The sequence below is a fragment of the Kytococcus schroeteri genome (assembly GCF_002847825.1).
Taxonomy (GTDB): domain Bacteria; phylum Actinomycetota; class Actinomycetes; order Actinomycetales; family Dermatophilaceae; genus Kytococcus; species Kytococcus schroeteri.
This window is the reverse complement of sequence record NZ_PKIZ01000006.1, coordinates 57,672-115,342: the sequence shown is the minus strand read 5'-3', so window position 1 is coordinate 115,342 and position 57,671 is coordinate 57,672. Positions and strand designations below refer to the sequence as shown.

Here is a 57,671-nt window from a genome sequence, read left to right as displayed (position 1 = left end):
TGCTTGCGCTCCTTGAGCTCCACCTCGGTGGCCGCGCCGGCCTTGATGACGGCCACGCCACCGGCCAGCTTGGCGAGGCGCTCCTGCAGCTTCTCGCGGTCGTAGTCCGAGTCGGAGTTCTCGATCTCGGCGCGGATCTGCTTCACGCGACCCTGCACCTGGGCGTCGTCGCCAGCGCCGTCCACGATGGTGGTCTCGTCCTTGGTGACGACGACCTTGCGGGCGGTGCCCAGCATGTCGAGCTCGGCGTTCTCCAGGGTCAGGCCGACCTCCTCGGAGATGACCTGACCGCCGGTGAGGATGGCCATGTCGCCCAGCATCGCCTTGCGGCGGTCACCGAAGCCCGGGGACTTCACGGCGACGGACTTGAAGTTGCCGCGCACCTTGTTGACGATCAGCGTGGCCAGGGCCTCGGCCTCGACGTCCTCGGCGATGATCACCAGCGGCTTGCCGGACTGCATGACCTTCTCCAGCAGCGGCAGCAGGTCCTTGATGGCGCCGATCTTGGAGTTCACCAGCAGGATGTAGGGGTCCTCGAAGACCGCCTCCATGCGCTCGGTGTCGGTGACGAAGTAGGGCGAGATGTAGCCCTTGTCGAAGCGCATGCCCTCGGTCAGCTCGAGGTCGATGCCGAAGGTGTTGCTCTCCTCGACCGTGATGACGCCCTCCTTGCCGACCTTGTCCATCGCCTCTGCGATGACCTGACCGATCTCGGGGTCGGCGGCGGAGATGGACGCGGTGGACGCGATCTGGTCCTTGGTGTCGATCTCCTTGGCCATGGCGAGCAACTCGTCGGAGACGGCCTGGGTGGCCTTCTCGATGCCGCGCTTCAGGCCCATCGGGTTGGCGCCGGCGGCCACGTTGCGCAGGCCCTCGCGGACCATGGCCTGGGCCAGCACGGTGGCGGTGGTGGTGCCGTCACCCGCGACGTCGTCGGTCTTCTTGGCGACCTCCTTGACCAGCTCGGCGCCGATGTGCTCGTACGGCTCGTCGAGCTCGATCTCCTTGGCGATGGACACACCGTCGTTGGTGATGGTGGGGGCGCCCCACTTCTTCTCCAGCACGACGTTGCGGCCCTTGGGGCCGAGCGTCACCTTCACGGCGTCGGCAAGGGTGTTCATGCCGCGCTCGAGGCCGCGACGGGCCTCCTCGTTGAACGCAATGGTCTTGGCCATCGGTGGTTTCCTCCCACACGCGTAGCGGATGACCACCGGTCGCCCGCGACGGACGGGGTCGCCCCGCGCGGTGCGGACCGCCCGGCATCGACCCCTCGACCTGTGGTCGGTGTCTTTCACCCGGGTCGGCTCCGTGGCGACCGGCCGGGCCGGACGGGGGCACTCTCCTCGTCCTGCTGGCCCTGCGACCTGTCACTCGGAGCCGCCGAGTGCCAAGTGCGATTCTGGCACTCGCCCCCGGAGAGTGCAAAGCGCGGGGCGCGGGCCTCCTGCCGCCCCGCCCGGCACGCCCGCGCGACTCGGCCGCACGGCCGATCAGTGGGAGGATCGCCCCATGCCGACTCCTGACGCCGTGCGCCTCCTCCTGCTCGACGCCGATGCCGTGATCCAGCGCATGCCCGACGGCTGGAAGGACGAGGCCATCACCCTCCTGGCCACCGGGTGGGGCGCCCCGGCCGGTGGCGTGGCCGACGACCCCGCGCTGTGGGGCCGCGCCCAGGCCGTGCTCGACGAGGTCTTCGTGGCCGAGGTGTTCCTGCTCACCGGGCAGGAGACCGACCTGACCTTCCCGGAGACCATCGCCGGCATCCTGGAGGGCCACGGCAACTCCACCGACGCCGAGCAGGTGGCCCGCCTGTGGCACCGCACCGAGCCGCTGGCCGAGGAGCGGGCGATGGTGGCCACCGCCCGCCAGGGCGGGGTGCGCGTGGCCATGGCCACCAACCAGCAGCCGCATCGCGCGGCCTGGCTCACCGACAGCGGCGCCTTCGCCGACCTGGCCGACGAGGTCTACACCTCCTCGCGCCTGGGCGTGGCCAAGCCGGAGCCGGACTTCTTCCGGGCGATCCTGCGCGCCGAGGCCGAAGCCGGGCACCCGGTGGAGCCGGGCGAGGTGGTCTTCGTGGACGACCGCGCGGACAACGTCGAGGGGGCGGCCGCCATCGGCATCCGGGCGCGGCAGTACCACTTCACCCAGGGCGTCGAGGCCTTCCGCGAGGTGCTGGAGTCCACCGGGGTGCTCGATGGGGCCGCCCACGCCGACGCGACGCACGACGGACCCGCCCCCACCGCCTGACGTGCTCTTCGGCGACGAGCTGCTCCCCCGCCCCGCGCAGGAGGTGTCCCCGGGCTGCCACTGGGTGCCGGGGTGGCTCACCGCCGAGCAGCAGTGCTGGCTCGTGCGTCACCACGCCGACTGGGCAGCCGGCCCGGTGCCCGCGCACGCCCCGGAGGTCCACGGTGGACGCATGCGCGTGACGATGGTGCCCTTCGGCTGGGTGTGGACGGCCCGGGGGTACGCGGCGCTCGACCCCGCATCGGGCGCCGTGCCGCTGCCCGTGCCGGCCTGGATGACGCGCCTGTACCACCGCGCCCTCGTGGCCACCGGGTGGCGGCGGGCGGACGAGGACCCCGGTCCCGCCCCGGACGCGGCGCTGCTCAACCACTACGCACCCGGCACGTCGATGGGGATGCACCGCGACGCCGACGAACGCACCGAGGACCCCGTGGTGAGCCTCTCGGTGGGGGACGCGTGCACCTTCCGCTTCGGCAACACCACCACCCGCACCCGGCCGTGGACCGACCTGCGTCTGGAGGGAGGCGACCTCGTGGTCTTCGGCGGGGCGGCCCGCCGCGCCTTCCACGGGGTGCCGGCCGTCCACGGGGGCACCGCACCGGGACCCGTGGCCGCCGAGCAGGAGCGGGTGGGACTGCCGGGGCGCCTGAACCTCACCCTGCGTGTGACGGGGATGCAGCGGTGAGCGCCCGTGGGCTCGCCGTCCCGGCCGGCTCCGAGGTGGTGGTGGGCGCCGACGGGCTGGCCCGCACGCCGTGGGCCGAGGGCAGCGACCTGCTGCGCCACTACTACGACACCGAGTGGGGCCTGCCGGTGCGCGACGAGACCGGGCTGTTCGAGCGGCTCAGCCTGGAGGCCTTCCAGTCCGGCCTGTCGTAGGCCACCATCCTGCGCAAGCGCCCCGCCTTCCGGGAGGCCTTCGCCGGGTTCGACGCCGAGGCGGTGGCGGCCTTCGGCCCGGCCGAGGTCGAGCGCCTCATGGCCGACGACCGCATCGTGCGCAACCGGCGCAAGATCGAGGCGACCATCGGCAACGCCCGGGCCACCCTCGCGCTGCGACAGGACGGCGGGCTGGTGGACCTCCTCTGGTCCCATCAGCCCGCCGAGACCCCGCATCCGCTGCGGGTGGCCGAGGTGCCCACGCAGTCGGTGGAGTCGGTGGCGCTGTCGAAGGCGCTCAAGCAGCGCGGCTTCGCCTTCGTGGGGCCCACGACGATGTACGCGCTGATGGAGGCCGTCGGGATGGTGGACACCCACCTGCTGGGGTCCCACAGGCGCGGGTGCAGCGGCCTCTGGCCGGACTGAGGTCAGTCCTCGCCGCGCTGGACCTGCTCGGCCCGCTGGCGCAGGGCGTGGGTGACGCGGGCTCCGCCGCCGCGCTGCGCCACGTCCCGCATCGCGCGGGCGAGCCGGGCCAGCTCGGCCCGGCGCTCGGCCTCCGCCGCCTCGTCGCGGGCCCGCTGCCGCTTGAGCTCACCGCGCGCCAGGACCAGGCCGAGCACGACGCCCCAGATGAGCTTGTCGTGGTCCAGCACCCACAGGATCACCGGCTTCAGCGGCGCCAGCCAGGCGAACAGCCACGACAGGTCCGGCCAGGGGATGTCCGGCAGGTCGGGCCGCGGGATGCGGGGTAGGTCCGGCCACGGGATCCGGGGCCAGTGGATGTCGGGCCAGGGGATGCGGGGCCAGGGGATGTCCGGCAGGTCCGGCAGGAACTGCTCCAGCCACGCGATGATGCGGTCGACGAGCGGGCCGAACAGCAGCACGAGCAGCGGCCAGACCAGCCAGCCGAGCTTCATCACCAGGAAGCGGGCGGCCGCCACCCGGGGGCGCCGGGAGCGGAGCGCCTGGAAGCGCTCGGCACGGCTGCCGGCCGGCGGTGTGAGCCCCACGGTGCGGGCGATGGCGGACGGCCCCGGGACCGCTCCGGCGCCAGGCACGAGGTCCATGTCGTAGGGCCGCCCGCGGGCGTGGCGCACCTCGAGGGTGGCGCCGCTGGTGAACGGGGTGCCCCGGCGCTCCTCGAGCGTCCACCCGGCGTTGGCCAGGGCGCCGCTGGTGGCGCGGATCCGCAGCACGCCGTCGTCCTCGGCCCGGCCCACGCACGTGCCGTCGACGACGAGCCAGGCCTTCTTCTCCGGCCAGCTCTTGTGGAAGCGCCCCTCCACGTGGTGCCCGTGCACCACGGTGGACCAGCGCTCAGCCTCCTCGTAGGCGGTGGCCTCGTCCTCGGCCGTGGCCCCCGCCGCGTCGTCGCCGACCGCCGCGGACTGGTCCTGCGTCATGCCTTCGGGCTCCTGGCCCGTCGCGCCCTCGGCGCGCTCCGCCCCCACCGAGGCGGTCAGTGGCCGCGGGCGCGGGTGCGCGCCTGCAGGCGGGTGCTGTGCCGGGCGTCGCGCTGGCGGCGCAGGCGCTTGACCAGCAGCGGGTCCGCAGCCAGGGCGGCCTCGGTGTCCAGCAGCTGGTTGAGGCGCTGGTAGTACTGCGTGGTGGTGAGGCCGAACAGCTCGCGGATCTCCTGCTCCTTGGCGCCGGCGTAGCGCCAGGCCTGTCGCTCGAAGGCGAGGATCTCGCGGTCCCGGGCCGACAGCTCCCCCGCGGCCCCGGTCGTCTGCTCAACTGCTCCCATGGGGGCCAGTCTACCGGCGAACCACATGCGTGTGATTCGCCCGCGGGGCGTCCGCCCGCGCCAGGGTGGGCCCTCACACGAGGCCGTTCACCACCCATCGCCGGACCGAGACCGGCACCGGTGCGGTTCTCGACTGCCCACCTCTCCCAGACCCGCACCGGTGCGGATCTCGACAGTCGACTTGCGCACCGGTGCGGAGTTCGGACCGGTGGCAGGACGAGATCAGCACCGGTGCGGAACCGGCCCCGGCGGCACGACGTACCGTGGCCCGCGTGAACGACGCCCCCACCTTCGCCGGCAGGGTCCACGAGTCCTGGGTGCCGGCGCTCGAACCCGCCGCCGAGACCCTCGCCGGGCTGGGCGTCTTCCTCCGCGAGGAGATCGCCGCCGGCCGGGGCTACCTCCCGGCCGGCGAGAACGTGCTGCGCGCCTTCTCCCTGCCGCTGGACCGGGTGCGCGTGCTGGTGGTGGGCCAGGACCCGTACCCCACCCCCGGGCACGCCGTGGGGCTGAGCTTCTCCGTGGCCCCCGAGGTGCAGCCCGTGCCCCGCAGCCTGGCCAACATCTTCACCGAGCTCGTGGACGACACCGGCTGCGAGCGCCCCACCCGCGGCGACCTCTCCCCGTGGTTCCACCAGGGCGTGCTACTGCTCAACCGCTGCCTCACCGTGCAGCCAGGCGAGGCGGGGTCGCACCGCGGCCGCGGCTGGGAGCAGGTCACCGAGCTGGCCATCCGCGCCCTGGCCGAGCGCGCCCGCGACGGCCAGCCCATGGCGGCCATCCTCTGGGGCCGCGACGCCCGCAACCTGGCGCCCCACCTTGCCCCGATGCCGTGCGTCGAGTCCCCACACCCCTCCCCGTTGAGCGCGAGCCGGGGCTTCTTCGGCTCCCGCCCGTTCACCCGCACCAACGCGCTGCTCGCCGAGCAGGGCGCCGACCCCGTGGACTGGAGCCTGCCGTGAGCACCCACCCCCTGCACACCGTCCCCGGCCCGCTGCAGCACCTGGCCAGCACGCCGCGTCCGTGGGCCACGTACGTCGCCCTGGGCGACTCGTTCACCGAGGGCATGTGCGACGACGAGGCCCCCGCGGTCGGCGAGTTCGGTGGCTGGGCGGACCGCCTCGCCACGCTGCTGGCCACCACCGCCCCGGCGCCGCCCGCCGGCAGCAGCACCCCGCGCTTCCGCTACGCGAACCTCGCCGTGCGCGGCCGCAAGCTGGCCGACGTGGCGGGCCCGCAGACCGAGGCCGCCCTGCGCCTGGTGGAGCAGGCCCGCGCCGAGCGCCCGGACGCACCCGTGCTCGTGAGCATCGTGGGCGGCGGCAACGACATCCTGCGCCCCCGTGCCGACACCGACGCCCTGGCCCGCGAGCTGGAGCGGGCCGTCATCCGCCTGCGGGCCGCGGCGGCCGACGTGCTGCTGGCCACCCCCACCGACCCGGCCGGGGCGCCGCTCATCTCGGCCACGCGCGGCCGGGTGGGCCAGTACATCGCCCACCTGGTGAGCATCGCCGGCCGCCACGGCTGCCACCTGCTCAACCAGTGGGACTGCGACTTCCTCAAGGACTGGCGCATGTGGGGCGAGGACCGCATCCACATGACCCCCGAGGGCCACCGCCGCGTCGCGCTCGCCGCGCACGCCGCGCTGGGCTTCGAGGAGGCCGACGGGGGCGCCTTCCGCGAGCCGCTCGACCCCGCCGACGCCCCGGTGCGCACCTGGGCCGAGCACCGCGACTGGACCCGCACCCACCTCGGCCCGTGGGTGAGGCGGCGCGTCACCGGCCGCTCCTCGGGTGACGGACGCACCGGCAAGCTCCCGGAGCTCACCGCCTGGCCGATGGGGTGAGCACCCGCCCTGGCACGCCTCCGGGCGACTCACAGGCCGGGCGCGGCACGACCGCCGTGTGACCCTCGTTACCCTGTGTGCATGCCCGTGACCCGCTTGATGCCGACGCCCGAGTCGGAAGACCTCATCGCCCTCGTCCGCGACATCGCCGCCAAGGAGATCGCCCCGAAGGCCGACGAGTACGAGAAGAATGCCGAGTTCCCCGCCGAGGTGTTCAAGACCCTCGGCGAGGCCGGACTGCTGGGCCTGCCCTACCCCGAGGAGTACGGGGGCGCCGGGCAGCCGTACGAGGTGTATCTGCAGTGCATCGAGGAGCTCTCCAGCGCCTGGATGGCCATCGGTGTGGGCGTCTCCATCCACGCCCTCACCTGCTTCCCGGTCTTCAACTACGGCACCGAGGAGCAGAAGCAGCGCCTGCTGCCGGACATGGTGGGCGGGCAGTGGTTCGGCTCCTACTGCCTGTCCGAGCCGGCCGCCGGCTCCGACGTCGCCTCGATGAAGACCAAGGCCGTGGGCAGCGGCGAGGTCGACGAGACCGGCCGGTCGGAGTCCTACGCCATCTCCGGCGGCAAGATGTGGATCTCCCACGCCGGCCACGCGGACTTCTACACCACCTTCGCCCGCACCGGGGAGAACGACGGCAAGGGCATCAGCTGCTTCCACGTCCCGGCCGGCACCGAGGGCCTCACCTTCGCCGAGCCCGAGCGCAAGATGGGCCTGCACTCCGACACCGTCCGCGAGGTGCTCTACGACAAGGTCACCGTGCCGGGTGAGAACCTCATCGGCACCCCCGGCAAGGGTCTGAACATCGCCCTGGCCGCGCTGGACTCCGGCCGCCTGGGCATCGCCGCGGCCTCCACCGGCCTGGCCCAGGCCGCCACCGACCTGGCACTGAAGTACGCCGCAGAGCGCGAGCAGTTCGGCAAGCCGATCATCAGCAACCAGGGACTGCAGTTCATGCTGGCCGACACGCAGGCACAGACCACCGCGGCGCGCAGCACCTACCTGCACGCCGCCCGCCTCAAGGACGCCGGCAAGCCGTTCGGCCGCGAGGCCGCCATCGCCAAGATGTTCGCCAGCGACACCGCGATGAAGGTGACCACCGACGCCATCCAGGTGCTGGGCGGCTACGGCTACACCACCGACTTCCCGGCCGAGCGCTACTTCCGCGACGCCAAGATCACCCAGATCTTCGAGGGCACCAACCAGATCCAGCGCATGGTCATCGCCCGCGACATGCTCAAGTCGCTGGGCTGACCCACCTCCACACCCCGCTGCGCCGCCCGCCACCGGGCGGCGCGGCCACGCCAGAAGGGACACCTGATGCAGATCACCGAGGACTTCGTCGCCCTCATCACCGGCGGCGCCCAGGGCCTGGGCAACAGCACCGCCCGCCGCCTGCTCGAGGCCGGCGCCCGCGTGGTGCTCGTCGACCTGCCGGGCGAGGCCGGCGAGAAGGCCGCCGCCGCGTTCACCGAGGAGTTCGGTGACGGCCGGGCGTTCTTCGCCGGCGCCGACGTGCGCGACGAGGAGCAGGTGGCAGCCGCCGTGGCCGCCGCCCAGCAGCTGGGCACCCTGCGCCTGGCGGTGAACTGCGCCGGCGTGGCCACCCCGGGCAAGATCCTGGGCCGCAAGGGCGTGCTGCCGCTGGAGACCTACCGGACGGTCATCGACATCAACCTGGTGGGCACCTTCAACGTGCTGCGCCTGGCTGCCGAGGCCATGGCCGCCAACGAGCCGGTGGCCGACGAGCGCGGCCAGGGCGACCGCGGCCTGATCGTGAACACCGCGTCGGTGGCCGCGTACGACGGCCAGATCGGCCAGGCCGCCTACGCCTCCTCCAAGGGCGCCATCGCCGCCCTCACCCTGCCGGCCGCCCGCGACCTGGCCCCCAGCCAGATCCGCGTCATGACCATCGCCCCGGGCGTCATGGAGACCCCGATGATGGCCGGCATGCCCGGTGACGTGAAGGAGACCCTGGAGGCCCTCGTCCCCCACCCGGCCCGCCTCGGCAAGCCGGAGGAGTACGCCGCCCTGGTGACCCACCTGGTGGAGAACCCGCTGCTCAACGGCGAGGTCATCCGCCTCGACGGCGCACTGCGCATGCCGCCCAAGTGAGCCGTTCCACCGCGAGCAGCACCCCGCAGGAGACGCCGCGCCTGGCCTGGATGGTCTGGGCCGCCGGCGTCTTCGCCTTTGCGGTGGCCGTCTTCCACCGCAGCTCCCTGGGCGTGGCCGCCGTGCCCGCCGCGGAGCGCTTCGGCGTGGGCGCCTCGGTGGTGGCCACCTTCGTGGTGGTGCAGTTGCTGGTCTACTCCGGCGCGCAGATCCCCGTGGGTCTGGCCCTGGACCGATGGGGCTCCCGGCGCCTCATCACCGCCGGTGCGGTGTGCATGGCGCTGGGCCAGACCGGCATGGCCCTGCTGCCGGACCTAGGCTGGGCCATCGCCGCCCGCGTGCTGGTGGGCGTCGGCGACGCGATGACCTTCGCCTCGGTGATCCGCCTCGTGCCGGCGTGGTTCCCCAGCCACCGCGTGCCGGTGATGACGCAGGTGACCGGTCTGACGGGCCAGTTCGGCCAGGTGGTCTCGGCGCTGCCCCTGGTGTGGCTGCTGCGCACCACCGGCTGGACGAGCGCCTACCTGCTGGCCGCCCTCACCGCGGCCTTCTCCGCGGTGACCACCTTCATGCTGGTGCGCGACCACCCGCGCCGCCCCGACGGCTCGCAGGAGGCCGACCCGGCAGCACCCCGTCGGCCGCGCACGGGCATGGGCGCCGTGCTGCGCCACCCCGGTACCTGGCTGGGCGCGTTCACCCACGCCTCCACCGTGTTCGCTCCCATGACCTTCGCCATGATGTGGGGCTTCCCCTACCTCACGCAGGCCGAGGGGCGCAGCGACGCTACCGCCTCGGGGCTGCTCACCCTGCTGGTGCTGCTGGGCGTCGTGGCCGGACCGACGGTCGGCTTCCTGACCCAGCGCCACCCGTTGCGCCGCTCCACCCTGGCGCTGCTCGTGGTGGCCGCCACCGCGCTGCCCTGGACCGCGGTGATGCTGTGGCCCGGCCCGGCGCCGGTGTGGCTGCTGGTGGCCTGGGTGGTGGGGCTCTCACTCGGTGGCCCGGGGTCGGCGGTGGCCTTCGACTTCGCCCGCACCTTCTCCCCCTCGGAGCGGCTGGGTACGGCCACCGGCGTCATCATCATGACCGGCTTTGGGGTCACGCTGCTGACCATCCTCGGCATCGGCCTGTCCCTGGACCTGCAGGGCGGCGGGTACTCGCTGGAGGCCTTCCGCCGGGCTTGGGCGGTGGTGCTCGTGCCCTACCTGCTCGGTCCGCTGGGCATCGTGCTCACCCGCCGCCGCGCCCGCCACGTGCACGGGCTGACGGTGCCCACCTGGCGCGAGGTGTGGCGCCGCGAGGTGGGCAACCGCAACTGGCCCCGGCTCACCGGCCGCCGCTGACGGCCCGCCCGAGCCGCCGTCGGACCCCGTCGGCACCCCTTCTCCCAAGAACGCCCCCGGCCCACCGGGGGCGTTCTTGGGTGCGCCCCAAGAGCCCCTCACAGCAGACCACGGTTGACCCAAGGAATGGTCAAAGGGGTTGGTACGCAAAGTGAGTTGACCCACGATCGATCTCACCGGCGGACCAACCGCCACGACGGCGGGACTCCGCCATCGACGTCAAGGAGGAAACTCATGACCACCGTTCGTACCGTCTTCGGCCTCACTGCTGCTGCCACCCTCGCGCTGGGCACCACCGCCACGGCCGCGCCGACCGCCTTCGACGTGAACGCCGGCTCCGAGCAGGGCGCGACCGTGATGAGCGCCTCGCAGGCCGCCGACTACATCGTCATGCTGGAGCTCCCGCAGCAGGCCATGGGCGCCCAGGGCATGAAGTCCGCCGACGCCAAGGCTGCCGTCGCCTCCACCACCGAGGCCACCGCCGCCAAGTACGCCGCGAAGGGCGCCGACGTCAAGAACGAACTCAAGTCCCTGGGTGGCTTCACCGCCAACCTGACCCCGGAGCAGGTCGCCGAGCTCGAGGCCGACCCGGCCGTGGCCTCGGTGACCAAGAGCCGCACCGTCCACGCCACCGAGGCGCAGACGGACGCCACCTGGGGCCTGGACCGCGTGGACCAGGAGGCCCCCGAGCTGGACCAGACCTACAACTACGAGGGCACCGGCGAGGGCGTGAACTCCTACGTCATCGACACCGGCGTGCGCGCCACCCACTCCGACTTCGAGGGCCGCGTCGGCGAGGGCTTCTCCGCCATCGACGACGGCATGGGCACCGACGACTGCAACGGTCACGGCACCCACGTCGCCGGCACCATGGGCGGCAAGGAGTTCGGCGTCGCCAAGGGCACCAACCTCATCCCGGTGCGCGTGCTGAGCTGCGAGGGCTCCGGCTCCACCGACGGCATCATCACCGCCATGGACTGGGTCATCGAGAACAAGGGCGACACCCCGTCGGTCGCCAACATGTCCCTGGGTGGTGGCGCCGACCAGGTGCTCGACGAGGCCATCGGCCGCATGACCGAGGCCGGCATCGTGACCGCCGTGGCCGCCGGCAACGACACCGACGACGCCTGCAACTACTCGCCGGCCCGTGCGGAGTCCGCCATCACCGTGGGTTCGACCGCCGAGGGTGACGCGCTGTCCGACTTCTCGAACTTCGGTGACTGCGTCGACATCCTGGCCCCTGGCACCGACATCACCTCGGCCTGGATGGACGACGACGAGGCCACCAACACCATTTCCGGTACCTCGATGGCCTCCCCGCACGTCGCCGGTGGCGCCGCCCTGGCCCTGGAGAAGAACCCGCAGGCCACCGTGGAGGAGGTCACGGCCACCCTGACCGAGACCGCCACGAAGGACGCGATCGACGGTGTGAACGGCTCGCCGAACCTGCTGCTGAACGCGCTGAAGGTCTCCGCCGGCTGACCTGACGGCAGGACATCTCCCCACTGGACGTGCCGGGCTCCCCTCGGGGGCCCGGCACGTCCCGGCCCGGCCCCGTGCCGCCGGCCCGACGCACACACCTCAGGTACCACCCCCTCCGCACCCACCTGGAGACCCCCGTGAAGACCACCCGCACCGCCCTCGCCCTGGCCGCCCCCACCGCCCTGACCCTGGGCACCGGCGCCGCCACCGCCTCCCCGCTGACCCTCGAGGCCACCCCCTCCGGCGCCTCGTCCACGCAGTTCGACGCCGCCACCGCCGGCGACTGGATCGTCATGCTGGAGCTGCCCGAGGAGGCCACCGGCGACCGCGCGCTGACCACCTCCTCCGCGCGCACGGCCGTGGCCACCGCCACCGCGTCGGCCGCCTCCCGCTTCTCCGCGCAGGGCGTGGACGTCCGTGCGCAGCTCGACACCCTGGGCGCCGTGACCGCCGCGGACCTCACCCCCGAGCAGGTGGCCGCGCTGGAGGCCGACCCGGCCGTGGCGTCGGTGGAGCGCGACGCGCGCGTCAGCATCGACGAGGAGCAGGCCGACGCCCCGTGGGGCCTGGACCGCGTGGACCAGGAGGCGGCCGAGCTGGACAAGACCTACACCTACGAGGGCACCGGCGAGGGCGTGACCGCCTTCATCATCGACACCGGCATCCGCGCCACCCACAAGGACCTGGCCGGCCGCGTGGGCGAGGGCCACACCGTCGTGCAGGACGGCGAGGGCACCAACGACTGCCAGGGCCACGGCACCCACGTGGCCGCCACCGTGGGTGGCACCACCTACGGCGTGGCCAAGGACGTGAAGCTGGAGCCGGTCCGCGTGCTGGAGTGCGACGGCTCGGGCTCCGTGCTGGGCATCCTGGCCGCGATGGAGTGGGTCATGGACGAGGCCGCCGCCACCGAGGGCCCGGACGTGGCCAACATGAGCCTGGGCGGCACCAAGCTCGGGGCCATGGACGAGGCCGTGGACCGCATGAGCGACGCCGGCGTGGTGACCGCCGTGGCCGCCGGCAACGACACCGAGGACGCCTGCCAGCACTCCCCGGCCGCCTCCCAGAAGGCCATCACCGTGGGTGCCACGGACAACACCGACGTGCTGGCCGAGTTCTCCAACTTCGGTGAGTGCGTGGACATCCTGGCCCCGGGCGTGGACATCACCTCGGCGTGGAAGGACTCCGACGACGCCACCAAGACCATCTCCGGCACCTCGATGGCCTCCCCGCACGTGGCCGGTGCGGCCGCCCTGGCGCTGCAGAAGAACCCCGAGGCCACCGCTGACCAGGTGAAGGAGACCCTCACCACGACCGCCACGAAGGACGCGATCGACAAGGTGAACGGTTCGCCCAACCTGCTGCTCAACGCGCTCAAGGCCTTCCAGGCCTGAGGCAGCGCCCCACCCGTCGTGCCGGGTCCCGGACCCGGGGCCCGGCACGACGCATCCCCGCTCCCACGGCTCTCACCCCTCACACCCCGGAGACCCCCGTGAACCGCTCGCACCACCCCTCCCGCCCGTTCGTCGCCCTGGCCGTGCTGGGCCTGGTGCCCGCACCCGCCGCCTCCACCGCGGCACCCCTGCTCGATGCCGGCGCCCCGGCCCCCGCTGCTCCCACGGCCCCCGGCGCACTGGACGCCTCGGGCCGCACCACCTGGCTGGTGGTGCTCGACCTGCCCGCGCAGGCCTCCGCCGCCGGGTCCCTGGCCGCCCCCACCGCACGCGCCGCCGTGGCCCGCACCACCGACCAGCGCGCCGAGGAGGCCACCGCCCGCGGCCTGGAGGTGGGCCGCCGCCTGCACGGCATCGGCGGGTACACCGTGCGCGCCACCCCCGCGCAGGCCGAGGCGCTGCGTAGGGCCCCCGGCGTGGCCGCGGTCTCCCGCGACGGCGCGGTGGGCGGCGCCGAGACGCAGGCCGACGCCCCGTGGGGCCTGGACCGCGTGGACCAGGAGGCCCTGCCGCTGGACGGCTCGTACAGCTACGAGTCCACCGGCGAGGGCGTCACCGCCTACGTCATCGACACCGGCATCCGCTCCACCCACCAGGACCTCTCGGGTCGCGTCGGCCAGGGGGCGGGCTTCGTCGAGGACGGGTGGGGCACCGAGGACTGCGCCGGGCACGGCACGCACGTGGCCGGCACCGTCGGCGGAGAGACCTACGGCGTGGCCAAGGACGTGTCCCTGGTGCCGGTGCGCGTGCTGGGCTGCGACAACCGCGGGTCGTGGGACGGCATCATCGCCGGGATCGACTGGGTGGCGCAGAACCACTCCGGCCCGTCGGTGGCCAACCTGAGCATCCAGGGCCCGGCCAACGAGGCCGTGGACGAGGCGGTGAACCGCCTCACCGCCAGCGGGGTGCTCTCGGTGGTGGCCGCCGGCAACTTCTCGGCCGACGCCTGCTCCACCTCCCCGGGCCGTGCCGAGGGCGCGCTGAGCGTGGGCTCCACCGACTCCGCCGACCGGCTCTCGGACTTCTCCAACTACGGCCAGTGCGTCAACCTGCTCGCCCCGGGCAGCGACGTGGTCTCGGCCGGCATCGCCGGGGACACGGCCTGGACCACCATGAGCGGCACCTCGATGGCCGCCCCACACGTGGCCGGCGCTGCCGCGCTGCACCTGCAGCAGCACCCCGAGGCCACGGTCGCCGATCTCACCTCGGCCCTGCAGCGGACCGCCACCCCCGATGCGGTGGGCGGCACCAACGGGTCGCCCAACCTGCTGCTCGACGCCGCCGAGATGGGTCAACCCTCGGCCTGAGCACCACCCCCCCCGACGGGGTGATCGGTCAAGGAGGACCGGTCACCCCGTCCCGCTTTGCCCAAGAACGGGTCAAGACTTGGTCAGGTACCTGTCCTCCTCCCACACCGCACCAGAAACTCCGTCTACCGGCCGGGCTCGCACACCCCCTCCCCCCTCGCCCGGCCACCCCTCGCACAAGGAGTTCCGATGCGCCTGTCGCGTACCACCCTCGCCCTCACCGCCGCCACCGCCCTCACCCTGGGTGCCGGTAGCGCCACCGCCGCGCCGTTCACCGCCCCCGACGCCCAGCCCGCCGCGCAGCAGGCCGAGCTGCTCGACGTCCCCGACTCCGGCTACATCGTGATGCTGGAGCTCCCCTCCACTGTGAGGTCCGGCCCCTCGGCCATGGCGTCCCCCACCGCCCGGGCCGCCGTGGCCCGTGCCACCCAGAAGCAGGCCGACCGCTGGGCCGCCAAGGGCGTCAGGGTGGGCGACCGCTTCACCGCGCTCGGTGGCTTCACCGCCGACCTCACCCCGGCCCAGGTCAGGGCCCTGCGCAACGACCCGTCCGTGGCCTCGGTGACCGAGAACCGCACCGTGTCGGTGGCCGGCAGCCAGACCAGCGCCCCGTGGGGTCTGGACCGCGTGGACCAGGCGGACATGCCGCTCAACGGCACGTACAGCTACTCCCAGACCGGTGCGGGCGTGACCGCCTACGTCATCGACACCGGCATCCGCGCCACCCACGGCGACCTCTCGGGCCGCGTCTCCGGCGGCGCCAGCGCCATCAACGACGGCATGGGCACCAACGACTGCCAGGGTCACGGCACCCACGTGGCCGGCACCGTCGGCGGCGAGACCTACGGCGTGGCCAAGGACGTCAAGCTCGTGCCGCTGCGCGTGCTCGGCTGCGACGGCAGCGGGCCCACCGCCGGCATCATCGCCGCGATGGACTGGGTGGCCCAGAAGCACACCGGTCCGTCCGTGGCCAACATGAGCCTGGGCGGGTACGCCGACGCCGCCACCGACGCCGCCGTGGCGCGCCTGACCGCCTCCGGCGTGGTCACCGTGGTGGCGGCGGGCAACGAGCAGCAGAACGCGTGCAACGTCTCCCCGGCCCGCGCCAGCTCGGCCATCACCGTGGGGTCCACGGACCGGACCGACTCGCTGTCCTGGTTCTCCAACTGGGGCTCGTGCGTGGACATCCTGGCGCCCGGCTCGGACATCACCTCGGCGTGGAAGGACTCCGACACGGCCACCAACACCATCTCCGGCACGTCGATGGCCTCCCCGCACGTGGCCGGCGCCGCCGCGCTCTACCTGCAGGAGAACCCCACCGCCTCGGTCTCCCAGGTGACCAACGCGCTGAAGTCCTCGGCCACGCCCAACACCATCACCAACGTGCAGGGCTCGCCCAACCTCATGCTCAACACCACCGCCCTGCTGGGCAACGACACCACCACCCCGGACCCCGACCCGGTGACCGGTGTCGTGGTCAACGGTGACTTCGAGGCCGGCGCCACGGGCTGGACCGGCGACACCTGGGCCATCGGCAACGACGGCTACACCGCCTCCTCGGGCAGCAACAAGCTGTGGCTGGGTGGCGAGGGGTACGCGGTGACCCACACGGTGGACCAGACCCTCACCATCCCCGCGGGCGCCACCGCGCTGGACTACAAGCTGCGCATCGACTCCCGCGAGTTCTCCGGCAGCCCGCGCTACGACTCGATGAAGGTGCAGCTGCTGAGCCCCTCCGGCACCGTGCTGAAGACCCTGGCCACCTACGGCAACGACAACGAGAACACCTCCTACGCCGCCCGGAGCAACAGCCTGTCCGGCTACGCCGGTCAGAAGGTGACGCTGCGCTTCACGGCCACCGAGGACAACAGCTCCCGGACGTCCTTCCTCGTGGACGACGTCGCGGTGCGCTGACCTCCCGCCACGTGTGAACGGTGCGGGGTGTCCTGAGGGGCACCCCGCACCTCGTGCACCACCCCTTGCCGTCCTCCCCTCCCCCTCGATGCCGAAGGACCCCGCCGTGCGCACACTGACCCGCTCCCTGCTCGCCCTGACCGTCGCCTCCCTGGCCGGCGCCACCACCGCTGCCACCGCCCTGCCGCTGCCCGCCGCGCCGGTGGGCGGATCCTCCGACCTCGCGCCCGCCGCTGCCGGGTCCGCCGACACCGACGGCGGCCGCCTCCACATCGTGATGGTGGACCTGCCCGACGCCGCACGCCGTGGGCCGGCCGCGATGGCCTCGCCCACCGCCCGGGCCGCCGTCGCCCGGGCCACCGACCGCCAGGCGGACCGTGCCCGCGGGCGCGGCCTGGAGGTCTCCCAGCGCTTCCGCGGCGTGGGTGGCTACACCGTGGAGCTCACCGACGCCGAGGCCGCGGAGCTGCGCCGCACCCCCGGCATCGCCAGCGTGGCGCCCGATGCCGTGGTGACCGGCAGTGGCACGCAGGCCAACGCCCCGTGGGGCCTGGACCGCGTGGACCAGGACCGGCTGCCGCTCTCGGGGACCTACTCGTTCCAGCAGACCGGGGCCGGGGTGACGGCCTACGTCATCGACACCGGGGTGCGGGCCAGCCACCAGGACTTCTCCGGCCGCGTGCGCCAGGGCGTGACCTTCGTCAACGACGGCTGGGGCACCAACGACTGCGCCGGGCACGGCACCCACGTGGCCGGCACCGTCGGCGGCGAGACCTACGGCGTGGCCAAGGACGTCAGCATCGTGCCGGTGCGGGTGCTGGGCTGCGACAACCAGGGCTCCTGGGCGGGGATCATCGGCGGCATCGACTGGGTGGCGCAGAACCACTCCGGCCCGTCGGTGGCCAACCTGAGCATCCAGGGCCCGGCCAACAGCTCGGTGGACGCCGCCGTCAACCGCCTCAACGCCAGCGGGGTGCTCTCCGTGGTGGCCGCCGGCAACTACTCCGCCGACGCCTGCTCCACCTCGCCGGGGCGTGCCTCCGGGGCGTTCACCGTCGGCTCCACCGACCGGTACGACCGGCTCTCCGGGTTCTCCAACTACGGCCAGTGCGTCAACCTGCTCGCCCCGGGCAGCAACGTGCTCTCGGCCGGCATCTCCGGCGACGCCAGCTGGGCCACCATGAGCGGCACCTCCATGGCCGCCCCGCACGTGGCCGGCGCGGCGGCGCTCTACCTGCAGAAGAACCCCACCGCCACCGTGCAGCAGGTGGCCTCCGCCCTGCGGCAGACCGCCACCCAGGGCATGGTCAGCGGCACCTACGGCTCGCCCAACCTGCTGCTGGACACCACCGCCCTCACCGCCGGGGGCACCACGACCGACCCGCAGCCCACCGGCGGCATCGTCAACGGCGACTTCGAGGCCGGGACCACCGGCTGGACCGGCGACACGTGGACCATCAACTCCGCGCAGTACACCGCGGCCAGCGGCAGCTCCAAGCTGTGGCTCGGCGGCTACGGGCAGGCCCGCACCGAGACCGTGCGCCAGAGGGTGACCGTGCCGCAGGGGGCCACCACGCTCGCCTTCCGCCTGCGCGTGGACAGCTCGGAGTACTACCGCTCCCAGCCGTACGACCGCATGCAGGTGCGCGTGCTGGGCACCGACGGCCGCCTGCTGGGCACCGTGGCCTCCTTCTCCAATGCCGACCACGGCAGCACCTACACCACCCGCACCGCCGACCTGGCCCGGTGGGCGGGGCAGACCGTGGTGCTGGAGCTCACCGCCACCGAGGACTCCGGCGGCCAGACGTCCTTCCTCGTGGACGACCTCAGCCTGCGCTGAGGCCGGAGTCGGCCAGGGTGCGGCCCACCAGCTCGTGGCCGGCGTGCACGAGCAGCTCGGCCACGCCGGCCACCCGCAGGCCCATGATCTGGGCGGCGCACACCGCGGTCTCCTCGTAGGCCGGGGCGAGGGTGACCGGCTCCACGCTGCCGCCGCGGTGCACGGTGGAGCGGAACTCGTCGCCCTGCCCGACGCCGACGGCACCGAGCAGGTGACCTTCTGGGTGAACCCCTGGCAGGAGTCCGAGGCCGACGCGGTGGAGGTGACCCGTCCGGTGCACGACCGCCGCCGCAACCGGGGGCGCTGAGTGGCCCGCGAGAGCTTCGGCATCGGGCCGGTGCGGGTGCGTGCCGGGCGTGCCCAGAAGGTGGAGCTGCCGGTGACGCGCACCGTCACCGGGGCCGAGGTGGTGGGCGTGGAGGTGATCCGACGGGTGCGGGCCGACCTGGACGACGACCTGACCCGCCGGTTGGCCACCGCGTTCGGTGCGCCGGCGATGCTGCACGCGCAGATCCGCGACAGGTCGCTGCGGCAGGCGGCCCGCGAGCGCGGCGCACCGGCATCCTCCAGGTGGAGTGCGCCCTGGGCCAGGAGGTCACCCGGGGTGACCGCCTGGGGGGCCTGGGGAACTCGTTCGGGCGCGCCCTGGCCGTGGTCAAGGCCGACCGCGACGGGATGGTGGTGGGGCGCACCGGGATGCCGCTGGTCAACGCCGGCAACGCGCTGGTGCACATCGGCGCGCGGCTGAGCGCCGTGGCGGCCGCCCCCACCGAAGGTGCAGGCACACCGCGCAGGGGTCCGCCCGTCGGCGGGTCACGGGACTCCCGGATCGCTTTAACATCGAGCCGCCGGGGGCATCCGGCACTCGTCGTCGACCCACCAGGGGGAACCATGAACCTGACCCGTCGCACCCTCGTGAGGACCGGAGCGTGGAGCGCTCCGGTCGTCCTGGCCGCCGGCGCCGCTCCGGCGGTCGCGGCCAGCGGGGCCACCTACGACCTGAATGCAGCCAGCTACAAGGGCCAGATGATCACCTGGTACACCCCCGAGCGGGACGCCTGGAACCGCGCCAACCTCGGGGTATGGACGCTGGAGAACACCGGGACCACTGCCTCCCCCGCCACCGGGGTGACCCTGACCGTCTCCTGGGACCGGCGCCTGTGGGGCGACCTGACGGACTACAACCCGGCGCTGCTCTCCGAGCCGACCACCACCACGGATGGTGACCTGGTGACCGCCGTGTTCGCCGTCATCGCTGCGGTGGAGCCCGGGCAGTACGAGGGTCCGAGCATGGACATCGCCTTCTCCGAGATGCCCGAGGACGGCGTGACCGAGGTGCGGCAGGACTACCTGCCGATGACGATCGACATCGCAACCCAGGTGCCGGACGCCGACCCGTCCAACGACACCCGGGTGCTGGAGGTGAAATACGGCGAGGTGACCCCGTGGAACGGTGCCATCTCCGGCACCTTCGACACCGTGCGCGTGGAGTGCAGCGATGGCGCCGCCGACATCGCCTACCCCTCGACGATCACCGTCACCAGTGACGGCCCGAACCCCGTTCCCGCCGACATCTCGGTGTACTACTTCGCCAACTCCACCTACGTGGATGATGGCAACGTCCACACCTGGGGGGAGTACTTCGAGACCTTCCGGTGCGAGTCCGCGACCCTCGACGGCCAGCCGGTCACGCTGGAGACCAGGCGCGACAGCGCGGGCCTCGACACCGACTGGTCCCTCAACCAGCCGATCCCGGCCGGTTCCGTGCTGCAGCTGCAGATCAGCGCCACCGGCAAGGCGACCAGCGCCGACCCCGTCCCCACGGCCTCCTACGGCGGCATCGGCTTCGACGAGTCCGAGACCAACGACGAGGACAACCAGCTGCGGGCACCGGAGCCGGTCCGCGTCTGACGCGCGTCCAGCCCGGCCCCTGGACGGGCACGACGCCGATGGGGGGTGGTCGCCACGTGGCGACCCCCCCCCATCGGGCAGTGCGGGTTCTGAGTCAGCGGCTCAGAAGTCCTCGTCGAACGAGACGCTGCCCTCCACGCCCACCTGGTACGCGGACACGCGGCGCTCGAAGAAGTTGCTCAGCTCCTGCACGTCCTGGAGCTCCATGAACGCCAACGGGTTCTTGGTGCCGTAGATCTCCGGCATGCCCAGCTGCACGGCGCGGCGGTCGGCCACGTTCTCCAGGTAGGCGCGCATGTCGGCCACCGACAGCCCGGCCACGCCGCCACCCAGCAGGTCCTCGGCGAACTGCGCCTCCGCGTCGACGGCCTCCATGAGCATCTGCCGCACCTGGCCGGCCATCTCCGCATCGAACAGGTCGGGCTCCTCGGTGCGCACGGTCTCCACCACCTCGAAGGCGAAGGCCATGTGCATCGACTCGTCGCGGAACACCCAGTTGGTGCCCGAGGCGAGACCGTTGAGCAGACCCCGGCTGCGCAGGAAGTACACGTAGGCGAACGCGCCGTAGAAGAACAGGCCCTCGATGCAGGTGCCGAAGCAGATGAGGTTCAGCAGGAACTGGCGGCGCTGCTCCTTGGTCTCCAGGCGGTCCAGGTCCTGGATGGAGTCGATCCACCGGAAGCAGAACTCGGCCTTCTTGCGGATGGAGGGGATGTTCTCCACGGCGGCGAAGGCCTCGAAGCGCTCGGCCTCGTCCGGGACGTAGGTGTCGAGCAGGGTCAGGTAGAACTGGATGTGGACGCCCTCCTCGAACAGCTGCCGGCTGAGGTACAGGCGCGCCTCCGGGGAGTTGACGTGCTGGTACAGGTTGAGCACCAGGTTGTTGGCCACGATCGTGTCGCCGGTGGCGAAGAAGGCCACCAGGCGGCTCACGAGGTGGCGCTCGGCGGGGGTCAGCTTGGTGTGCAGGTCCGACAGGTCGCTGTGGAGGTCGATCTCCTCGACCGTCCACGTGTTCTTGATGGCGTCGCGGAACATCTCGTAGAACTGCGGGTAGCGCATCGGCCGCAGGGTGAGCGACATGCCGGGGTCGAGCAGGCGGGAGCCCTGGGCCACGGCGTCGTGCAGGTCGGCCTCCACGTGGTCGGTGTGGGTGGCGGCGGCCTGGTTCTTGGTGACGGTCTGGTTGGTCGGGTCGGTCGGCTGGGTCACGGGAGTCTCCTCATCGATGTTGAGTCGTCGTTCCTCGGGGTGAATCAGCCCTCCGGACCCCGGAGAACGACGACTCAACGTGGGGGGGTGCGCGGGGGGTGGGGTGCGCGGGTGCCTTACTCGCAGGCCTCACAGGCCTCGGGGTTCTCCAGCGAGCAGGCGAGCGCCTCGGCATCGGTGAAGGTCCGCACCGGCTCCGATGCGGTGAGCCCGCCGACCACGCCCGGCGCACCAGGGGCCGTGGGCTGGCTGGCGCCCGGGGCACCCGTCGCGGCGCCCCAGCTCGCGCCGGCACGCACACCGGACACGGTGGCCTGCTGGATGCGGGTGGCCGGCCGGCTGCGCAGGTAGTACGTGGTCTTCAGCCCGGCCTTCCACGCGTACAGGTACATCGAGCTCAGCTTGCCGATGTGGGGGCTCTCCATGAACAGGTTCAGGCTCTGGCTCTGGTCCACGTACGCCTGGCGGGCCGCGGCCATCTCGATGAGCGCCTTCTGCGGCAGCTCCCACGCGGTGCGGAACAGCCGCCGGGCCTCCTCCGGCAGGTCGGCGATGCCGGCCACCGACCCGTTGTCGGCCTTGAGCTTCTCGCGCACCGTGTCGGTCCACAGACCCAGGGACTTCAGCTCGCCCACCAGCGCGGTGTTCACCTGCATGAACTCCCCCGAGAGCGTCTCGCGCTTGAACAGGTTGCTCACCTGCGGCTCGGTGCACTCGTAGCAGCCGGCGATGCTGGCGATCGTCGCCGTGGGCGCGATGGCGATCATCAGCGAGTTGCGCAGGCCGTGCTCGGCGATGCGGGCGCGCACCGCCGCCCACCGCTCGGTCTGCGTGGGGGTCACCCCGTACAGGTCGTGCTGCAGCTGGCCCTTCGCAGCCCGCGTCTCGTCGAAGCTCGGGTGTGCCCCGAGCTGCTCGGCGAGCTCGGCCGAGCGTTCCAGCGCGGAGAGCTGGATCTCCTCGGCGATCCGGGTGCTCAGCTCGCGCGCCTCCGGCGAGTCGAACGGCATCCGCAGGGCGAAGAACACGTCCTGCAAACCCATCGAGCCCAGGCCGATGGGGCGCCAGCGCGGGTTGGACGCCGCCGCCTGCTCGGAGGGGTAGTAGTTGATGTCGATGACGCGGTCCAGGTAGGTGACCGCCAGCCGCACCGTGGCGCGCAGCTTCTCCTCGTCCACGCCGACCGCGCGTGCGGCGGCGTCCTGCGGGCGGGCACCCGTGGTGCCGTCACTCCATCGGAGGTGCTGGGCGAGGTTCACCGACCCCAGGTTGCACACGGCGGTCTCGTCGTTGCTGGTGACCTCGATGATCTCGGTGCACAGGTTGCTCAGGTGCACCACCGGGGCCGGCTGGACGGTGCCGTCGGCGGCCACCCGCGGCGTCTGGTCGTCGCTGGTCTGGTTGCACGCCCGGTTGGAGGCGTCCTTGAAGGTCATCCACCCCTGGCCGGTCTGGGCCAGGGTCCGCATCATGCGTCCGTAGAGGTAGCGCGCCGAGACGGTGCGCACCACGTCACCGCGCTCCTCGGCGGCGCGGTAGGCGGCGTCGAAGGCCGGGCCCCACAGGTCGGGCAGCTCCGGCACGGCATCGGGGTCGATGAGGGACCACTCCCCATCAGCCTCCACACGGCGCATGAACTCGTCGGGGATCCAGTGGGCCAGGTTGAGGTTGTGCGTGCGGCGGGCGTCCTCGCCGGTGTTGTCGCGCAGCTCGAGGAACTCCTCGACGTCCGGGTGCCACGGCTCGAGGTAGATGCACGCCGCACCCTTGCGCCGGCCGCCCTGGTTGACCGCCGCCACCGAGGAGTCCAACGTGCGCAGCCACGGCACGATGCCGTTGGAGTGGCCGTTGGTGCCGCGGATCAGCGCCCCGCGGGAGCGGATGCGGGAGAAGGCCAGGCCGATGCCGCCGGCGAACTTCGAGAGCTTGGCCACCTGGTGGTAGCGCTCGTAGATGGAGTCGAGGTCGTCGCGCGGGGAGTCGATGAGGTAGCAGCTGGACATCTGCGTGTGCCGGGTGCCGGAGTTGAACAGGGTCGGCGAGCTGGGCAGGTAGGCCAGGGAGGAGAGCAGCTCGTAGAACTCCACCGCCTCCGGCGCGGTGCGCGAGAGCCCGGCGGCCACGCGCATCAGCCAGTACTGGGGCGACTCGATGACCGCCCGCGTGAGGGGGTGGCGCAGCAGGTAGCGGTCGTACACGGTGCGCAGGCCGAAGTAGTCGAAGCGCCAGTCGGCGTGGGCGGCTTGAGCGCGGTGCACGGCATCGTCCAGGAGGCTGGCGTGCTCGGCGACGAAGGCGGCGGTCACGTCGCCGATGAGGCCCTGCTCGTGGCCGGTACGCACGGCCTGGCTGAAGGTGGCGATGCCCTGGCCGCGCACCTCCTTGTCGATGGTGCCGGCCAGCAGCCGTCCGGCCAGGCGGGAGTACTGCGGCTCGGTGGCGGTCATCTCCGCAGCGGTGGCGATGGCGAGCTTGTCCAGTTCGGCGGTGGTGGCGCCGTCGTAGAGGCCGGCGATGGTGCGGGTGGCCACGCGCATGGGGTCTACCTCGGGCAGGCCGTCGGTGCAGCGCTCGATGGCGGTGACGATCTTGGCCAGGTCGACCTCCTCGTGCTCACCGCTGCGCTTGACGACGCGCATCGGGTGGCGGGAGGTGGTGGGGGTGCCGTCCAGGGTGGGCTGGGCGGGGGTGCCGGGGCCGGCGGTGTGGGTGGTCATGCCCTCTCCTCGCGAGCTCGCGCCGCGAGGGGTGGGGGCGTCGGCCGGCCGGGCAGCGGTGGGCGCGCGGCACGGCGGTGCCGGCGCCCGTGTCCGGACGTGCGTCTGCCAGCCGTCCCGCGCGGCTCGACGGACCGGCCGCGGTCGCGGCCGGGCGCTGGCAGGTCTTCGGACTCACGGGCGTCCTCGTCACCGAGGCGTCCGGCAGGTGCCGGACGGGTGCCTACTGGCCGTCGCTTCCCAGGTGCTGGCTGCACCCAGTGCTGTGTGACGGCGGTCGTTCCCGAATACCGCTGCGGGGCAGTCCCGGACTCGCACCGGGTTCCCTCTTGCCCCTCCCCCGCGATGCCCTAGGCGCCCGCTCGGGGGCGCGTGGCGGTGCCGGGGAGGACCAGCACGAGCACCATATACGGGGCTTCCCGGGTGGCGCCAACCCCACATCTTGTGGGGGGCGTGCGTGGCGGCAGGCTGCGGATCCGGGCAGGCGAGATTCAGTCGCCCACCCGCCTCTGCCAGAACAGGGCCCCGAGCACCAGGGCCCACCACGGACCGGCCACCTTCAGCCCCACCCACCACGCCACCAGCGAGGTGGCCGCGATCTGCAGGACCGTCATCACCGTGAACGCCAGGGCGTACCCGCCCAACAGGTCCACCCGTGCCATCGGCGTGGTGAGCAGGCGCTCCAGGGTTCCGGACTGCCGCTCCCCCAGGGTGGCGACGGAGGTGACGATGAACATCACCACGAAGGGGAAGACCGGCAGCAGCACCGGGCCGATGCGGTCGTAGGCGCCGGAGAAGTCGAAGACCCAGCCGAGCAGGGCCAACAGGGCGGCCGGCACCACCACCAGCAGGGCCACGGTGCGGGGGTCGCCGGCCAGCTGGCGCAGCACGCGCACGGCCGTGGCCAGGGTGCGGCGGGGGCTCATCGGGTCTCCTCCGGGGTGTGGTCGGCACCCTGCTCCACCAGGCGCAGGAAGGCCCCTCGGCATCGGACGCACCGGTGCGGGCCAGCAGCTCGGCCGGCGTGAGGCCGGCCAGCACGCGCCCCTCGCGCAGCAGCACGAGGTGGTCGCAACGGGTGGCCTCGTCCATGACGTGACTGCTCACCAACAGGGTGCGCCCCTCGCCGGCGAGGCGGTCGAAGAGCTCCCACAGCGAGCGCCGCAGCACCGGGTCCAGGCCCACCGTCGGCTCGTCGAGCACGAGGAGCTGCGGGTCGGCCACCAGGGCTGCAGCCAGCGACACCCGGGAGGCCTGGCCTCCGGAGAGCGACGAGACGCGGGCGTCGGCGCGGGAGGTGAGGTCGACCTGCGCCAGGGTCCGCTCCACCGCATCGCGCGCGGCGGCCCCGGAGAGCCCCGCCATCGCGGCGAAGTAGCGCAGGTTGGCGCGCACCGGGAGGTCGGCGTACACCGCGGGCGACTGGGTGACGTACCCGACGCGGGCCCGGTTGGCCGGCGACCCGGCGGGCTCCCCGAGCACGGTCACCTCGCCGGCGGTCACCCTCTGCACGCCCACCACGGCGCGGATGAACGTGGACTTGCCGCTGCCCGAGGGGCCCAGCAGCCCGGTGACCCGCCCGGCGGGCAGTTCCAGGTCGATGCCGGGCAGCACCTCACGCCCGTCGCGCACCACCCGCAGCCCGCGGACGGTGACGGCCGGGGCGGCGGCGGGTTCCCCCGCTTCGAGCGGGCGCGGGGAGGGCTTGGTCAGGCGCGAGGCGGACATCAGGCCTCCACGTGCTCGTGCCCGTGGCCGCCGGTGCGGTGGTGGCCCACCACCACGAGCAGCAGCCCCAGCGCGAGCCAGCCGGCCAGCACCAGCCACGGCTGCAGCGTGGACGCGTCGGGGAAGTAGGCCAGGTCGCGCACCAGGGTGCCGGTGGCGCCGGGCACGAAGAACTGCCCGATGGCGCCCCACGCGCCGGGGAGGAACTCGGCCGGGGACTGCGCGCCGGAGATCGGGTTGCCGATGAGCATGGTCAGCAGCGCACCGATGCCGATGCCGGGGGCGCCGATGGCGCTGTGCAGCCCCACGATGAGGGCCACCGTGGCACCCAGGCTCAGCGCGATGGAGGCCCACAGCGCGAGCCCCGGGGCGGGCAGGAGGTTGAACCACCAGTCGAGCACGGCCACCATCGCCAGGCCGCCGAGCGCGGCGTAGGCGAGCACGCCCACGAGGCGGCGCCAGGTGCCGCGCACGCCGCTGCTCAGCAGCACACCGCCGAGCAGACCACCGATGGTGAGCGGCAGGGAGGCCACGGCCAGGCCGGCACCGCGGGGGTCGCCCTCGGTGAGGGGCACGACGTCAGTCACCCGCGGGCCGGCGAGCGCCTGCTGAAGCACAGCGGCCTTCTTCTGGGCCGGCACCTGCTGGGCCACCTGCTGCGCGACGGCGGTGCTCATGCCCTGCCCGGCGGAGGTGAGCATCTGGGCCACCGAGGCGTTGGCCGCGCCGGCGGTGAGCACCTCGAGGCGGTCGGTGGGGGCCTTCGGCGCGACGAACGCGCCGTAGAGCTCGCGCTCCCGGATGCCCTGCACGGCGGCCTCGCGGGAGTCGACGCGCTGCAGGTCGAAGGGCACCTGGCCGCCGGTGTGCTCGGCCTGCTGCTCCATGCCGGCCTGGATGCGGTCGACGGTGGCCTGGTCGCCCACGACGGCGACCGGCAGGTCCTTGGGGGTGGAGGTGACGGTGGGCCACAGGAAGGCCAGCAGTACCAGGGTGACCACGGTGGCGGCCAGGGCGGCGGTGCGCAGGGCGGTGCCCCAGGGGCTGCGGCGGTCGACCTTCTCGTAGGTCGGGGTGGGGTGCTCGGCGCGCTCGGGCGCGGTGAGGCTGGTGGACGGCGCCATGGGGGCCCCTTCACAAAAAGAACGATCGTTCGCCAGCGTAAGACCGCGGCACCCCGAGCGCAAAAAGAACGACCGCTCTGTAAGGTGTCTCACATGCCCCGCCTCACCCCCCAGCGCCGCGAGGCGCAGCGCCAGCGCATCGTCGACGCCGCCCGCACCGCCATGCTCCGCGACGGATTGCAGGCCACGTCGATGGCCCGCGTCATCGAGGAGTCGGGCCTCTCGGCCGGTGCCATCTACGGCTACTTCGCCAGCAAGGACGAGCTGGTGGTGGCCGTGGCCGTGGAGGTGATCCGCACCCGGCTGGCGAGCATGGCCACCCTCGCCGAGGAGCGCCCCGTGCCCCACCCCACCGCCGCGCTGGGCGCCTTCGTCGGCCAGCTGCCCCAGGGGCGCGAGGCCGCCCTGGTGCTGGACATCTGGGCCTCGGCCGCGCACCACGAGGCGCTGCGCGAGCGCACCGGCGCGGTGTTCGCCGAGGTGAGCCAGGGGGCGCTGACCTACCTCGAGGCGTGGTTCACCCACGGGCGCGGCCTGACCCCCGCGGCGGCCGCCACCGAGGCCCGCCGGGCCCTGCCGGCGCTGCTCGCCCTGGGGCAGGGCTTCATCGTGCAGAGCACCCTGCTGGGCACCCCGTCCCCCGAGGACTTCCGCGCCGCCGTGGAGGCCCTCTGGCCGACCCCGGAGGAGACCCCCGATGGTGAGTGACCGCGAGTTCAGCCGGGCGTGGGACGCCGTGGTGGAGGACCCCGACGCCGGCACCGAGCAGCTGGAGCCCACCGCCGCCGAGGCCCTGCCCCGCAACGGCCTGCGCATCCTGGGGGCCACCTCGCTGCTCAACGCCGCCGACCAGCTGGTGCACGCCCCCACCGTGCTCACCTGGGCCCTCACCGGCCTCGGTGCGCCGGGGTGGACCGTCGGCCTGCTCGTGCCGGTGCGCGAGTCCGGGTCGATGCTGCCGCAGGCCGCGCTCACGCCGTGGGTGGTCTCGCACCGGCGGCGCCACGGGCTGGTGGCCGTCGGGGGCCTCGCGCAGGCGGTGGGCGCGGCCGGCATCGCGCTGGCACTGGCCCTGCTCACCGGGCTGGGCGCCGGGCTCGGCGTGCTGGCCGGTCTGGCGGTACTGGCCAGCGGGCGCGCCCTGACCTCGCTGGCGAGCAAGGACACCCAGGGGCGCACCGTGCCCAAGGGGCAGCGCGGGCAGCTCACCGGCACCGCCACCGTGGTGGCCGGCGCCCTGGCGCTCACGGTGGGCGTGGGGCTGCGCCTGGCCGGCGAGGGCACCTCGCCGCAACACCTGGCCTGGCTGGCGGCCGGCGCGGCGCTGCTGTTCGTGGGCACGGCGGTGCTGTGGAACCGGGTGGAGGAGCCGGCCGGTGACACCCGGAAGGCCGACACCCCGGTGAGCCCGTGGGCGCTGTGGCGCGATGCGCCGGACTTCCGGGCCTTCGTCACCGTTCGCGCCCTGCTGCTGGTGACCGCCCTGACACCCACCTTCCTGGTGGCCGCGGCCGCCACGCAGGGCACCACTCCCCTGACCGGGCTGGCTCCCTTCGTGCTGGGCACCGGCCTGGCCTCGCTCGTGGGCGGGCGGCTGGTGGGGCGCGCGGCAGACCGCTCCAGCCGGCGCCTCATGGCCGTGGCCTCCGGGGCGGCCACCGCGGTGGTGCTGGTGGTGCTGCTGCTGGCCGCCGTGCTGCCCCCGGGGCCGATGGCGTGGGTGCTGCCGGTGGCCTACTTCCTGGTGACGCTGGCCCACACCGGGGTGCGCACCGGCCGCAAGACCTACCTGGTGGACATGGCCGCGGGCGACACCCGCACCGCCTACACCGCAGCGGGCAACACGATCATCGGGGTGGTGCTGCTGGCCGCCGGCGCGGTGGCCGGCGCCCTGGCCACAGTGACGCCCTGGTGGCCGCTGGCCTTCCTGGCGGCGCTGGGCGTGCTGGGATCGGCACTCGGGCTGCGGCTGCCGGAGGTGTCGCGCGGCTGAGGCGCCCGGCGGGGGCCCACCACCAATTCCGCACCGGTGCTGAACTCGACTGTCGAGTTCAGCACCGGTGCGGAATTGGGCGCGGGTGGCAGGGCGAATTCGGCACCGGTGCGGAGTTCGGCGCGGGTGGCAGGGCGAGATCAGCACCGGTGCGGAGTTCGGGCGCCGGCGCCCACCGCATCGCAAGGGTCAGGTTTGCCTTCCCCTCGCATCGAGGTGGCGCGTCGGTAGATCCCGAGGAGACCCATGCGCATCGTGCGTACCGGCGCCGTCCTGGCCGCCGCCAGCCTGACCCTGACCGCCTGCTCCACCGGTCCCGCCGGTGAGGAGAAGCCCTCCGAGGGCGCCTCCGGCAGCTCCAGTCAGAGCAGCGGTTCCGAGGGCGGGGACGCCGCCTTCCCGGTGACCGTCAAGCACGCCCTGGGCGAGACCACCATCGAGCAGCAGCCCACCAAGGTGGCCACCCTCGGCTGGTCCGACCACGACGTGGTGGCCGCTCTGGGTGTCGTGCCCACCGGCGCCCCGCAGATCACCTGGGGCGGCAATGCCAAGAAGTCCACCGACTGGTTCGACAAGAAGGTCAACGAGCTCGACCCGAAGGCCGAGATCACCCGCTACTCCGACGCCGACGGCGCCCCGGTGGACGAGATCGTCAAGCTGCAGCCCGACGTCATCCTGGCCACCAACTCCGGCGTGACGCCCGAGGAGTACGAGAAGCTCAGCAAGATCGCCCCCGTGGTGGCCTACCCCGAGGTGACCTGGGGCACCAGCTGGCAGGACTCCACGAAGATGACCGGCCAGGCCCTGGGCAACTCGGACGAGGCCGAGAAGGTCATCGCCGACACCGAGAAGCAGGTGGAGGAGACCGCCGCGAAGTACCCGGCGCTCAAGGGCGCCACCGTGGCGTGGGCCTCCTTCTCCCCCACCGACCTGTCCACGTTCGCGCTGTACACCACCACCGACAACCGCCCGCGCATGCTCGAGGAGCTGGGCATGGTCAACGCGCCCCTCATCGGCGAGCTGAGCAAGGACGAGAAGACCTTCCAGGTGGACGTCTCCGCGGAGAAGGCCAGGACCGTGGACGCCGACGTGGTGGTGTTCTACGCCGACGAGGCCGGCACCGAGAAGGCCGTCACCGGCAACAAGCAGCTGGCCGCCATCCCGGCCTTCCAGCGCGGCTCGTACGTGGCAGCCACCGACCCGGTGGCCTCCTTCCCGATGCCCAGCCCCACCCCGCTGAGCATCCCGACCGCGCTGGAGAAGTTCGTGCCCGAGCTGGCCAGGGCCGCCGAGAAGGCCAAGGGCTCGAGCGAGGGCTCCTCGGCCGGGGCGTCGTCCGCCGAGTGACCTCGCACCTCGCACCGCACGGCCACGGCCGCCGGCTCGCCCTCCTGCTGGGGGGCGGGCTGGTGGCCGTGGCCGTCGCCGTCCTCGCCTCGCTGGCGGTGGGTGCCACGATGGTGCCCGTCGATGCCGTCTGGTCGGCGCTGCGCGGGGGCGGCGGCGAGGCGGCCGGCATCGTCGAGGCGCGCGTGGACCGCACCGTGCTCGGCGTGCTCGTCGGTGCCGCGATGGGGTGCGCCGGGGCCGCGATGCAGGCCCTCACCCGCAACCCCCTGGCCGACCCCGGCATCCTCGGCGTCAACTCCGGCGCGGCGCTGGCCGTGGTGCTCGGGCTCACCACCGGGGTACTGCACGAGCAGGGCCAGTACGTGTGGTTCGCCCTGGCCGGGGCGGCGCTGGCCGCCGTGGTGGTCTACGGCATCGCCGCGGCTGGACCGGGCGGGGCGCAGCCGGTGACGCTCACCATCGCCGGGGCGGCCTTCGCGGCCACCGCCGGGTCGCTCGGCTCGGGGCTGATGGTGGTGGACCTGGCCGCGCTCGACGTGTTCCGGGTGTGGCAGGTGGGCACCGTGGCCGGGCGCGACCTGGGCCTGGTGGCCTCCGTGGCGCCGGTGCTGGTGGCCGGGTTCGTGCTCACCCTGCCGGCCGGCGGGTGGCTCAACACCCTGGCGCTGGGCGACGACCTGGCGCGCGGCCTGGGGCAGCGCGTGGGGCTGGTGCGGCTGGTGGTGGCCGCCGGCGCGGTGATGCTGTGCGCCGCCGGCACGGCGCTGGCGGGGCCGATCGCGTTCGTGGGGCTCGTGGTGCCGCACCTGGTGCGCTCGCTGACCGGCCCCGACGAGCGCCGCGTGATGCTGGGCAGCGCGGTGTTCGGCGCGGCCCTCGTGGTGGCCGCCGACACCCTGGGCCGCGTGGTGCTGCCGCCCACGGAGGTGCCCGTGGGGATCATGACCGCCGTCATCGGGGCACCCGCGCTGGTGCTGCTGGTGGCCCGTCGAAGGGTGCACACATGAGTGCCACGACGCGGGGGGGGCCGAGCGCGCGGGGGCGCCGGCACCGCAGTCCGCCCCGAGCCCGCGGCGGACGCTGCGCGCGGTGGGGCGCCGCCACGGCATCGTGCTGGGTGGCCTGGCCGTGCTGCTGCTGGCGCTGTTCGCCGCCCGCGTGCTGCTGGGCGACTACACCGTCACCCTGCCGGACTTCCTGCGCATCCTGGGCGGGGAGAACATCCCCGTGGCCAGCTTCCTGGTGATGGAGTCCAAGCTGCCCCGCGCGGCGGCCGCCGTGGTGGCCGGGCTGGCCTTCGGGGCCGCCGGCGCCACCTTCCAGTCGGTGCTGCGCAACCCGCTGGCCAGCCCGGACGTGGTGGGCGTGAGCGTGGGCGCCAGCTTCGGGGCGCTCTTCGCCCTCGTGGTGCTGGACTGGACCGGCCCGGCCGTGGCCCTCTCCGCAGCCGGCGGGGGGCTGGCGGTGACCGGCCTGCTGGTGCTGCTCTCACGGCGCGGCCCGGCCGATGCCGCCGCGCACACCATGGTGCTCACCGGCATCGGGCTCTCGGCCGCCCTCATGGCGGGGATCCACTGGCTGCTGCTGCGCACGGAGCTGCACAAGGCGCAGGACGCGGTGGTGTGGCTCTCCGGCAGCGTCAACGACGTGCTGTGGCGCGAGATCGGGGTGCTGGCGCTGCTGGTCGCGGTGCTGCTCCCGCTGCTCGTGGCCACCACCGCGCGCCTGGGCGTGCTGGAGCTGGGCGACGACCTCGCCACCGGCCTCGGCGAGCACCCCACCCGCCTGCGTGGCCTGGCAATGCTGCTGGCCGTGCTGCTCGTGGCCGCCGCCACCGCCGTGTGCGGCCCGGTGGCCTTCCTCGCCTTCCTGGCCGGCCCCATCGCGCGCGCCCTCAACCAGGGGCGCACCACGGTGCTGGGCGCCGGGCTGGTGGGCGCCTGCATCTTCCTGGCGGCCGACTACACCGGCGCCTACCTGGCCCCCGGCGGCAACCTGCCCGTGGGCATCGTGACCGGCCTGGCCGGCGGCCCCTTCCTGCTCGGCCTGCTCCTGACCTCTCGGAGGTGGATGTCCTCATGACCGCCCGACTCGCCTGCCGCGACCTGCGGCTCTCCTACGGCGGCCCCGAGGTGGTGCACGGCGTGAGCCTGGACGTGCCCGACGGGGCCATCACCACGCTGGTGGGCGCCAACGGGTGCGGCAAGAGCACCCTGCTGCGCGGTCTGGCGCGGCTGCTGAAGCCAGCGGGCGGACAGGTGACGCTGGACGGCACCGACCTGCACTCCCTGCCCACCCGGCAGGTGGCCACCACCATCGGGCTGCTCCCCCAGCAGCCGCTCGTGCCCGCGGGGCTCACGGTGGCCGAGCTGGTGACTCGCGGCCGGCACCCGCACCGCGCGGCGTGGCGGCCCGCGTCGGCGGCGGACCACGAGGCGGTGGAGGACGCGATGCGGCGCACCGACACCCTGGGCGTGGCCGACCGTCCCGTCGCGGCGCTGTCGGGCGGGCAGCGGCAGCGCGTGTGGATCGCGATGGCGCTGGCGCAGCAGACCGACGTGCTCATGCTCGACGAGCCGACGAGCTTCCTCGACCTGGCCCACCAGGTGGACGTGCTGGACCTGGTGGCGCAGCTCAACGTCGAGCGCGGCACCACCGTGGTGATGGTGCTGCACGACCTCAACCTGGCCGCGCGGGTCTCCGACCACCTGGTGGCAATGGCCGCCGGGCAGCTCGTGGCCGCCGGGACGCCGCGCGAGGTGATCACGGAGGAGACGGTGCGCGAGGTGTTCGGGCTGGACTCGCTCGTGGTGGACGACCCCGTGACCGGCACGCCGATGGTGGTGCCGCGCGGACGCGTACCGGCACGCGCGGCCACCTGACCACGTGGCCGTGAGGCGACCCCGGCCCTCGTGGGAGGGGTGTCCTATCGCGTGATAGGTCGACCGATACGCAGGCGGGTGACTGGGATTCGGTCGACCTATCGGCCGATAGGACACCCCTCCGGACCACCACCTCCCGCAGCCCCGCCAGCCCGCCCGACCGGCCCACAGCTCACCTCTCACCGCATCGTCGAGTAAGGCTTGCCTTGCCTTAGCGAGTTGGGTACTGTTCAGGCATCGCAGGGCGCAGGGGCCCGAGCGGTACCGGAGGACGGGACCGGGTGGTGGTTCCCCGCCCTCCACGCACTGAAGGGGCCGGAGCGCTGATGCGCTCCGGCCCCTTCAGTGCGTGCCGGCCAGCGGCCGTGCGTGGTCAGCGGGCGGCGGCCCCCACGCGGTCGCGGGGGTGCAGCAGCTCCTGCAGGTCGGCGGCGGTGCGGTTGCCCAGCCCGCTGCGGCGCCACTGCCACTCCACCAGCGCCAGGCCCACGCCCTGCAGCAGCACGCTCATGAGCAGGACCGCCGGGGTGGAGGTGGTGTCGCCGCCCACGAAGCCGTCCTCGAAACCGCCGAAGAACAGCGAGATGACCATGAGCGTCACGTTGTTGACCGAGTGCATGACCACGGCCGCCTCCATGCCGCCGGTGCGCACGATCATCACCAGGGCCACGAGGGCGAACAGGCCCAGGTCGGCGAGCACCCAGGGGTCCAACGAGCCGTGCGCGAGGGCGAAGAGACTCACCGAGGTGACCGTGGACAGCCCCAGGGCCAGCCACGTCCACGGGATCCAGCTGCCGAACCACTGCATCACGAAGCCGCGGAACAGGTACTCCTCGCCGGCCGCCTGCAGGGGCGTGGTCAGCACCACCACGAGCAGCATCCACCAGAAGTACCGGTGCGGGTGCGGCGTGAAGCTCTCCCCGGCCAGCGCGGCCGTCCCGAGCAGGTAGAGCACCCACCACGGCGTGAGCACCACGAGCACACGCAGCGCCCAGCCCCAGCGGAAGCGCCCCGCCACCGAGGAGGCGAAGCCCGGCCGCATCCAGTAGGCCAGGGCGAGCACGCCGACGGCCGCCGGCACGAGGACGGCCAGGCCGGCGTTCATGCCCAGGAAGGTCAGCGGGTGGAAGACCTCCGGCATGCCGTCACCACCCTGCTCGAACCCCTGCCGCTGGCTCTCGATGGACAGCATCGGGGCGAGCATGGCCACGATGGCGACGAGTGCCACCACGATGCCGACCGGGATCCACAGGAGCAGGGCCACGACGGGGCGCCACCAGGCACGGCGGGGGCCACGGGTGAGCTCGTGGAACTCGGCGTCCGGACGCACCGACGAGACGGGGGCCGGCGGGCCGTACGGCCCCGGCGCGTAAGGGGGCGGGGCGTACGGCCCCGGTGCGTACCCCGTCGGGGCAGGGTGGGCGTACTGCCCGTACGGCGGCTGCGGGGCGTAAGGGTTCTGCGGCGGACCCTGGGGGTGCTGCGGATGGGGCTGGCCGGGCTGCTGATTCACCCGCACAGGGTAGGAGGGCCCCGCTCCGCCCGGTACCCCCGGCGGGGTGGAGGCCCTCCGGTCCGGCGCCACGGCACCGCCGGGGCGGCGGTGCCGTGCGGTCAGCCGTTGAGCGTGTCGCTCTCGATGGCGGTGATGACGGCCCCGAAGTCGCGCCGGGGACCGTCGATGTCGACGAAGCGCTCGTAGGCGTCGCGGGCCGCTCGACCGAAGGCGGTGTCCACGCCGGCCAGCTCGGAGGCGTCCTGCGCGAGGTTCAGGTCCTTGAGCATGAGGCCCGAGGCGAAGCCGCCCTCGAAGTCGCGGTTGGCCGGCGATCCCTCGACCGGGCCCGGCACCGGGCAGTTGGTGTCCAGGGCCCAGCAGCGGCCGGAGCTGGTGGAGGCGACATCGAAGAAGGCCTGCGGGTCCAGGCCGAGCTTCTCGCCGAGCACGAAGGCCTCGGAGACGGCGATCATCTGCACACCCAGCAGCATGTTGTTGCAGATCTTGGCGGCCTGGCCATTGCCCGCACCGCCGCAGTGCACGATCTTGCGGCCCATGGCCTGCAGGACCGGCTCGGCACGGGAGAAGGCCTCGTCGGTGCCGCCGACCATGAAGGTGAGCGTGCCGGCCTCGGAACCCACCACACCGCCGGAGACCGGGGCGTCGATGCTGGAGTGGCCCGCCTCGCGCACCATGTCGGCGGCCTTGCGGGCAGACTCCACGTCGATGGTGGAGGAGTCGATGAACAGGACGTCCTGACCGGTCACAGCCGGGACGATCTCGCCGTAGGAGTCCAGCACCAGCTGGCCGTTGGGCAGCATCGTGATGACGACCTCGGCGTCGGCCACGGCCTGCGCGCCGCTCTCGGCCACGGTGACGCCGTTGCCCTGCGCGGTCTCACGGGCGGCGGGCACGGGGTCGAAGCCCGTGACCTCGTGGCCGGCCTTGACGAGGTTGGCGGCCATCGGGCCACCCATGTTTCCGAGTCCCAGGAACGCGATCTTCATGCCGCGAGCCTACTCCCCGCGTGATGCAGGTCACGCCGGGAGGGGTGGGGTGGCAGGACGCCCCGGGCGCCCTCAGCGCGGGCGGTTGACGGGCACGAACCGCCCCTTGACGCGCCGCCGGACCTCCACCCGGGGCATCTGGACCACCTCGGACATCTCCGCGAGATAGCGCGCTGCCAAGTCGAACGCCTCGTGGTCCTCGGCGTCGTCGTTGGACTCGGCCACCACGCAGCGCACGGTCACCTGGGGCACGCCACGGGGCATGTCGAGGGACACCTTCTCCACCAGGTGGGTGCGGCCCACCACCTCCCGGGCGATGTCGAGCACCTTCGAGGGCGGGGTGTCACCCCGGACGGCGAGCACGTCGGCGACGAGGCGGTAGGAGGGCATCAGGCGCCCCGTTCCCCGGCCGGGCGCCACGGCTGCACGAAGTCGTTGCCCGGCTGGCCCCAGACCGCGAGCAGCAGCTCCGGAGAGGTCGCGCCGTCGATCTGCTCCCGGACGATGTCGGCGTGCCCGGCGTGGCGCGCGAGCTCCTCCACCACGTGCACGTGCTGGTAGCGCGCGCACACCCGCGCAGGGGCGTCCACACCGAACCAGGGCATGGCCGGCTGCTCCACCACCTCGCCCGGGTCGGCCGTGCGCAGGTTCTCCACGAGGGCCTCCATCACCTCGTCGAAACGGGCCAGGGTCAGCGCGAGCGTCTCGTCCTCGCGGAGGGTGAAGCTGGCCATGAACGCCTCGACCGGGTCCGCCGGGACCCGGTCCGGGTGCACGACCTCCGCGCCCACGACCTCGGCGTACACGTGCACCAGGTGCTTGAGCAGGCCGCCGATGCTCAGCGCGCTGCGGCAGGGCGTGAGGCGGGCCTGCTCCTCGGTGAGGCCGTACGTGCTTGCCCGGAGCGACTCCGCGAGCTGGCGGACGTACTCGGCGTGGGTGGTGGGCTCGTCGTGCTGGGCGGGCAGGTACACGGCATCCTCCTGGGCTGGTGGCCGGCGCCCCGGTGGCCACCAGGGTGCTGAACCCACAGCGTGGCAGCCGGCACCGACAACCTCCCGGTGGCTGCGAGACTGGCCGCATGGCTGCCTCCATCGTCATCGGCCCCCTGCTGCGCCACGTGGACCACGGGTCCGCCGCGATCTGGGTGGAGACCGACGCCCCCGCCCGGGTGGAGGTGCGCGCCGGGGAGCACACGGCATCGGCCAGCACCTTCAGCGCGCACGGGCACCACTACGCCGTCGTGGAGCTCACCGGGCTCCCTTCCGGCCTGGACAGCACCTACGAGGTGCTCGTGGACGACGCCCGCGCCTGGCCCGAGGCCGACGACCCCCGCCCCGCGCCGCGGCTCAACACGCTGACGCCCGGCGCCGCGGTGGACCTCGGCTTCGGCTCGTGCCGCACCTCGGTGAGCCACGACGCGAAGGGGCACCGCACCCACGGCGTGGACGCGCTGCGCACCCTGGGCATGGCGAACGCCCTCGGCCGGGAGGACGCACCCGCCCTGCCGGAGATGATGCTGCTGCTCGGCGACCAGGTGTACGCCGACGCCACGAGCGAGGCGATGCAGGAGTTCATCGCCTCGCGCCGCTCGCTCGACGAGGGGCCCGGCAAGGAGCTGGCCGACTACGAGGAGTACGCGCACCTGTACTCCCTGGCCTGGGGCGAGCCGTGGGTGCGGTGGCTGCTGGCCAGCCTGCCGACCCTCATGATCTTCGACGACCACGACGTGCGCGACGACTGGAACACCTCCGCCGCCTGGCGCGAGGAGATGGAGGCCACCGACTGGTGGCACGACCGCATCGTGGCGGCGCTGGGCTCGTACTGGGTGTACCAGCACCTGGGCAATCTCTCGGTGGCCGAGCGCGCCCAGGACGAGATCTGGCGGGAGGTGGTCTCGCGGCAGCGCACCGACCCCCACCCGGACGTCACCGAGGTGCTCGACGCCTTCGCCGAACGTGTGGACCAGCACCCCGACACCTACCGGTGGTCCTACGCCCGCGACATCGGCGCCACCCGCCTGGTCGTGGTGGACTCCCGCGCCGCACGGGTGATGGAGCGGGGCGAGCGGCAGATGCTCGACGAGCGCGAGATGCAGTGGCTCAGCGACCAGCTGCGGGGCGCCGACGGCATCGAGCACGTGGTGGTGGGCACCTCGCTGCCCTTCCTGCTGCCGCGCGGCCTGCACCACCTGGAGGCGTGGAACGAGGCCGTGGGCAACGGGGTCTTCGGGGAGCGCGCCGCGGCCGTGGCCGAGTGGCTGCGCACCACCGTGGACCTGGAGCACTGGGCGGCGTTCCACGCCTCGTTCCTGCGCGTGTGCGCGATGGTGGGCGAGCTGGCGCGCGGTGAGCGGGGGCCGGTGCCGCGGTCCGTGCTCTTCCTCAGTGGCGACGTGCACCACTCGTACGTGTCCGAGGTGGAGTCCGCGTCGCTGCTGGACGACCACGACCTCACCGACGACGAGCGGGCCCAGGCGGCCGCCGGGGAGGCGCCGGAGATGCGCGTGCTGCAGCTGGTGTGCAGCCCCATCCGCAACCCGCTGCCCACCGTGATGCGCTACGCGACGGCCGTGCTGGCCCACGGACTGGCCGTGCCGCTGGGGGCGATGGCGGGGCGCTCGGCGCACGTGCCGGCGCAGCCCTGGCGGTGGCGCGACGTGGCCGGGCCGTGGTTCACCAACAACGTGGCGCTGCTGCGGGTGGACGGGGAGGAGCTGGAGGCCAGCTGGTGGACCGGCGAGGTGCGCGACGGCGACCACGACCACCCGGTGCTGGTGGAGGTGCAGACCGTGGACCTCGACGAGGACGGGCGCGTGCGGGTGGAGTGAGGGGGCGGCGGGCGCCGCTCAGCCGCGCGGGACGTCGCGGCGCCGGAAGCCCGCGAACCCGGCGGCCACCAGCACGAAGGGCCCGAGGGTCCAGCCCAGCAGGGCCCCACGGTGCTCGTGCAGCGCCAGCCCGAACGGGGTGCGCAGCAGGGACGACGCGCGGTCCGGGCGCGGGCGGGCGCGCAGCAGGGCGGCGTCCACGTCACGGCGGGCGTGCAGCGCCACCGCCGCGGCCACGAGGAACGTGGCAGTCACCAGCAGCAGGCCCACCGGCCACCAGCGGGCGTCCCCGAAGGCACGGGCCTGGTCCACCCAGCCCAGCGGCGTGGCCCAACCCCAGACCGAACAGGCCGGCACCGTAGACCGCCGCACCCCGGGCATCCGCCCCGAAGGCCACGACCATGGCGAACTCGTTGGCCATCACCCCACCGAGGTGTCGGTGCCGGCCACACGCCCCTCGAGCACCCGGGGCAGGGCCGCGGCATCGGCCCACGGGTCCCCGCCGAAGAGGCGGACGGTGCCCGCATCGGCCCGCATCAGGCCCAGCAGGACGCGGATGGTGGTGGACTTGCCCGCCCCGTTGGGGCCCAGGAATCCGTGCACCTCGCCGGGGGCGACCGTGTGGTCCAGGCCGTCCAGGGCCCGCGCGTGGCCGAGGGCCTTGACCAGGCCCCGGACCTCGATGACGGGGTCGATCCGGCGAGGGCGGAGGCGTCGTGGGCGACGCGGGAGGAGGGCGTGGAGGCAGTCTGGCAGTCGGCACCGACTGCGCGTGGAACGATCTGACGATGCAGCACATCGCCATCCAGGGAGAGCCCGGGTCCAACTCACACCTCGTCGTCCGCGAGAACCACCCGGACGCACAGACGGTGCCCTGCGCCTCCTTCGAGGAGGCCTTCACGCGGGTGACCGACGGCGAGTGCGAGCTGGCCGTCATCCCCATCGACAACTCCCTGGCCGGGCGCGTGGCGGACATCCACCACCTGCTGCCGGCCAGCGGGCTGCACATCGTGGGCGAGCACTTCCTGCGCATCCGGTTCTCGCTCCTGGGCCTTCCCGGCGCCACGCTGGACGGGGTGCGCACCGTGGCCAGCCACGTGCACGCGCTGGGGCAGTGCCGCCACATCATCCGCGAGCACGGCTGGGACACCGTGGTGGCCGGCGACACCGCGGGCGCCGCCCGCGAGGTGGCCGAGGCCGGCGACCCCGCCCGGGCGGCACTCGCCCCGCCGCTGGCCGCGGAGATCCACGGGCTGCAGGTGCTGGCCGAGGGCGTGGAGGACGCCGCGCACAACACCACCCGGTTCGTGGTGCTCAGCCGCGAGGCCGTCGTGCCGCCGCGCGACGCCGGGCCGCTGGTGACCACGTTCGTGTTCACCGTGCGCAACCACCCGGCCGCCCTGTACAAGGCGCTGGGCGCCTTTGCCACCAGCGGCATCAACATGACCAAGCTGGAGAGCTACATGCTCGACGGGCGGTTCACGGCCACGATGTTCCTCGCCGAGGTGGACGGCCACCCCGAGGAGCCTGCCCTGGCCGGGGCGCTGGAGGAGCTGACCTTCTTCACCACCGACACGCGCGTGCTGGGCACCTACCCGGCGTCCCCCTGGCGGGACGGGAGGCACTGAGGCGGAGCGGTTCTGGCCCGGCCCGCGTCGAGGCGGGACCACTGGCCCACGAGGGCTCCCACACCGAGGGCGACGCAGGTGACCACCCACTCACCCGACCCCTCCGGGCGGACGATCCCCAGGGCGGCGGCCGCGGCGGCGGCATGCCTGGCCAGCGCCGTGTCACGGTCACCCCGGAGGGCGAGGCCGGCGAGGGCGCGAGGGGGGGTTGTCCACAGGGTGGGTGGTGGTGCGGGCGCGTGCATCAGGTCGTCCACATGTTCGATGGTGGGGTTGCAGTAGGTCGGTTATGTGTACTAGTGTGGGGGTAGGTGGTTGGACAGGGGGTTCGACCAGTGGTTGGCCATCGAGGGGGTGGTGCCCGTGCCCAGGACGACGAACGAGACGCCGGTGCCCGGTGGGGGTGGTGGCCCTGCTGCCGCGGTGGTGTGGGGTGAGGTCGTGGAGGCGTTCGCGGGGTTGGACTCCGCGGTGGGGCGGGTGTTGTCGGCGTTGGCCGCTGCCGCGGGCCAGGAGGGCCTGCCGGTGGGCCCGGTCGAGCTGGACTGGCTGACCACGGAAGCAGCCAGGGTGGCGGCCCGGGGTGAGCGGGTGCGAGGACGGTCGTTCGACGTCCTACGCGCCGCCCGCCAGGCGGGGCGGGTGGCCCACGACGACGACGCGCAGTTCGTCGCGGCCAAGACCGGGCGTGCCGCGGGGCAGACCCGCCGGGAGGCCGAGCTCGCCGGTGCCCTGGCCGAGCCCCCGCCCGTTGCGCCCGGCCAGGCCACCGGGCAGCCCGGTCCCAGTATTGACGGTGCCGGCGGTGGCACGGGTGGTGGTCCGGCCGGTGATCGGGTGCTGCGTCCGTTGGCTCGCGCGGTGGACGCGGGGTTGGTGGATGCCGACCGGGCCCTGGTCGTCGTCCGTGAGCTCGAGGCCCTGCCCGACCACGTGACCCCCGCCGAGCGGTTGCGCGCCGAGGAGGTCCTCACGGTCAGGGCCCAGAAGCTCTCGGTGCGGGCGTTGCGGCGCGCGGCACGCCGCGTCCTGGAGGACCTCGGGTACACCACCGCCGTGGCTGACACCCACGAGAACACCCGGGTGGCTGCCCAGGAGGACAAGGCGTGGGCGGCCGCGTCGTTCTGGATCCGCGAGGAGGGTGACGGGACGATGACCGGACGGTTCACCCTCCCGGTCCTCCAGGGCCGGATGCTGGCCAAGGTCCTGCAGGCCATGACCAGCCCCCGCCGACTCGCACGCCACCGGACCACCACCACCGCGACCGCCGACGGGCAGGAGGGTTTGCCGTGGGGCGAGCGTGAGGTGGACTGGGCCCACGAGCAGGGCAAGGCCTTCGCCGAGCTCGTCTCCCACCTGCCCACCGACCACCTGTCCACACCCTCGACCGCGATCCTGCTGGTGCGCACCGACCTGGACACCCTCCGCGGGGTCACTGACCGGGTCGGGGTCACCGACCACGACGAGGAGGTCTCGGCCGGGCAGGTCCGCCGCCTGGCCGCCACGGCCGGGATCGTCCCGGTGGTCATGGGCAGCGACTCGGCCGTCCTGGACCTGGGCCGGCAGACCCGGGTGTTCACCGACTCCCAACGCAAGGCCCTCGCGGTCACCTACTCCACGTGCGCCGAGGAGCACTGTGATCGACCGTTCGCCTGGTGCGAGATCCATCACGACACGCCTTGGACACCCCGCAGGACGCCCCGGGCAGCAGCCGAGGGGCCGCCACCGGGCACCGGGGCCGGTACGGCACCACCCAGGAACGACCCCGATCACCCCGATCACCCCGATCACCGCGGTGACCGCGGGGCGAAGGACACCGGTGGCGGGACCGACCTGGCCAATGCCATCCCGTTGTGCGGACGACACCACCGCCGCCTGGACGACCCCCGGTACACGCACACCACCACGACCGGACCCGACGGCGCCACGACCGTCCACTTCCACACAGCACACCCATGACCAGCCACAGGGAGATCGAGACGCTGCGTGCCGGTGCCCGCGGCCCCGGGGAGTGCGTGACCGGGTCAGGCCAGTACGCCGCCCGGCGGGCGCTCGAGGAAGGCGAACTGCGCCACCTTGTGCCCCAGGTCCACCACGGGCCCAAGGGTGAAGCCGGCCTGCACCAGCCGCTGCACGGCGGGCGTGTTGCGCTGGTCGGGCTCGGCCACCAGCCGGAGCGCGCCGGGGTCGGCGAACACCATCGCCGCGCCCTGGGCACCCACCAGCGCCGGCAGCTCAGCGATGCCGTGCCGGCGGGGGCCGACCATCAGGTGCATGCCCACGTCGCCGGGGCGCACCTCGTAGCCCTCCCCCACCGGGTCGTGGGCAGGGTCGTAGGTCTGCCACAGGGCGACCGGCTGCCCCTCGTGGGTCACCATCCACGCGTGGTGGTGGGGGCTCGCGTCAAGCCACGTGTACACCTCCACCACGTCCTGCACGGAGTAGTCGCCCATGCCCCAGAAGCGTCCGCGGTGCTCGGTGGCCCAGGCGTGGATCACTGGCCCGTCCACCTCTGGGACCACGGGCGTGAAGACCAGCTCCGGAGGCGGCGGCGCGGAGTCCGGCTGACTGAACACGGGCAGCAGTTCCCCGGTGCGCCACGCCTCGGTCTGGTTCCGCGCGGTGGGGACGTCGAGCACGCCGTGAGCACCCAGGGGGACGGCCCACCGGCTGGCGCCCGGGTCCGCGAGGTCCAGGACCGCGCGGCAGACCGGTCCACGCACGGTCGATGCGGTGCGACCCGGCACGCTGGAGGTGGCGGCGACGCAGTCCACGTCTCCGCCCACGGGGCCGAGCGGCACCGGCCAGCCCAGCGCGTGCAGTCCGAAGGCCTGGTGCTCGGCGCCCCAGCGGTCAGCGGCCCGGTCCGCGGTGGGGAGGTGATCGGCCACGTCGTCCAAGGCCTGACGGGCGCAGGTGCGCAGCTCCTCGGGCAGCGCGGCGGCGAGGGACTCCAGCCCCAGGCCGACCCGCGCCGTCACGTCGAGCCACGGCTCGAACAGGGCCGGGAACTCGGCCCGCGCGGCGGCGGTGACGGAGGAGTCCTCGTGCAGCGGCGCCAACGCGGGCAGGGCAGCCACCCGGCGGGCCAGGGCCGTGCGCCAGCGCCATGCGAGCAGGGCCAGGTCGGACTCGGGGTCCATGTGGCCGTCGAAGTTCGCGAGCGCCTTGGCGACGGGGTGGTCAGGCGCGCCGAGAACGCTCGGACGCCCCGGGGCGTCGGGGACGCCACCCACGACGACGCCCGTGAGACGCAGCAGGTTCAGCAGGCCCTGCGACCGGGTGTCGAGTTGGATCCGGCTCAGGTCCTCGCCGGTGACCAGAGGTTCGGCGCACAGGAGCTCTCGGATGCGGTCGGCCCGGTGGGGCGGTGCGAAGGCCTCGCCCCAGGCGGCCGTCTGGTCGCGGCGGTGGTTGGCGTGGACGGCGACGCCCTCCACCCGGCGCCACGGCTGGTGGGTCGACCATGCGGACGGGCCCGCACCGTCGCCGGACGGGGTGGGGCCAGTGGCCGGGGCCGCCTCCGGGCGAGCCACGTCGAGGACCCCCAACGGACGGCCGGCAACGCCCTCCCACAGGGAGTCCACATCGGCGACGAGCACGCAGTTGGCCGGCTCCACCCAGTGGTCCCAGGCGGTCATCGCGTCCTGGGCGGTGCGGGCGTGGAACAGCCGGGGCAGGGCCTCGAACCCGAGCCCCGGGGAGAGGTCTGCGGCCTGTCGGACCGCTCGCGCGCCCGGGTCCCCGGGGCGGCCCCAGAGGCGGGTCACGGATGCAGCGCCGGTGGTGGCGCCGGACTCCGTCAGGGTGGTGCCGGGCGTCGTCACGGCGCGGTCGTCCGACGAGAGCGGGACGAGCTGCTGGGTGCGGGCCATCGCGTTGGTGATGCACCAGGCCACCGACCCGGCGTGACCCACGTGCTGCACCCCCGGCACGCCGGGGAAGGCCAGGCCGGCCACGTCGAGGCCCGGCCCCTCGCTCCCACCGCTCGGCTCCACGGTGAGGCGCACCTGCTGGTAGACGTTCGGGGCCTCCAGGAGGCGGTGCGGGTCGCTGGCCAGGAGCGGCGCCCCGGTGGCCGAGCGGGCCCCCACGACGCCGATGGCGTTGGACCCCGACGCCTGCGCGCTCGGGTCAGCGGCCAGCCAGTCCACCCACTCCGGACCGAGCTGCTCGGTGACGTGCTCGCGCCAGAGCTGGTGCGGCCAGTCGCCGAAGAGCACCTGCTGCAGCCAGAAGACGGCCAGGCAGTCGGCGGCGTCCCAGGCGCGCCAGTCGAGCGGGTCCGCGTCCGGCGAGACCGCTTCGAAACCGGGCACGCGGCCCGCGTCGCGGCCGACCAAGGCACGCAGCTCGGGCACGTCCGCGGCGGCCACCGTGGCCAGCCCGTCGCGCACGCCCTCGGCGTAGTGCTCCACCCACTCCCGGGTCTCCGGCGTGAGGGCGGCCAGGGATCTCTCAGCGGTGGCGCGGACGCCGATGCGGTGGGCGAACCGGTCCCACTCGGCCGCGGTGCCGGCCACGGGGGCGGCCACCTCGGTCCCGGCGGCACGCAGGTGGTGCACCGCCTCGGCCCAGGTGCCGTGGGCGCGCCAGCGGTCGCTGACGAGCTGCCAGGTGCGGTCGCGGGCGGTCACCCAGCCCTGGGTGTGGAGCAGGTCGGGCTCCGTGGCGGCCACCACGTGCGGGACGCCCGCGGCGTCGCGGCGCGCCTCGCCGCGGGGCGGCGTGGGTGGGCTGGGCACGTCGTGCGGACGGGGCGGGTCGTGCGGGTGGCCCGGCTGGGGCGTCGTGCTGGTGCTGGGCGTGCCGGTCATGCCTGCCTCCCGGCGGGGTTGGGGAGGGTGCCGGAGTACAGCAGGGAGGAGCTCTGGTCGGCCAGGTCCACCATCTGCAGGGTGTTGCGCAGCTGCAGCCGGTTGAGGCACGAGTGCGCGAACTCGCCGGCCAGCAGGTCCACCCAGTGGTGCTCGGGGAACTCGGACCGGTGCTGCTGGACGCACTCGCGCACCAGGCCCCAGAACTCCTCGCCGGTGAGCAGCCCGTCGGCCTCCAGGCGCGCTGCCAGGAAGCGCAGCACGCCGTCGTACACGTCGGTGAACACCGCCAGGGCGGCCTCGTCCGCCGGCACGTCCACCACGATGCGGCGCGCCTCCTCGGGCACGGCGGCCGGGTCGCCCCCGGCCCGGGGACCGGCGAACACGGCCACCTCCTCGCCGATGTCCTTGAAGACCGCGCGCACCGGGGACCCGTCGCGCCACACCATGATCACGTTCTCGGTGTGCGGCATGAAGGCCAGGCGATGAACGGTCAGGCAGTGCACCACGGGGCGCAGGTAGGCGTGCAGCAGGCGGCGCACCCACTCGGCCGGCTCCAGCCCGGAGGCGCGCACCATCGCGCTGGCCAGGTGGTGGCCGGCGTGGTCGGTGTGCAGCACCGCGGCGAGCGTGCCGAGGGTCTCCCCCGGCTGCAGCTGCGGCACCGGCGACTCGCGCCAGAGCGCGGCGAGCATCTTGCGCTGCGCCGGCGCGGGACCGGACAGGTTGGCCTCGTGGTAGGCGTCGCCGGTGTAGCCGATGGCGGCCAGCTCCCGGAGCACGGTCAGGCCGCAGCCGCCGCGGGCGGTGGGCAGCGCGTCGGTGCGGTCCGGGTGGGACGGGTCCCCCGCGAGCGCCGGATCGCCCGAGACCACGGTGTGCACCCAGTCGTTGATGGCCGGCGTCACCTGCATGTACGCCGGCGAGAGACCGCGCAGGAAGCCCATGTTCTGCACCGAGAGCGCGGTCTTCACGTAGCACCGCTCGGGGGCGTCGGTGTTGAGGAAGGTGCGGATGGACTGCTGGGCCTGGTAACCGTCGGCCGGCCCCAGCGGCACGATGGCGCCCCGCGCCACCTCGGGCGCGAAGGTCACGGCCACCTTGTGCTCCCACTGCCAGGGGTGCACCGGCAGGTAGAGGTAGTCGGCCGGGTCGTGGCCCGCGGCGCGCAGGGTCGCCGCGAAGCGGTCGCGCGTGGGGGCGTCGAACTCCGCGGCCCAGTGCGCCTCCTCGGTGCGACCGGCGCCAAGAGACAGGTGCGCGGCCCCGCGGGCCACGGCCAGCCACAGCACCTCCACACGCTGCCCGGCCTCGGGGGCGTAGCGCTCGTGGTCGGCCAGCGACCAGCCGATGCGTCCGTTGTTGGCCACGAACGCCGGGTGGCCCTCGGTCATGGCGGCCTCCACCTGCTGGAAGTCGGCGCCCACCAGGTCGGCCGCCGGCAGGGCACGGTGCACGCGCTTCCACGCGGCGCCAGCCAGCGTGGCGGCCACCTCCTCCAGGTAGGTGCCCAGCAGGTGGTCGGGGATGCCGGCCCGCCGCCGCACCCGTGTGACCAGGCGCTGGGCGTCGACCTCCTCGGACACCTCACCGCGCACCACCTCGATGCTGTCGGGGTCCACCACCCAGTGCTCGAGCGCATGGCGGGTGGCGCGGTAACGGTAGGTGGCGGCACCGTCATCGGAGGTGACCGCGTACCAGCCGTCGCCGAGGTCGGTCGGCTCGAGGATGCGCTCGTGGGCGAACTCGCCGAGTGCCTTGGCGGCCACGTGGCGGTGGGCCCACCGCATCGGGCCGGGGGCCAGGTGCGGCGGGGTGAGGGAGACCGCCGCAGGCCGGCGGGACGACGCTGCGGGAGCGGTGGGAGAGTCGGCGGGGAGCACGTCCACGAACTCCTCGCGGCGCAGCAGCGAGAGCATCGCGCTCTTGGGGTTGCCCCCGTCGGTGAAGGTCACCTCGCCCAGCTCGCGGAACCCGACGCGCCGGTTGAGCGCACGGATGCGGTCGTTGCCCACGTCGGGCTCCACCACCACCCGGCGGGCACCGTGGTGGCCCAGGCACAGGTCGCGCACCACACCGGTCATGGCCGATGCGGTGAGCCCCGGCCGGTGCGCGGGCTCACCCGTGGCGTCGGGCGCGGGCGGGGCGACGAGCAGGTGCATGCCCCAGTCGCCGTCCACCAGGTCGAGGCCCACGGCGGTGGCCTGGTCGGCCAGCGGGTGGCGGCGGGGGTCGTAGGTCTCGGCCAGCACCATCGGCTCGCCGTCCACCGTGCCCAGCCAGGCCCACTGGTGGTCGGCGGCGTCCACCGCGGCGTAGTCGGCGGCCACGCGCTCCACGGTGTGCTCGGAGGCGCCCCAGAAGTGCGAGCGCGGGTGGGCGAACCACCGCTGCAGCAGCGGCGCGTGGGTGTCGACGAGCTCGCCCGTGAGCTCGGTCCAGGTGACCACGGGGCCCTCGATGCGGGTGGGGCTCATGCCTGGTCCCCTGCCTCGACGGAGGCGGCATCGGTGGGCGTGACATCGGTGGACGCGGCCTGGGTCCCAGCGACCAGGCCGGACCCGGCGGACGGAGCGCTCGGGTCCGGCGCGCCGAACTGCTGGAAGGCGATCTGCTGCTCGACGGCGAACAGCTCCCGGCCGGTGAGGTCGTTGAGCACCTGCGCGGCACGCCACGGGCCCATGCCCAGGTCGGGCGCCGACAGACCGTGCGTGTGTTCCTCGCCGTTGAGCACACGGATGCGGCGGGCGGCGTCCACGGTGAAGTCCAGCGCCACGTCGTACCGGCCGTCGGGCAGCCAGGAGATGCGGTCACGCACCGGCTCCAGGAAGTCCGGCACCCAGTGCTCGTACCCGGTGGCCAGGACGGTCGCGTCCGAGGTGGTGGTGAAGGGGGTCCCGGTCTCGGTGTGGCGCCAGGCCAGGTGGGCGGTGTCGCCCACGAGCTCGCTGGACTCCAGGGCGCAGGCGGTCCGCATGGTCACCGGCAGGTCGGCACCGCGTTCCACGCGGCGGCGGTACAGCGCCTCGTGGATGGCGTTCACCAGGTCGCCCGAGATGCCCTTGTACAGCGGCAGGTTCTGGCGCCCCAGCCGGTCGCGCTCGGACTGGGGCAGGCCGTGGAAGTAGCGCGTGTACTCCGGGGAGGTCATTTCCAGGGTGAGCTTGGTGTACTCCATCGGGAAGAAGCGGGGCGAGCGCGTGAGCCAGCTGAGGTGCTGCCGGCCCAGGTCGAGCCGCTCCAGCTGGTCGAGGAAGATCTCGGCTGCCGACTGCCCAGAGCCGATGACGGTGACGTGCTCGGCGCCGGCCAGGTGCTCGCGACGGTGCATGTACTGCGAGGAGTGCAGGTGGGCCGCGGCCCCGGGGGCGTCCTCGCCGACGAGGGCCCGGGCCGGTGCGGGCACGCGCGGCCGGGTACCCGTGGCGAGCACGAGGTGTCGGGTGAGGTCCGTGCGCTCGGTGGCGTCGACGGCTGCGGTGCGAGGGGCGGCCGCGGTGGCGGAGTCGGTGCCCTGGTCGACGGGGCAGCCGTCCGCGCCTCGACGGCTCGCGACGGAGGTCACCGCGAACGCGTCGGCGGCCTCGTCGAAGACCACCCGCACCACCTCGCGGCCGAACTCCACGGTCGGCTCCCCGGACGGGGCGCGCAGGCCCTCGGCGACCCAGCGGCAGTACGCGTCGTACTCGGCGCGCAGCGGGGCGAAGTCCTCGCGGATGTAGAAGGGGTACAACCGGCCGGTCTGCTTCAGCCAGTTGAGGAAGCTCCACCGGTTGGTCGGGTCGGCGAGGGTGACGAGGTCGGCCAGGAAGGGCACCTGCAGCGTCGCCCCCTCGATGAGCATGCCGCCGTGCCAGCGGAACCCGGGGGCCGCGTCGAGCACGCGCAGGTCGAGCGGGGCTGCACCGCCGGACGGCGCGCCGGCACCGCCGCGCGGGGCGTCTGCGATGCCGTCGGCCAGGGCCGCCAGCCCGAGGCCGAACGGCCCGGCGCCGATGACGAGCACGTCGTGGACGGGGGCACCGGCCGGGGCGGACCCGGCCACCGGGGCGGAACGCAGGGCGCTGCTCATCGGGCCGCCGCCTCGCGCTCGAGGGCCATTCCGGCGGTCTCGCCCACCACCGGCGCGAGCATCCGCCCGGTCTCGCGGAGGGTCTCCACCACGTCGGCCAGCACCTCCGGCGTGCTCGCCGGGTTGAGCACCGTGAACTTCAGCCACGGCCGCCCCTCGAAGGTCGTCCCGGCCACGATGGCCCCGCCGTCGGCGAAGAGCTCCTCACGGATGCGCGGGTTCAGCACGTCCACTGCGGAGTCCGACAGGTGCGCCGGGGCGTACCGGAACACCACGGTGGACAGCTGCGGCACGGCCGCGATCTCGAAGTCCGGGTCGGCGTCCAGCAGCTGGGCCACGGCGTGCGCGTTGTCGATGGCGGTGTCGAACGCCTCCCCCAGGGCGTCCGCGCCATCGGTGCGCAGCGTCATCCACAGTTTGAGCGCGTCGAAGCGCCGCGTGGTCTGCAGGGACTTGTCCACCTGGTTGGGCACGCTGGCGGTGGCCGGGTTGAGGTACGCCGCGTGGTGGGTCACGTGGCGCAGGGTGGAGGGGTCGCGCACCAGCACGGCGCTGGCCGAGACGGGCACGAAGAAGGTCTTGTGGAAGTCCACGGTCACCGAGTCGGCCTGCTCGATGCCGGCCAGCAGCCCCCGGCGCCGACGGCTGGCCAGCAGGCCCCCGCCGTACGCGGCGTCGACGTGCAGCCACACCCCCGCCCGGCGGCACACGCGACCCACCTCCTCGAGGGGGTCCACGACGCCCAGGTCGGTGGTGCCGGCGGTGGCCACCACCGCCATCACGGCGTGGCCGGCGGCGCGCACCCGGTCGACGGTAACGGCCAGGGCGACCGGGTCGATGCGGTGGTCGGCCAGCGGCACGGGCACCACGGCATCGGGCGCCAGACCCAGCAGGCGCGCGGCCTTGAGGATGCTGAAGTGGCTGTGCGCACTGGTGAGGATGCGCAGGTCGGCCAGGTCGTGCCCGGCCGCCAGCGCCTCGCCGCGGGCCACCACCAGGGCCTGCAGGTTGCTCAGGGTGCCCCCGGGGGTGAACACGCCGTCGCCGGCCACCAGGCCGAGGCGCTCGCAGGTCCACTCCACGAGGCGGCACTCCATGGCGGTGGCACCCACGCTCTGGTCCCAGGTGTCCACGGACGGGTTGAGCGCGCTGGTCACCACGTCGGCGGCCACGGAGCTCAGGGTCACCGGGCAGTTCAGGTGCGCCACGTATCGGGGGTCGGCGAAGGCGATGCTGTCGCGCACGAACAGGTCGTCGACCTCCTGCAGCACCTCGGCCAGGCCGCCGGGGGCGGGGGTGTCGAGGTCGACCCCCTCGACGCGCGCCACCACCTCGTCCACGGGGGCGGCACGCCCACCGGTGGCGGGGCGGTCGGTGCGCCCCAGGTGGCGTTGCACCAGCTGCGCGGCCTGCTGCACGGCGTCGGCGTAGGCCGGGCCGGAGGCGGAGGTGAGGAACATGCGTGCCTTCCTGGTCGATGCGGGGGACGGTGCGGCCACCGACCGGCGGGGTGGGGCGGACACCGGGCCGCATGGCCGGGTCGGCCACGTGACCGAGGCCGCACCCTGCCACACAGGTTAGGCTTGCCTCAACAGCACTCCCGCGCGGCGGGTCCCGATCCCACGGAGGAAGCACATGCATCGCGGCTGGCAGGGCGCCGTCCTGAAGGTCTACGGCGCCAAGGACTTCCGGGTCCGCGTGCTCGAGTCCACACAGGTCACCCCCACCTTCGTGCGGCTCCGGCTCGAAGGCGCCGAGCTGCTGCGGGCCGTGGAGTGGCACCCCACCATGTGGGTGCGGCTGTGGTTCACCGACGACCGCGGCAAGCCCCACCAGCGCGCCTACACGGTCATCGACCCGCAGGCCGACGGCACCTTCAGCATCGAGGTGCACGTGCACGACGGCGTGGCCGCCCGCACCTTGGCCGGCGCCGCACCGGGCCTGGAGCTCGAGGCCACCGTGCAGGGCACCGGCTTCCGCGCCCCCGACGGCGAGGTGGAGCACCTGCACCTGGTGGGCGACGCGGCGAGCATCCCGGCGATCCGCACCGTGCTCGACGCGCTGCCCACCACACCGGCCACCGTCTGGCTCGAGGTGCAGGACGCCTCCGAGCAGCGCATCCACGTCACGTCACGGGTGGACGTGGAGGTGCACCGCCTGGAGCGCGGCACCGGCCGCCACCTGCCCGATGCCGTGACCTCCGCCGTGGCCGCCCGCCGGGAGGCCGGCCACGACCCGGCCGACGACTGGTTCTGGCTGGCCCCGGAGGCCGCCACCTGCCGCGAGCTGGGCAAGCACCTGCGCAAGGAGGTCGGCGTGCCCAAGGAGCGCGTGACGGCGCTGGCCTACTGGCGCGCCGCCTGAGGGTCCGTCCACCCCAGCAGCGCGACGAGCTCGGCGACGGCGGCCCGGGACTCCTCGGGCGACCCGGGACCCGACCGCTCCCGCAGCACGAGCCCCTGGACCGTCGCCAGTGCGATGACCGCCTGCGCCCGCACCCCGCCCGAGGTGGATGCGGGCGGACCACCGACGGCCTCCCGGCTCTCGACGAGCCAGTCGGTCAGCCACGGTGGAGCCACCCCGTCGACCCAGATCGCGTCGTGGAGCCCCGGCCGCTCACGGGCGAACCACACGAGGTGCAGCAGGAAGGCCTCGGGGGTGGGGAGCCCGTCGAGGACCTCGAGCTCGTCGCCCAGCACCTGCACGGCGCGCCGCGTCACCTCCTCCCACAGGTCGGCCATGGACCCGATGGACTCGTAGAGGACCGGTTGGCTGAACCCGACCCGCGCCACCAGGGCCCGCGTCGTCACCGCTGCGCGGCCGCCCTCGCACGCGAGCGCCGTCGCTGCGCTGACCGCGGCCTGCCACCGTTGCTGCCGCAGCTCCTCACGTCGCCTCGCCCTGCGCGCCGCCCGTGCCTTCTGCCCGCCCACCGGGCCAGCGTCGCACCACAGGCCGGCCCCACGCCGCGCGTCGTCCACAGGCGGGGATGCACCGCGGCCGGCAGGGCGTCACACAGCTCCGCGCGGTGGCGGCGGCGGCCCGGGGCGACGGCGGCCCGGGGCGACGTCAGGGGTGACCCCATGGAGACGTGACCTATCGCGCGATAGGTCGACCGAAACGCAGGCGGGCGACTGGGAATCGGTCGACCTATCAGCTGATAGGACACCCCTCCCGCGAGGGCACTCCCACGCCCGGGGAGCCTCGGAGGTGCCACGATCCCGCCACGCACCGATTGGGGCCGGACCGGGCCACGCCCCCATGCACCGATTGGGGCCGGACCGGGCCGCGCACCTACCCTCTGCGGATGCCGACCGACCCCGCCGCCGCGACGACGCGCGCCCGCCGCCTCGTCCTGGCCCTGGTGGCGGTGGCGCTGCTGCTCGGCGGCCTGGCGATGTGGCTGCAGCACGGAACGCACGCGGGTGACCCCGGAGCCACGCCGACCGAGCGGGCCACCGCCGAGCGCGACCCACTGCGCGAGCTGCCCGGCGTCCAGGAGGTGGAGGACCTGGGCCCGGACGCCACCCCGCGCGAGTGGGCCGACCACCGCCTGTGGACGCTCACCCCCTCGGCCGTCGACCACGCCGACCAGCTGGCTCCTCGCCTCGAGTACACCCCGGAGGACCCCACTGAGGACGCGACCGGGAGCACCCGGAGCCGCCCGACCTCCACCGCCGGCGTGGTCTACGACATGCCCGCGGCCGACGCGCGACTCGTGGCCCACCAGCCGGCCGTGGACGGCGAGACGGTGGACTGGTGGCTCGACCTCGTGGGGCGGGCCCGCGACGTCGACCCCGCCGCCGAGGTGTCCTGCCAGGTCGAGGGCGACGCCACCTGCGCCGTACGGACCGCCGACCCCGACGGCGTCCGCGTGGCCCTGGCCACCGGCTTCCCCGACTTCGAGCGGTACCTCGCCGGCATCACCGACGAGCCCTCCCACACCGCCCTGGTCACGGTCAACGGCGATGCCGTGTGGCAGCGGTCCAGTCCTCCCGCAGTGCCTCGATGACGCGCGCCGCTGCCTCGGTGGCGTCGAGCTCCCCGCGGGTGACCGCGCCCTCCCACGCGCCCCGGCCCTCCGCCACGGACGGCGTGGTCCGCGCGGCGGCACGCAGCTCGGCATCGACCATGGACCACATCCAGTCCCGCTGCTGGGCCGCCCGCCGCGTCTCCAGCCGCCCGGCCGAGACGAGCCCCTCCCGGTGGTCGAGCACGGCCTGCCACAGCTCGTCGAGCCCGTCGCCGGTGACCGCGGAGCAGGTGAGCACCACCGGGGTGTCCTCCGGTCGCATGAGGTGCAGCGCCTGCCGCAGGTCGCGGGCGGCCACGCGGGCCTCCGGGGCGTGGTCGCCGTCGGCCTTGTTGATGGCCACCACGTCGGCCATCTCGAGGATGCCCCGCTTGATGCCCTGTAGCTGGTCACCGCCGCGGGCCAGACCGAGCAGCAGGAAGGTGTCCACCATGCCGGCCACGGCCACCTCGGACTGCCCCACGCCCACGGTCTCCACGACCACCACGTCGTAGCCCGCGGCCTCCAGCACGAGCATCGACTCGCGGGTGGCCCGGGCGACGCCGCCGAGGTGGTCGCCGGTGGGGCTGGGCCGCACGAACGCCTCGTCGCGGGCGGCCAGCGCCCCCATCCGGGTCCGGTCGCCCAGGATGGAGCCGCCGGTGCGGGCGCTGGAGGGGTCCACCGCCACCACGCCCACGCGGTGCCCGGCGTCGATGAGGCGCTGCCCCAGGGCGTCGATGGTGGTGGACTTGCCCGCCCCGGGGATGCCCGAGATGCCCACGCGCACGGCGCCCCCCGTGGCCGGCGCGATGCGGCGCAGCAGCTCCTTGGCCGGCTCGCGGCGGTCCGGCCGCATCGACTCCACCAGCGTGATGGCGCGCGCGACGGCCCGGCGGTTGCCCGCCAGGACGCCCTCGGCCAGCGCCGCCGGGTCCACCGCCGTCACGGTCAGGCGCCGGTGGGGTCGGTGGCGTGCCCGGCCTTGCGACGCAGCGTCCCGATGAGGTCCACCGCCGCCTTCGCGATGACGGTGCCCGGCGGGTAGATCGCGTCCGCCCCGGCCTCGCGCAGCTCGGCGAAGTCCTGCTCGGGGATCACGCCACCGACCACGATGCACACGTCCTGGCCGTCGAGCGCGTCGAGCTCGGCCCGCAGCGCCGGCACGAGGGTGAGGTGCCCGGCCGCCAACGAGGACACGCCCACCACGTGCACGTCGGCCTCCACGGCCTGACGTGCCACCTCCTGCGGGGTCTGGAAGAGCGGGCCCACGTCCACGTCGAAGCCGAGGTCGGCGTACGCGGTGGCCACCACCTTCTGGCCGCGGTCGTGCCCGTCCTGGCCCATCTTGGCCACGAGGATGCGCGGGCGACGGCCGTCCTCCTCGGCGAAGGCCTCCACGGCCTCGCGGGCGGCGTCGATGGCGGCGTCGTCGCCGGCCTCCTTGCTGTACACACCGGAGATCGTACGGATCTGCGCGGTGTAGCGGCCGAAGACCTCCTCCATCGCGTCGCTCATCTCGCCCACGGTGGCGTGCGCCCGGGCGGCCTCGATGCACAGGGCCAGCAGGTTGCCGTCACCGCGTGCCCCCTCGGTGAGCGCGGTCAGCGCGGCCCGGCAGGCGTCCTCGTCGCGCTCGGCGCGCAGCCGCTGCAGCTTCTCCAGCTGCTCGGCGCGCACGCGGGCGTTGTCCACCTTGAGGATCTCGATGGGCTCGTCCTCGTCCACCGGGTAGAGGTTCACGCCCACCAGCGCCTGGCGGCCGGAGTCCAGTCGCGCCTGGGTGCGGGCGGCGGCCTCCTCGATGCGGAGCTTGGGCAGCCCGGCCTCGATGGCCTGGGCCATGCCGCCGGCGGCCTCCACCTCCTGGATGTGCGCCCACGCCCGCTGCGCGAGGTCGTGGGTGAGCGTCTCGATGTACGCGCTGCCGCCCCACGGGTCCACGGTCTGGGTGGTGCCGGACTCCTGCTGCAGCAGCAGCTGGGTGTTGCGCGCGATGCGGGCGGAGAAGTCCGTGGGCAGCGCGATCGCCTCGTCCAGGGCATTGGTGTGCAGGCTCTGCGTGTGCCCCTGCGTGGCGGCCATGGCCTCGATGCAGGTACGCACCACGTTGTTGTAGACGTCCTGGGCGGTCAGCGACCAGCCGGAGGTCTGGCTGTGGGTGCGCAGCGACATCGACTTGGGGTTCCTCGGCTCGAACTGCCGCACCAGGCGCGCCCAGAGCAGCCGGGCCGCGCGGAGCTTGGCCACCTCCATCGAGAAGTTCATGCCGATGGCCCAGAAGAAGCTCAGGCGCGGCGCGAAGGTGTCGACGTCCAGCCCGGCCTCGATGCCGGCGCGCAGGTACTCCACGCCGTCGGCCAGCGTGTACGCCAGCTCGAGGTCCTGCGTGGCCCCGGCCTCCTGGATGTGGTACCCGGAGATGGAGATCGAGTTGAACCGCGGCATGTGCGCACTGGTGTGGGCGAAGATGTCGCTGATGATCCGCATCGACGGCTCGGGCGGGTAGATGTAGGTGTTGCGGACCATGAACTCCTTGAGGATGTCGTTCTGGATGGTCCCCGAGAGCTGGCCCTGGCTCACCCCCTGCTCCTCGGCCGCGACGACGTAGAGCGCCAGGATGGGCAGCACCGCGCCGTTCATGGTCATGGACACGCTCATGCGGTCCAGCGGGATGCCGTCGAACAGCTGGCGCATGTCCAGGATGGAGTCGATGGCCACGCCGGCCATGCCCACGTCACCGGCCACGCGGGGGTGGTCGGAGTCGTAGCCGCGGTGGGTGGCCAGGTCGAAGGCCACCGAGAGGCCCTTCTGCCCGGCGGCCAGGTTGCGGCGGTAGAACGCGTTGGACTCCTGCGCGGTGGAGAAGCCGGCGTACTGGCGCACCGTCCACGGCTGGTTGACGTACATGGTGGGGTACGGGCCGCGCAGGTAGGGCGGGGCACCGGGCACCGTGTCGAGGAAGTCCAGGCCGGCCAGGTCGGAGGCGTCGTACACCGGGGGCACGTCGATGCCCTCGGGCGTGGTCCACGGGGCGCGCTCGGCACCAGTTCCGCACCGGTGCGGGACTCGACTCTCGAGATCGGCACCGGTGCGGTTCTCGCCGATGGCGCGCTCGGCGTCGGCCGGGGTCGCCGCCTCGGTGCGGCGCTCCGGGGCCGGCACGTCGTGGAACGCCGGGAAGCCCGCCGGCACGCCGGGCTGCTGGGTCGGGGCACTCATCGGGAGACTCCCATCGCGTCGAGGAGCTGGGTGAGGAAGGCGATGACGTCGTCGCCGGTGGCCACCGACGAGTCCGCCGAGGGCAGCTCGGAGGCCTTGCCGGCCACCACGACGCCCCCCACGCCCGCCCCACGGAGGGCGGCGGCCACGGCCTCGCCGTGCTCGGCGTTGGCGGCCGGCGCGGCGGCCACGACGGCCACCGGCGGCACGCGCTGCTCGAAGGCGGCGTGCAGCGCGTCGGCCACGGCCGCGTCCAGGTCGTCGGCGGCGGGGTCCACCTCCACGGCCACCGGCACGATGCCGGCCACGCCGAGCACGTTGGCGGCGAAGGTCTCGCGCGGACCGAAGTCCTTGCGGGCCCCCACGCACACCAGCGCCACGGTGGGCCGCTCGGCCTCCAGGGCGGTGGCCGCGGTGCGGTCGCGGAGCATCTCGAAGGGCAGCGAGTCCCAGCTGCGCGGCAGGGCCAACTCGGCGGCGGCCTCCTGGCCGGTGGCGGCGTCGGTGCCCGTGGGGGCCACCGCCTCGGCGCGGGGAGTGCGCTGCAGCGGCACCTCGCCGGCCAGTGGGAACATCGAGACGCCGGTGAGGCCCAGCTCGCGGGTGGCCAGCCGGTCCAGACGCATCTGGTCCACGGCCACCACGTTCCTGCGCAGCAGGGCGCGCATACCGGCATCGGCCAGGCCGCCCCCGGACTCCAGGCCCTGGACGTACCTCCAGGCCAGGTCCACGTAGTGGTCGGTGAGCGACTCCACGAACCACGCGCCACCGGCCGGGTCGGTCACCGCACCCACGTGGGCCTCGGCGGCCAACAGGGTCTGGGTGTTGCGGGCCACGCGGCGGCTGTGCGCGTCGGGCAGGCCGGCGGCGGTGTCGTAGGGCAGCACGGTGATCGCCTCGGCCCCGCCGGCGGCGGCGGCGAAGCACGCGATGGTGCCGCGCAGGATGTTCACGCTCGGGTCGTCGCGCGTGATGATGCGGCGGCCGGTGACGGCGTGCTGGCGGGCGGCGGCCACGGCCGGGTCGCGGTGCCAGTCGGCCCCCTCGGCGGTGGCCACCTGCTCGGCCACGTGCGCCCACAGCCGACGCAGGGCGCGCAGGCGGGCGATGGTCTGGAACTGCTGCTGGGTGGCCGAGACGCGGAACTCGACGAGCCGGAAGGCGTCCCGGGCCGCGATGCCGGCGCCCACCAGCAGGCGCACGGTGGCGATGCCGGTGGCCACCGCGGCGGCGAGCTCCTGCACGTTGGAGGCGCCCGCCTCGTGCCACGGCAGCGTGTCCACGGTGACCGCCCGCATCGGGGCCAGGTCGCGCCCCTCGGCGAGGTCGAGGGCGGCGCGCACCACGGCGAGGGAGTCCTCGTCCAGCGTCACCGGGCCCTCGTGCCCCTCCACCGCGGCGTGGCCCACCGGGTCGAGACCGAAGGAGCCCTGTGCCGAGGCCTCGGGGGCCTGGGTGAGCACCTCGCGGCCGGCGAGGAGGTCG

General features: G+C 73.8%; 45 protein-coding genes, 4 pseudogenes and 1 riboswitch (2 of these 50 cut by a window edge). Of the genes and pseudogenes, 26 read left to right on the top strand and 23 right to left on the bottom strand.

Going from position 1 to position 57,671, the window contains the following annotated elements; genetic code table 11:
* Nucleotides 1–1,175, bottom strand: partial view of a chaperonin GroEL gene (groL, locus tag CYJ76_RS04580; protein ID WP_070703671.1) — the 5' portion only. Its footprint begins 463 nt before the window's first position; the window shows 1,175 of its 1,638 coding nt (coding positions 1–1,175); its start codon is at nt 1,173–1,175; the stop codon falls past the left edge of the window.
* Between the two features lie 334 nt (nt 1,176–1,509).
* Here groL and CYJ76_RS04575 point away from each other — a divergent pair, with 334 nt between their 5' ends.
* The 3 genes and pseudogenes from CYJ76_RS04575 to CYJ76_RS04565 all read left to right on the top strand — a co-directional run bounded on the left by CYJ76_RS04575 (nt 1,510) and on the right by CYJ76_RS04565 (nt 3,555).
* On the top strand, nt 1,510–2,250 hold the full coding sequence (locus CYJ76_RS04575) for an HAD-IA family hydrolase (protein WP_180802210.1): 741 nt from the start codon (nt 1,510–1,512) through the stop codon (nt 2,248–2,250).
* 1 nt (nt 2,251) lies between these two features.
* Nucleotides 2,252–2,935 (top strand): alpha-ketoglutarate-dependent dioxygenase AlkB family protein, encoded by a 684-nt coding sequence (locus CYJ76_RS04570; protein ID WP_238138150.1) that lies wholly within the window; start codon nt 2,252–2,254, stop codon nt 2,933–2,935.
* Nucleotides 2,932–3,555: pseudogene (locus CYJ76_RS04565) on the top strand (DNA-3-methyladenine glycosylase I). The gene CYJ76_RS04570 and the pseudogene CYJ76_RS04565 overlap by 4 nt, the downstream one beginning before the upstream one ends.
* A gap of 2 nt (nt 3,556–3,557) precedes the next feature.
* Here the strand turns inward: CYJ76_RS04565 and CYJ76_RS04560 are convergent.
* Together CYJ76_RS04560 and CYJ76_RS04555 are read right to left on the bottom strand one after the other, a co-directional pair.
* The gene (locus CYJ76_RS04560) at nt 3,558–4,535 is read right to left on the bottom strand and encodes a hypothetical protein (protein ID WP_101849385.1); all 978 of its coding nucleotides are present in this window, start codon (nt 4,533–4,535) and stop codon (nt 3,558–3,560) included.
* A gap of 56 nt (nt 4,536–4,591) precedes the next feature.
* Nucleotides 4,592–4,879, bottom strand: coding sequence for a DUF3263 domain-containing protein (locus CYJ76_RS04555; protein ID WP_083323453.1), 288 nt, complete (start codon nt 4,877–4,879; stop codon nt 4,592–4,594).
* A 272-nt stretch (nt 4,880–5,151) separates the two neighbouring features.
* On the opposite strand from CYJ76_RS04555, the gene CYJ76_RS04550 reads away from it, so the two are divergent.
* From CYJ76_RS04550 to CYJ76_RS13070, 10 genes are all read left to right on the top strand, one after another.
* Complete coding sequence (locus CYJ76_RS04550; RefSeq protein ID WP_070703918.1) at nt 5,152–5,841, top strand: uracil-DNA glycosylase; 690 nt, start codon at nt 5,152–5,154, stop codon at nt 5,839–5,841.
* Entirely contained in the window at nt 5,838–6,725 is an 888-nt protein-coding gene (locus CYJ76_RS04545; protein ID WP_238138149.1) for an SGNH/GDSL hydrolase family protein, read from the top strand. Before CYJ76_RS04550 ends, CYJ76_RS04545 begins: the two co-directional genes overlap by 4 nt.
* An 81-nt stretch (nt 6,726–6,806) precedes the next feature.
* Nucleotides 6,807–7,982, top strand: coding sequence for an acyl-CoA dehydrogenase family protein (locus CYJ76_RS04540; RefSeq protein WP_101849384.1), 1,176 nt, complete (start codon nt 6,807–6,809; stop codon nt 7,980–7,982).
* A gap of 66 nt (nt 7,983–8,048) precedes the next feature.
* Nucleotides 8,049–8,843, top strand: a complete 795-nt coding sequence (locus CYJ76_RS04535) for an SDR family NAD(P)-dependent oxidoreductase (RefSeq protein ID WP_101849383.1) — start codon at nt 8,049–8,051, stop codon at nt 8,841–8,843.
* Nucleotides 8,840–10,186, top strand: coding sequence for an MFS transporter (locus CYJ76_RS04530; protein ID WP_237769721.1), 1,347 nt, complete (start codon nt 8,840–8,842; stop codon nt 10,184–10,186). The genes CYJ76_RS04535 and CYJ76_RS04530 overlap by 4 nt, the downstream gene beginning before the upstream one ends.
* Before the next feature lie 234 nt (nt 10,187–10,420).
* Nucleotides 10,421–11,668 carry a S8 family peptidase gene (locus CYJ76_RS04525; RefSeq protein WP_101849382.1) on the top strand — a complete coding sequence of 416 codons (1,248 nt, stop codon included), beginning with the start codon at nt 10,421–10,423 and terminating at the stop codon, nt 11,666–11,668.
* Nucleotides 11,669–11,805: 137 nt separating this feature from the next.
* Entirely contained in the window at nt 11,806–13,062 is a 1,257-nt protein-coding gene (locus CYJ76_RS04520; RefSeq protein WP_202820450.1) for a S8 family peptidase, read from the top strand.
* Nucleotides 13,063–13,160: 98 nt separating this feature from the next.
* Nucleotides 13,161–14,429 (top strand): S8 family peptidase, encoded by a 1,269-nt coding sequence (locus tag CYJ76_RS04515; RefSeq protein ID WP_202820449.1) that lies wholly within the window; start codon nt 13,161–13,163, stop codon nt 14,427–14,429.
* Nucleotides 14,430–14,618: 189 nt separating this feature from the next.
* Nucleotides 14,619–16,343 (top strand): S8 family serine peptidase, encoded by a 1,725-nt coding sequence (locus tag CYJ76_RS04510; RefSeq protein WP_101849381.1) that lies wholly within the window; start codon nt 14,619–14,621, stop codon nt 16,341–16,343.
* A gap of 106 nt (nt 16,344–16,449) precedes the next feature.
* A complete protein-coding gene (locus tag CYJ76_RS13070; RefSeq protein ID WP_101849393.1) occupies nt 16,450–18,183 on the top strand; it encodes a S8 family peptidase in 1,734 nt (577 codons plus the stop codon).
* 61 nt (nt 18,184–18,244) lie between these two features.
* Here the strand turns inward: CYJ76_RS13070 and CYJ76_RS04500 are convergent.
* Nucleotides 18,245–18,370, bottom strand: a pseudogene (locus tag CYJ76_RS04500) (30S ribosomal protein S6--L-glutamate ligase); the annotation flags it as partial.
* On the opposite strand from CYJ76_RS04500, the gene CYJ76_RS12405 reads away from it, so the two are divergent.
* Nucleotides 18,341–18,490 (top strand): hypothetical protein, encoded by a 150-nt coding sequence (locus CYJ76_RS12405; protein WP_168168457.1) that lies wholly within the window; start codon nt 18,341–18,343, stop codon nt 18,488–18,490. The pseudogene CYJ76_RS04500 and the gene CYJ76_RS12405 sit on opposite strands and share 30 nt — an antisense overlap.
* A gap of 263 nt (nt 18,491–18,753) precedes the next feature.
* Nucleotides 18,754–20,094 (top strand): hypothetical protein, encoded by a 1,341-nt coding sequence (locus CYJ76_RS12400; protein WP_180802209.1) that lies wholly within the window; start codon nt 18,754–18,756, stop codon nt 20,092–20,094.
* 102 nt (nt 20,095–20,196) lie between these two features.
* Here CYJ76_RS12400 and CYJ76_RS04490 read toward each other — a convergent pair whose 3' ends face one another.
* From CYJ76_RS04490 to CYJ76_RS04470, 5 genes and pseudogenes are all read right to left on the bottom strand, one after another.
* Nucleotides 20,197–21,306 carry a ribonucleotide-diphosphate reductase subunit beta gene (locus CYJ76_RS04490; RefSeq protein ID WP_083323548.1) on the bottom strand — a complete coding sequence of 370 codons (1,110 nt, stop codon included), beginning with the start codon at nt 21,304–21,306 and terminating at the stop codon, nt 20,197–20,199.
* A gap of 116 nt (nt 21,307–21,422) precedes the next feature.
* Entirely contained in the window at nt 21,423–24,023 is a 2,601-nt protein-coding gene (locus tag CYJ76_RS04485) for a ribonucleoside-diphosphate reductase subunit alpha (RefSeq protein WP_101849380.1), read from the bottom strand.
* A 162-nt stretch (nt 24,024–24,185) separates the two neighbouring features.
* Nucleotides 24,186–24,351, bottom strand: a riboswitch (cobalamin riboswitch).
* Between the two features lie 163 nt (nt 24,352–24,514).
* Nucleotides 24,515–24,949, bottom strand: a complete 435-nt coding sequence (locus CYJ76_RS04480; protein WP_238138148.1) for an ABC transporter permease — start codon at nt 24,947–24,949, stop codon at nt 24,515–24,517.
* A gap of 229 nt (nt 24,950–25,178) precedes the next feature.
* Nucleotides 25,179–25,751: pseudogene (locus CYJ76_RS04475) on the bottom strand (ABC transporter ATP-binding protein); the annotation flags it as partial.
* Complete coding sequence (locus CYJ76_RS04470) at nt 25,751–26,875, bottom strand: hypothetical protein (protein ID WP_101849379.1); 1,125 nt, start codon at nt 26,873–26,875, stop codon at nt 25,751–25,753. The gene CYJ76_RS04470 and the pseudogene CYJ76_RS04475, both read right to left, overlap by 1 nt.
* A gap of 93 nt (nt 26,876–26,968) precedes the next feature.
* Here CYJ76_RS04470 and CYJ76_RS04465 point away from each other — a divergent pair, with 93 nt between their 5' ends.
* The 6 genes from CYJ76_RS04465 to CYJ76_RS04440 all read left to right on the top strand — a co-directional run bounded on the left by CYJ76_RS04465 (nt 26,969) and on the right by CYJ76_RS04440 (nt 33,100).
* The gene (locus CYJ76_RS04465; protein ID WP_101849378.1) at nt 26,969–27,583 is read left to right on the top strand and encodes a TetR/AcrR family transcriptional regulator; all 615 of its coding nucleotides are present in this window, start codon (nt 26,969–26,971) and stop codon (nt 27,581–27,583) included.
* The gene (locus CYJ76_RS04460) at nt 27,573–28,868 is read left to right on the top strand and encodes an MFS transporter (protein WP_101849377.1); all 1,296 of its coding nucleotides are present in this window, start codon (nt 27,573–27,575) and stop codon (nt 28,866–28,868) included. Before CYJ76_RS04465 ends, CYJ76_RS04460 begins: the two co-directional genes overlap by 11 nt.
* 246 nt (nt 28,869–29,114) lie before the next feature.
* The gene (locus CYJ76_RS04455; RefSeq protein WP_101849376.1) at nt 29,115–30,215 is read left to right on the top strand and encodes an iron-siderophore ABC transporter substrate-binding protein; all 1,101 of its coding nucleotides are present in this window, start codon (nt 29,115–29,117) and stop codon (nt 30,213–30,215) included.
* Nucleotides 30,212–31,225 carry a FecCD family ABC transporter permease gene (locus tag CYJ76_RS04450; RefSeq protein ID WP_101849375.1) on the top strand — a complete coding sequence of 338 codons (1,014 nt, stop codon included), beginning with the start codon at nt 30,212–30,214 and terminating at the stop codon, nt 31,223–31,225. Before CYJ76_RS04455 ends, CYJ76_RS04450 begins: the two co-directional genes overlap by 4 nt.
* Before the next feature lie 82 nt (nt 31,226–31,307).
* Nucleotides 31,308–32,300 (top strand): FecCD family ABC transporter permease, encoded by a 993-nt coding sequence (locus CYJ76_RS04445; RefSeq protein WP_238138147.1) that lies wholly within the window; start codon nt 31,308–31,310, stop codon nt 32,298–32,300.
* Complete coding sequence (locus CYJ76_RS04440) at nt 32,297–33,100, top strand: ABC transporter ATP-binding protein (protein WP_101849373.1); 804 nt, start codon at nt 32,297–32,299, stop codon at nt 33,098–33,100. Before CYJ76_RS04445 ends, CYJ76_RS04440 begins: the two co-directional genes overlap by 4 nt.
* A gap of 373 nt (nt 33,101–33,473) precedes the next feature.
* Here the strand turns inward: CYJ76_RS04440 and CYJ76_RS04435 are convergent, their stop codons facing one another.
* From CYJ76_RS04435 to CYJ76_RS04420, 4 genes are all read right to left on the bottom strand, one after another.
* A complete protein-coding gene (locus CYJ76_RS04435; protein ID WP_144043034.1) occupies nt 33,474–34,613 on the bottom strand; it encodes a CPBP family intramembrane glutamic endopeptidase in 1,140 nt (379 codons plus the stop codon).
* 101 nt (nt 34,614–34,714) lie between these two features.
* Nucleotides 34,715–35,605, bottom strand: coding sequence for a 3-hydroxyisobutyrate dehydrogenase (gene mmsB / locus CYJ76_RS04430; protein ID WP_070704492.1), 891 nt, complete (start codon nt 35,603–35,605; stop codon nt 34,715–34,717).
* Nucleotides 35,606–35,677: 72 nt separating this feature from the next.
* Nucleotides 35,678–35,995: a hypothetical protein gene (locus tag CYJ76_RS04425; RefSeq protein WP_141494634.1), complete on the bottom strand. Its 318-nt coding sequence runs from the start codon at nt 35,993–35,995 to the stop codon at nt 35,678–35,680.
* The gene (locus CYJ76_RS04420; protein ID WP_101849370.1) at nt 35,995–36,579 is read right to left on the bottom strand and encodes a mycothiol transferase; all 585 of its coding nucleotides are present in this window, start codon (nt 36,577–36,579) and stop codon (nt 35,995–35,997) included. Before CYJ76_RS04420 ends, CYJ76_RS04425 begins: the two co-directional genes overlap by 1 nt.
* Nucleotides 36,580–36,686: 107 nt before the next feature.
* Here CYJ76_RS04420 and CYJ76_RS04415 point away from each other — a divergent pair, with 107 nt between their 5' ends.
* Nucleotides 36,687–38,435 carry a DUF7800 domain-containing protein gene (locus tag CYJ76_RS04415; RefSeq protein WP_101849369.1) on the top strand — a complete coding sequence of 583 codons (1,749 nt, stop codon included), beginning with the start codon at nt 36,687–36,689 and terminating at the stop codon, nt 38,433–38,435.
* An 18-nt stretch (nt 38,436–38,453) separates the two neighbouring features.
* Here CYJ76_RS04415 and CYJ76_RS04410 read toward each other — a convergent pair whose 3' ends face one another.
* Together CYJ76_RS04410 and CYJ76_RS04405 are read right to left on the bottom strand one after the other, a co-directional pair.
* Nucleotides 38,454–38,747 carry a hypothetical protein gene (locus tag CYJ76_RS04410; protein WP_144043033.1) on the bottom strand — a complete coding sequence of 98 codons (294 nt, stop codon included), beginning with the start codon at nt 38,745–38,747 and terminating at the stop codon, nt 38,454–38,456.
* A 147-nt stretch (nt 38,748–38,894) separates the two neighbouring features.
* Nucleotides 38,895–39,131 (bottom strand): annotated as a pseudogene (locus CYJ76_RS04405) (ATP-binding cassette domain-containing protein); the annotation flags it as partial.
* A 92-nt stretch (nt 39,132–39,223) separates the two neighbouring features.
* Between CYJ76_RS04405 and CYJ76_RS04400 the strand changes: the two are divergent.
* Together CYJ76_RS04400 and CYJ76_RS04390 are read left to right on the top strand one after the other, a co-directional pair.
* Complete coding sequence (locus CYJ76_RS04400) at nt 39,224–40,063, top strand: prephenate dehydratase (RefSeq protein ID WP_101849367.1); 840 nt, start codon at nt 39,224–39,226, stop codon at nt 40,061–40,063.
* Between the two features lie 363 nt (nt 40,064–40,426).
* Nucleotides 40,427–42,022 carry a DUF222 domain-containing protein gene (locus tag CYJ76_RS04390; protein WP_180802208.1) on the top strand — a complete coding sequence of 532 codons (1,596 nt, stop codon included), beginning with the start codon at nt 40,427–40,429 and terminating at the stop codon, nt 42,020–42,022.
* A gap of 65 nt (nt 42,023–42,087) precedes the next feature.
* Here the strand turns inward: CYJ76_RS04390 and CYJ76_RS04385 are convergent, their stop codons facing one another.
* The 4 genes from CYJ76_RS04385 to CYJ76_RS04370 are packed head-to-tail and all read right to left on the bottom strand — an operon-like array spanning nt 42,088 to nt 50,412.
* A complete protein-coding gene (locus CYJ76_RS04385; RefSeq protein WP_101849364.1) occupies nt 42,088–44,880 on the bottom strand; it encodes a GNAT family N-acetyltransferase in 2,793 nt (930 codons plus the stop codon).
* Nucleotides 44,877–47,357 (bottom strand): GNAT family N-acetyltransferase, encoded by a 2,481-nt coding sequence (locus CYJ76_RS04380; protein WP_101849363.1) that lies wholly within the window; start codon nt 47,355–47,357, stop codon nt 44,877–44,879. The genes CYJ76_RS04385 and CYJ76_RS04380 overlap by 4 nt, the downstream gene beginning before the upstream one ends.
* Nucleotides 47,354–48,952 (bottom strand): lysine N(6)-hydroxylase/L-ornithine N(5)-oxygenase family protein, encoded by a 1,599-nt coding sequence (locus CYJ76_RS04375; protein WP_101849362.1) that lies wholly within the window; start codon nt 48,950–48,952, stop codon nt 47,354–47,356. The genes CYJ76_RS04380 and CYJ76_RS04375 overlap by 4 nt, the downstream gene beginning before the upstream one ends.
* Entirely contained in the window at nt 48,949–50,412 is a 1,464-nt protein-coding gene (locus tag CYJ76_RS04370; RefSeq protein WP_070704527.1) for a pyridoxal phosphate-dependent decarboxylase family protein, read from the bottom strand. The genes CYJ76_RS04375 and CYJ76_RS04370 overlap by 4 nt, the downstream gene beginning before the upstream one ends.
* A gap of 175 nt (nt 50,413–50,587) precedes the next feature.
* Here CYJ76_RS04370 and CYJ76_RS04365 point away from each other — a divergent pair, with 175 nt between their 5' ends.
* Nucleotides 50,588–51,316 (top strand): siderophore-interacting protein, encoded by a 729-nt coding sequence (locus CYJ76_RS04365; RefSeq protein ID WP_070704529.1) that lies wholly within the window; start codon nt 50,588–50,590, stop codon nt 51,314–51,316.
* Here CYJ76_RS04365 and CYJ76_RS04360 read toward each other — a convergent pair.
* Entirely contained in the window at nt 51,298–51,885 is a 588-nt protein-coding gene (locus tag CYJ76_RS04360) for a TetR family transcriptional regulator (RefSeq protein ID WP_168168435.1), read from the bottom strand. The two genes, CYJ76_RS04365 and CYJ76_RS04360, sit on opposite strands and share 19 nt — an antisense overlap.
* Nucleotides 51,886–52,259: 374 nt before the next feature.
* Here CYJ76_RS04360 and CYJ76_RS04355 point away from each other — a divergent pair, with 374 nt between their 5' ends.
* Nucleotides 52,260–52,964 (top strand): hypothetical protein, encoded by a 705-nt coding sequence (locus CYJ76_RS04355; RefSeq protein ID WP_070705703.1) that lies wholly within the window; start codon nt 52,260–52,262, stop codon nt 52,962–52,964.
* On the opposite strand, the gene meaB is transcribed toward CYJ76_RS04355, so the two are convergent.
* The 3 genes in view from meaB to CYJ76_RS04340 are tightly spaced (at most 11 nt apart) and all read right to left on the bottom strand, a layout consistent with a single transcriptional unit that may run on beyond the window.
* A complete protein-coding gene (meaB, locus tag CYJ76_RS04350) occupies nt 52,912–53,904 on the bottom strand; it encodes a methylmalonyl Co-A mutase-associated GTPase MeaB (RefSeq protein ID WP_238138146.1) in 993 nt (330 codons plus the stop codon). The two genes, CYJ76_RS04355 and meaB, sit on opposite strands and share 53 nt — an antisense overlap.
* A gap of 11 nt (nt 53,905–53,915) precedes the next feature.
* A complete protein-coding gene (gene scpA, locus CYJ76_RS04345; RefSeq protein ID WP_101849361.1) occupies nt 53,916–56,186 on the bottom strand; it encodes a methylmalonyl-CoA mutase in 2,271 nt (756 codons plus the stop codon).
* Nucleotides 56,183–57,671 carry the 3' portion of a methylmalonyl-CoA mutase family protein gene (locus tag CYJ76_RS04340; RefSeq protein ID WP_101849360.1) on the bottom strand. 557 nt of this gene lie beyond the right edge of the window, so 1,489 of the gene's 2,046 nt are visible here — the last part of the coding sequence; the start codon falls outside the window, past its right edge; its stop codon occupies nt 56,183–56,185. Before CYJ76_RS04340 ends, scpA begins: the two co-directional genes overlap by 4 nt.

Coding starts and splice junctions, on each gene's coding strand:
- CYJ76_RS04510 (WP_101849381.1), top strand. CDS start 14,619: ATGCGCCTGTCGCGTACCACCCTCGCCCTCACCGCCGCCACCGCCCTC.
- CYJ76_RS04385 (WP_101849364.1), bottom strand. CDS start 44,880: ATGACCGGCACGCCCAGCACCAGCACGACGCCCCAGCCGGGCCACCCG.
- CYJ76_RS04525 (WP_101849382.1), top strand. CDS start 10,421: ATGACCACCGTTCGTACCGTCTTCGGCCTCACTGCTGCTGCCACCCTC.
- CYJ76_RS04560 (WP_101849385.1), bottom strand. CDS start 4,535: ATGACGCAGGACCAGTCCGCGGCGGTCGGCGACGACGCGGCGGGGGCC.
- CYJ76_RS04415 (WP_101849369.1), top strand. CDS start 36,687: ATGGCTGCCTCCATCGTCATCGGCCCCCTGCTGCGCCACGTGGACCAC.
- CYJ76_RS04540 (WP_101849384.1), top strand. CDS start 6,807: ATGCCCGTGACCCGCTTGATGCCGACGCCCGAGTCGGAAGACCTCATC.
- CYJ76_RS04380 (WP_101849363.1), bottom strand. CDS start 47,357: ATGAGCCCCACCCGCATCGAGGGCCCCGTGGTCACCTGGACCGAGCTC.
- CYJ76_RS04440 (WP_101849373.1), top strand. CDS start 32,297: ATGACCGCCCGACTCGCCTGCCGCGACCTGCGGCTCTCCTACGGCGGC.
- mmsB (WP_070704492.1), bottom strand. CDS start 35,605: ATGAAGATCGCGTTCCTGGGACTCGGAAACATGGGTGGCCCGATGGCC.
- CYJ76_RS04355 (WP_070705703.1), top strand. CDS start 52,260: ATGCCGACCGACCCCGCCGCCGCGACGACGCGCGCCCGCCGCCTCGTC.
- CYJ76_RS04555 (WP_083323453.1), bottom strand. CDS start 4,879: ATGGGAGCAGTTGAGCAGACGACCGGGGCCGCGGGGGAGCTGTCGGCC.
- CYJ76_RS04470 (WP_101849379.1), bottom strand. CDS start 26,875: ATGGCGCCGTCCACCAGCCTCACCGCGCCCGAGCGCGCCGAGCACCCC.
- CYJ76_RS04365 (WP_070704529.1), top strand. CDS start 50,588: ATGCATCGCGGCTGGCAGGGCGCCGTCCTGAAGGTCTACGGCGCCAAG.
- CYJ76_RS04480 (WP_238138148.1), bottom strand. CDS start 24,949: ATGAGCCCCCGCCGCACCCTGGCCACGGCCGTGCGCGTGCTGCGCCAG.
- CYJ76_RS04400 (WP_101849367.1), top strand. CDS start 39,224: ATGCAGCACATCGCCATCCAGGGAGAGCCCGGGTCCAACTCACACCTC.
- CYJ76_RS04375 (WP_101849362.1), bottom strand. CDS start 48,952: ATGAGCAGCGCCCTGCGTTCCGCCCCGGTGGCCGGGTCCGCCCCGGCC.
- CYJ76_RS04575 (WP_180802210.1), top strand. CDS start 1,510: ATGCCGACTCCTGACGCCGTGCGCCTCCTCCTGCTCGACGCCGATGCC.
- CYJ76_RS04425 (WP_141494634.1), bottom strand. CDS start 35,995: ATGCCCTCCTACCGCCTCGTCGCCGACGTGCTCGCCGTCCGGGGTGAC.
- CYJ76_RS04455 (WP_101849376.1), top strand. CDS start 29,115: ATGCGCATCGTGCGTACCGGCGCCGTCCTGGCCGCCGCCAGCCTGACC.
- CYJ76_RS04485 (WP_101849380.1), bottom strand. CDS start 24,023: ATGACCACCCACACCGCCGGCCCCGGCACCCCCGCCCAGCCCACCCTG.
- CYJ76_RS04465 (WP_101849378.1), top strand. CDS start 26,969: ATGCCCCGCCTCACCCCCCAGCGCCGCGAGGCGCAGCGCCAGCGCATC.
- scpA (WP_101849361.1), bottom strand. CDS start 56,186: ATGAGTGCCCCGACCCAGCAGCCCGGCGTGCCGGCGGGCTTCCCGGCG.
- CYJ76_RS04460 (WP_101849377.1), top strand. CDS start 27,573: ATGGTGAGTGACCGCGAGTTCAGCCGGGCGTGGGACGCCGTGGTGGAG.
- CYJ76_RS04535 (WP_101849383.1), top strand. CDS start 8,049: ATGCAGATCACCGAGGACTTCGTCGCCCTCATCACCGGCGGCGCCCAG.
- CYJ76_RS04370 (WP_070704527.1), bottom strand. CDS start 50,412: ATGTTCCTCACCTCCGCCTCCGGCCCGGCCTACGCCGACGCCGTGCAG.